The sequence below is a fragment of the Ruegeria sp. YTSA075 genome (genome assembly GCF_059610245.1).
On record NZ_JBXWNG010000003.1, the window covers coordinates 111,032 to 166,198 of the forward strand.

Here is a 55,167-nt window from a genome sequence, read left to right on the forward strand (position 1 = left end):
AGATGAAAGATCTCGACAATATTCCGGCCTTGATGACCGATCTTGGAAAGCGCGCTAAAGATGCGGCGCGCGAGCTCGCCTTTGCCAGCGCCGAACGCAAGCATGCAGCCCTGATTGCCGCCGCCGATGCGGTTTGGAGGAACCGCGCCGGGATCATAAAAGCCAACAAAAAGGACCTGGAATTCGGTCGCAACAAGGGCCTGAGCCCTGCAATGATGGACCGCCTGATGCTGGACGAGACCCGAATTCAGGGCATGGTCGATGGGCTACGCACTGTTGCCGAACAGACTGACCCTGTGGGTGAGGTGATCACCGAATGGGATATGCCCTCGGGCCTGCATATTCAGCGGGTGCGGACGCCCCTGGGTGTGATCGGTGTGATCTATGAAAGCCGTCCCAATGTCACCGCCGACGCGGGCGCGCTTTGCCTGAAATCCGGCAACGCGGTGATCTTGCGGGGCGGGTCCGAAGGCTTTCATTCGTCCACAGCCATCCATGCCTGTCTGGTCGAAGGTCTGAAAGCGGCAAACCTGCCCGAAGATTCCATTCAACTGGTACCGACCCGTGACCGTGCCGCGGTTCAGGAGTTGCTGACCATGACTGATTACGTGGACGTTATCGTACCTCGCGGAGGCAAAGGGCTGGTCGGGTTGGTGCAACGTGAGGCGCGCGTGCCTGTCTTTGCGCATCTCGAAGGCATTGTTCACATCTATGTCGACAAAGCCGCTGATCCGCAGAAGACGCTTGAGGTGGTGCTGAACGCCAAAACCCGACGCACAGGTATCTGCGGTGCGGCAGAATGCCTTTTGATCCATCAGGATATTGCCGAAACGCTGGGGCGTGATCTGATCGCTGCTCTGACCGCCGCAGGCGTCGAAGTCCATGCCGAGGGCGCTTTGGCCGTTGATGGCACGCTTCGAGCAACAGCCGATGATTGGGGCAAAGAGTTTCTGGACAGCATCATTGCGGCCAAACCCGTGGCCGATATTGACGCCGCCATCGCGCATATCCAGCAGTATGGATCGAACCACACCGATTGCATCATGACCGAAGATGATCAGGCGGCATCGCGTTTCTTTGAACGGCTCGACAGCGCGATCCTGATGCACAACGCCTCAACCCAGTTTGCCGATGGCGGTGAGTTTGGGATGGGCGCAGAGATTGGGATCGCAACCGGCAAGATGCATGCACGCGGACCGGTGGGTGCGGCGCAGCTGACCAGTTTTCAATATCTGGTGCGTGGCAACGGTACGATCCGGGCCTAGAATTTCAACGCTACGCGGGTCGAACTGGTTTCGACCGAGATCCGCCGTCCCATCGCGGCGGCCGCTTCAGGCAACAGTGCAAACTGCACCTGTGCAGGTGTGATCTTGCCCGAGGGGCGCCCAGTGGCAACACTTTTCCATAAGTCGCTGTCAACATTCATTTTATCAGTGATTCCAACAACCTGACAGCCCGAGCCATTGGTCGAGATTTCAACCTCACCCCCCAAGGGCATCGCGCTTTCGCAACACATCAGGGCCAGAAAGGCCAGCTTGACCTGATTGCGCGGCACCGGCTGTGTCAGGTTCCAGTTCACCCGAACGCGCCCGGCGCGCTCGATATCGTTCAGCAGCTCTGCTATTTCGGTCTTGCCCAGGGGCTGATCGCTGGCGGCACCAAAGGCCACGCGAAAGAACCGGATGCGTGCGCCAGCGCTGCCGACACTGCCTGAGATCAACTCCATCTCGGGGCCTTGAACCGCGCCCACCATCTCAAGCAATTCCAACCCGTTGGTGATTGCCCCGATCGGGCTGATCAGATCGTGACAGATCCGCGATCCGATCAATTCGGCCAGGTTGACGTCTGATGCGCCCATGCGTACCTCCTGCTGTATCTGCCGCAGGATTCAAGGGACCCCTCATGACAGACATGAATGCTATTCTTGCACCGGGCATGTTTGTTCGCCACCCGGATTTTCCCGAATGGGGCGTTGGACAGGTGCAGTCCAACATCTCAGGCAAGATCACCGTAAATTTCCGCGAGCAGGGGAAAGTGGTAATCGACGGAACGCGCATCGCCCTGATGCCCGTCTTTGATCCGTGAAACTGGTTTAGGAAAGGTTAACAACCCTGACCAATAGCGCAGCAGTTGCGCACGGTCAAAAGACTGCGGTATCAGCCCCTAAACGAGAACGGATCCCCTTATGCCGGATACTGGCCCGACATTCACTGTAAAACTCGCCGAGACCGCGGCAGAGCTGCGCGCCGCACAAAAGCTGCGCTATGATGTCTTTGTGCGTGAACTGGGCGGTGGTGGAGACCTGGTGGATCACGAAGCGGGCTTAGAAAAGGACAGGTTCGATCCGTATTTCGATCATATGCTGGCCTATGACGACGGTACTGGGGAAATAATCGGCGTTTACAGGATGTTGCCGGGGGAGCTTGCAGCAGATATTGGGCAGTTTTATTCCGAAGATGAGTATGACCTGAGCGTACTGAAAAACAGCGGGCGCCGGTTGTTGGAGCTGGGTCGATCCTGCTTGCACAAGGATTATCGCGGCGGCTCGGCAATGTATCATCTTTGGAACGGGCTGGCCGGCTATGTCGCCGAGCGCCAAATTGAGGTTCTGTTTGGTGTGGCCAGCTTTCACGGCACTGATGTGGCCGCCTTGGCCCAGCCTTTGGCGATGCTGCATCACAACCACCTAGCGCCGCCTGATCTGCGCGTGCGAGCGCAGGCGGGTGTGTTCCAATCCATGGACCTGGTCGCGCCTCAGGATCTGGATCGCCGCGCCGCAATGGTTCAGGTACCCGCGCTGATCAAAGCCTATCTGCGGTTGGGCGGTTTTGTGGGCGAGGGGGCCTTTGTCGATCACAGCTTTAACACGACGGATGTTTGCCTGATCCTCGACACCGCGCGCATGAATGAACGCCAAAGGCGCATCTATGGTGGAGCGTAACGCGGTGAGCGATCCACTTTGGAACAGCGAGGACGCCCCGGACCCGATTGAGTTGGGGCCGGTTGGCTGGGTTCTGGTTCTGCTGCGCGGTTTGCCCTTGGCCATTCTGGTCTTTGGCGGGCTGATTATCTTGCTGCTGGTGCGCCTTGTTGAACGGCCCCTCTATGGTCTGCACCGCCCGGTCACGCCATTCATCACCCAATTCGTCTGCCGCAACGCCTTTCGCATTCTTGGAATTACGTTCAGAACATCGGGGGAGTTGATGCAGCATTGCGGGGCTGTTGTGGCCAACCATACTTCGTGGCTGGATATCTTTGCCCTCAATGCACGTAAGCGGATTTATTTTGTCTCAAAAGCCGAAGTGGCGCGCTGGCCCGGCATTGGCTGGCTGGCGCGTGCGACGGGCACGGTCTTTATTGAGCGGAACCCCAAAAAAGCAAAAGAACAGACCAAGATTTTCGAAGATCGGCTGAAAGCCGGACATAAGCTGTTGTTTTTTCCAGAAGGCACCTCGACCGATGGGTTGCGGGTTTTACCTTTTAAAACAACGCTTTTCGCCGCGTTTTTTTCAGAAGAGTTGCGCGATTTCATGTATGTACAGCCCGTTACAGCGGTGTTCCACGCGCCAGATGGACAACCAGCCCGCTTTTATGGCTGGTGGGGAGATATGGAGTTCGGTCCGCATCTGCTCAAGACACTAGGTGCCCGGCGACAGGGAGCGGTCGAGTTGATTTACCACGCACCAGCCAAGGTCAGCGACTTTGAAAACCGCAAAGCACTAGCGGCCTGGTGCGAGCAAGCCGTTCGTCACGCACACAGCTTGGCGCGGCTTGAAAAATAAGGGCATTTGACCCTTGCACTGCCCCAAAACCTGCCGTATACGCGCGCCATTCAAACCCGCAGGCGGGGTTTGGGCTTTTTGAGGGAGACATCCTTATCAGGCCCGCCGGTTGGAGCATCCGCTTCTTTCACCCCCGCCCAGGCGTAAACCGGAAAAGGAAATATAGCATGGCTCTTCCCGAGTTCTCCATGCGTCAGCTGCTGGAAGCTGGCGTTCACTTTGGTCACCAGACACAGCGTTGGAATCCCCGCATGGGCCCGTTCATCTACGGCTCGCGCAATGGCATCCACATCATGGACCTGACCCAGACCGTTCCGATGCTGGATCAGGCGCTGCAGGCGGTTCGCGACACTGTTGCAAAAGGTGGCCGCGTTCTGTTCGTTGGCACCAAGCGTCAGGCCGCAGGCCCGATCGCCGAAGCCGCTGAAAAGTCGGCTCAGTACTACATGAACCACCGCTGGCTGGGCGGCACGCTGACCAACTGGAAAACCGTTTCCCAGTCGATCAACCGTCTGAACCAGATCGACGAAGCGATGGAAACCGGCGCCGAAGGCCTGACCAAGAAAGAGCGTCTGGGCATGGAGCGTGACCAGGCCAAGCTGCAGGCTTCGCTGGGCGGTATCCGCGAAATGGGCGGCGTTCCCGATCTGCTGTTCGTCATCGACGTCAAGAAAGAAGCACTGGCCATCGCCGAAGCCAACAAGCTGGGTATCCCGGTTGTGGCCGTGGTTGACACCAACTGCTCGCCCGATGGTGTGGATTACATCATCCCCGGCAACGACGACGCAGCGCGCGCCATCGCTCTGTATTGTGATCTGGCCGCACGCGCCGCTCTGGACGGTATGACCGCTCAGATGGGTGCAGCCGGCGTTGACCTGGGTGCGTTCGAAGAAGCACCGGTTGAAGAAGCCGTTGCCGAAGAAGCACCTGCAGAAGCCGAAGCAGAAACACCTGCCGAAGCGTAAGCTGCCCGTCACGTAAATGACATATGGGGCAGGGTAGACCTGCCCCAATTCCGTTTGAATTGAGGAGAGCCTAAAGATGGCAATCACAGCAGCAATGGTTAAAGAACTGCGCGACTCGACCGGCGCAGGCATGATGGACGCAAAAAAAGCGCTGACCGAAACCGGTGGCAACATGGACGAAGCCGTTGACTGGCTGCGCACCAAAGGTCTGGCCAAAGCGGCGAAGAAATCGGGCCGCACCGCAGCCGAAGGTCTGGTTGCTGTTCACGTCAACGGTGGCACCGGTGTTGCTGTCGAAGTGAACTCGGAAACCGACTTTGTTGCGAAAAACGCTGAATTCCAGGAAATGGTTGGCAAGATCGCATTTGCAGCTGAAGGCGTCGCAGATGTTGACGCGCTACTGGCGGCTGACCTGGGCGGCAAAAACGTTGCCGATACCCTGACCGACAAGATCGCCACTATTGGTGAAAACATGTCGGTGCGCCGCATGGCCAAACTGTCGGGCGATACGGTTGTGTCCTACGTCCACAACGCGGCCACCAACGGCATGGGTAAAATCGGTGTTCTGGTTGCTCTGACCGGTGGTGACGAGGCGATCGGCAAACAGGTTGCGATGCACATCGCAGCTGTGAACCCGGCAGCCCTGTCCGAGGCGGACATGGATCCGGCCATCGTCGAGAAGGAAAAGCAGGTTCAGATGGACATCGCCCGCGAATCCGGCAAGCCGGAACAGGTGATCGAAAAGATGATCGTTGGCCGCATGAAGAAATTCGTCGCCGAATCGACTCTGCTGAACCAGCAGTTCGTTGTGAACCCTGATCTGACCGTTGAAGCGGCGGCCAAAGAGGCAGGTGCCACCATCACAGGTTTCATCCGCTTGGAAGTTGGCGAAGGCATCGTGGTCGAAAAAGAAGACTTCGCAGCCGAAGTGGCCAAAGCCGCTCAGGGCTAAAGCACTTCAAAGGCCTCGTTCTGGGGCCTTTTCAAAGCATCGAAACGGGTTGCGCGGTCGCAGCCCGTTTTTTTGTTTTCGTCAAACTGAGAATAGAATGGAGGGCCCCGCATGATGGGGATGGTCGAGGCCCCCCAAATTTCCGACCTAGCGACGCGGACAAATAGGCGCCCCTGTGTCAGAGTGATCAGAGAGCTTTGGTATTGCAAAGATCTGATCGAAGTGTTCCCTGGCTAAAGCCACCACTCACGGAACAAGACCAATTTGCAATTTTACCTACCAATTCGGAAGTCATGTTTTCCTTACCTAGGGTAAACCATCTTAAATACCCTTGGCGCTTAAGCTTCCATTAGGAACATCTGATTGTGCAGAGATGCCTTGAGAACGGCCTGTGCTGTGGTCTCAACAGACAGGGATTCGCGTGCAAGCCTCAGATGTTTTTCCACGGTTGCCGAGGTCAGCCCCATCAACAGCGCGATATCCTGCGTTGTTTTGCCATCGCCGACCCATTCCAACGCTTCGCGCTGCCGCTTTGTCAGAGCGCGGTTGGGCGGGTTGTAGGGCAGGGTCAGAATTTTCAGATGTGCCATATTGTTCATGAGCAATATGTCATCTCCGTGCTCCGCCCAGATCGCATCAACCTCTTCCTGGCTGATATCGCCCCGCGCAGATAGCGAAATCGCCCCTTTCGAGCGCAACGAGACCGAGTTGAAGCTGACCGTGTAGCCATTCACAACGCCCATCGATCTGTTGAAATCGATCACCCGCTTTTCTTCAGCGCTCATCTGCCCGGTGGACATCATCTGTTGGATCATCTGCCAACTGGCCGCGCCTTCATTGTCCAGCGCCCATTTGAGCATCGGGGCGTGGAAATACATCCCGCGCTGCAGAAAGCCATCCGTATAGGCCGGATCATGATTGGACAGGATCACAAAATCTTCTGGATCACCCAGGGAGGTTTCAGTCCGAAACTGGGTATAGCCATAGATCAGCCGATCAAAGCCGAACTGCGCCATCTGGCGGCAATGGGCATCCCAAAGCTCTTCCAGCGTTTTGGCGTAGCTTACGAAATGCAGATAGTCGTTTAGCTTCATCTGCCACCCGTGGACCCAAGATGCGTTGCTATGGCGTCTAGCGCCAGAACATAGCTTTGCACACCAAATCCGCAGATTTGCCCCAGCGCGACTGGCGCAATGTATGATTTATGGCGAAATGCTTCGCGCGCGTGAATATTCGACAGATGCACCTCAACCAGCGGCAACCCGACGGACGAGATCGCATCCATCAACGCCACGGATGTATGCGTATAGCCGCCCGCGTTCAGGATCAGCCCGTGCTGTGTTTCGCGCGCGGCGTGAATGGCATCAATCAGGGCGCCTTCGTGGTTCGACTGAAAATGGGTTACAGTCAGACCAAGCTTGGCGCCATGGTCAACGCACAGATCCTCGACCATCTGCAATGTGGTGCTGCCATAAACCTCTGGCTGGCGGGTGCCAAGCAGGTTCAGGTTCGGACCATTCAAAACCAGAATGTTCGTCATGTCTTTTTATTCCCCATCACTGGTTCATAGCCACGATTAGCCTGAGTTGTCTACTGCGCTTTGTTGCGAGGTGATACAATCCTTGCGGGCGGAGGAGCCGTCTTTCACGCCGTTCTGTGACCCTCAGGTCGCGTCCGGTGTGATGACCAACTTGCCCAGCACAGAACGATCCGCCAGAAGCTTCAAAGCATCGGCAGCCTGATTGAGGGGGAACTGCACGCTGATGCGGGGTTTGATTTGACCCTTTCCGTAGAGCGCAAATAGCTCTGCAACATTCTGCGCATGACCTTGGGGGTCACGGAACACCGACGCGCCCCAAAAGACGCCAACGATCTGGCAGCCTTTGAGCAGAGGTAGGTTCAGCGGAAGGTTGGGGATACCGGCAGGGAACCCCACCACCAGAAAACGCCCGTTCCACGCCATACTGCGCAACGCGGGTTCGGCAAACGGCCCGCCGACGGCGTCATAAACAACATCCACGCCATTGGGACCAGCCAGCGTTTTGATCTGGCCCGAGAACGCCTTTTGGGCGTCTTTATCCATCTCGCTCGGATAGATGATCGTCTCATCTGCACCAATCTGTTTGCAAAATGCGGCCTTTTCGTCGGATGACACAGCGGCGATCACCCGCGCACCCATAGCTTTGCCCAGCTCAATCGCTGCCGAGCCGACACCACCTGCTGCACCGAGGATCAACAAGGTTTCACCGGCTTGAAGCGATGCCCGGTCCTTGAGCGCGTGATACGAGGTGCCATAGGTGAAAATGAAACAGGCCGCGTCCTCATAGGGCATGTCGTCCGGGAACTTGATGGCAGACGCGGCCATGAACGTCAGATGGGTTGCAAACCCTCCATGACCCGTCAGCGCCAGAACCCGATCACCTGGTTCAAACCCTGTTACGCCCTCACCGATGGCCAGAACCTCTCCGGCGATTTCTCCGCCGGGGGCAAAGGGACGCGGTGGTTTCATCTGATAGAGGTCACGAATGATCAGCGTGTCCGGAAAATTCACCCCGGCTGCTTTCACGGCGATCAACAGCTCGCCCTTGCCAGGCGATGGATCGGGCAGGGTGGTCAGTTCCAAAGTCTCTGGCCCGCCGGGGGCGACGCTGAGTAATGCTTGCATGTTGACCCTGTTGTCCCTGTTATTCCGGTATCGGAAACTTTTGAGGCTGGGGTATGTATTGTCAACGGCCACCTCTGGTTCCCGTCACGGCAACCGCCACCACGTGTAAGTGAGGAGACACGCATGACCCCCGAAACTCTTTTTTCACTTCAGGGTAAAACCGCGCTGGTCACAGGCGGGGCCACTGGAATTGGCCGCATGGCTGCCGAAGCACTGGTGCGGGCTGGGGCCCATGTGATGATCGCCTCACGCAAAGGCGACGCCTGCGCCGCTGTCGCCGAAGAACTCAACGCGATGGATGCGCCGGGAAGCGCGGTAGGGTTTTCGGGCGACCTGGGCAGCAAGGAGGGGATTGAGGCGCTTGTTTCTGACATCAACGCGCGGACCGAGACACTTGATATTCTTATGAATAATTCTGGTGTCAGCTGGGGGGCGCCGATGGGGCAATTCCCCTATGAGGCTTGGGATAAAGTGATGTCAGTCAACGTGACGGGCATCTTTGAGTTGACGCAGAGACTACTGCCGTTGCTGATGAAGTCTGGAACGGCCGAAGACCCAGCACGGGTCATCAACGTTGGCTCGGTGATGGGTGAGGTTCCTATGGGCGATGGCGCTTACAGCTATTCCGCCTCGAAGGCAGCCGTGCTGCATCTGACCAAAATCCTGGCCAAAGAACTGTCACCCTATCATGTCACCGTCAACGCACTGGCGCCCGGACCGTTTGTGTCTAAGATGACCGCTTTTGCAACCGCGGATGAAGATACGCGCGACAGGGTCGGTAAATCGGTGCCTTTGGGGCGTGTGGGCCGCGATGAGGATATTGCAGGCTGTATGCTGTTCCTCTGCGGTCGCGGCGGTGGCTATGTGACGGGGGCAGTCATTCCGGTGTCGGGCGGTATAAACGTGGTAACCGCTCCGAACATCTTTGCCGAAGCCCTTTAGGTAAGGGGCGGACATGACACCCAACACAGATTTGAACCTGGCTGCGATAGACACCTACCTGTCAGCGCATCTGAAAGGCTATAGCGGCCCGCTTGAAGCTGAGAAATTTGCGATCGGGCAATCCAACCCGACCTATGAACTGCGCACGCCTACAAGGTCTTATGTGCTGCGTCGCAAACCGCCCGGGGTGCTTCTGAAATCAGCCCACGCCGTAGATCGCGAATTTCGCGTGCAAAGTGCCTTGGCCGACAGCCCGGTACCGGTGCCCAAGATGCTGGCGCTGTGCGAGGACGAAACCGTCATAGGTTCAGCCTTTTATGTCATGGAGCATCTTAAAGGTCGGGTCTTCCTGCAACCCACAATGGAAGGTGAAAGCAACGCGATCCGCAGCGCTGTTCTGGACGAAATGAACCGCGTTCTGGCAGAGCTTCATATGGTGGATATCGATGCCGCAGGCCTGTCTGACTACGGGCCAACCGGCAATTACTTTGAGCGCCAGATATCCCGATGGACCAAGCAGTATCGCGCCTCTGAAACCACTGATATTGCTGATATGAACGCGCTTATCGAAGCGCTCGCCTCTGCGATCCCTGATGATGACGGGCAGCGCACGCTTGTGCATGGGGACTACCGCATCGACAACCTAATGTTTGCTGCAGATGGGACCAGCTGTATCGGCGTTCTGGATTGGGAATTGTCCACAATCGGCCACCCTTATGCCGATCTGGCCGCAGTGATCATGCAATGGCAGATGCCACCGGGCAAAGAGGGGCGCGGGCTGGCCGGTATTGATCGGGACCAACTGGGTCTACCCAGCGACGCGGACTTTGTTGCGCAGTATTGTGCCCGTCGTGGATTGCCGGGGATTGATAACTTCGGTTTCTATCTGGCGTTTAACTTCTTCCGAATGGCCGGGATTCTACAGGGTGTGTACAAACGCGCGCTGGACGGAAACGCCTCAGATCCGAAACGCGCCCAAGCATTCGGGGCATACGTTCCCGTTTTTGCGCAGCATGGCTTGGCTGCACTTAAACAAGATTAATATATCGCGATAGAGCTTAGCTTTAGATCACTTATGTAGTGTCAGCTCCAGATCCAGATTGCCCAGACTGTTCTTTCCAAAGAACATCTCAGACCCTGTAAACATGCTAGGCACGCCAAAGACGCCGCGCCTGACCATGGCTTTGGTTTGTTCTTTTAGCAGCTGCTTGGTTTCCGGAGCGGCAATCGCCTCGCGGATTTTACGAACGGGCAGTTCTGCTTCACGCAGAATGTCGGTCAATACGCCAAGCTCCTCGATCTTCTGACCATGCACCCAGATCGCATCAAAAACGGCATTTATATATTTGTTTTCCCAAGATTTCCCCGATGCATAATATGCGCCGCGCATCGCGAATTTGCTATTGATCGGGAAATGCGGACTCATGTGGAAACTCACACCACGCCGCCGGGCAAAGCGGTGCAGATCGTGGGTCAAATAGGCCGTTTTTTGACGATTTTCGGAAAACGCCTCGAACGGGCTCTGGTTGTTGGTAGATTTGAACACACCGGACAACAGCACCGGGATTGGGTTGATCTTCGCCTTGTGCTTTTTGGCAAGTTCCGGCAGCATCTTATATGCAAGAAACGCGTTTGGGCTGCTGAAATCGTAAACGAAATCTATAGTTTGCGCCATGTTGATACTCCAATCCGGGGTGTCAGCAGATTTTAGAACCGGCACGCAACGAATCCGCGACAAGGGTCGTTTTTCAGTGGCAACAATCGCGTATGGCTTTGGTAAAGCAAAGCGTATTTTTCTGACATAAGCAGGATCAGGCAGGTTCTATGACACAATCCACTGCAAGTTTTGATCATGATCGGCTGAACCGCATACGTGTCTGGATGGAACGCTATGTCACCCAGCGCAGATATGCCGGAAGCGCCTTTCTGCTACATCACCAAGGCGCCGAGGTGTTTTTTCATGTCTGTGGTCAGCGCAGCGTTGAAAACAACCTGCCATTCCAACGCGATACTCTGGCGCGGATTTATTCGATGACTAAGCCCATAACCTCGGTCGGGTTGATGATGCTGGTCGAACAGGGTTTGATCCACCTTGATGCGCCGTTATCTGAATTTATACCTGAATTCAATGATATACAGGCCCTTGTTCCCGGTGCCACCCGTCTGGATCAAACCGAAACAGCAACCAGTCCGACGCTGCATCACCTGCTGACGCATACAAGCGGTCTGAGCTACCCGTTCAATCCCGGCCTTTTGCCTGAGGCTATGGAACAGCAGGATTTGCTGTTCAAACCCAATCAGGGCCCGTTGGCGGATCGGATCCATGATTTGGCGTGCTTGCCACTGGCGTTTCAACCCGGTGCGCGCTGGGAGTATTCCGTCAGCATCGACGTTCTGGGGCGCGTGATCGAAATTGTCTCGGGCCAAGCGTTGGATCAATATTTCGACCAGCAGATCTTTACGCCTCTGGGCATGTGGGAAACCGGTTTTTTCGTGTCCAAAGGGGCAGGGGATCGTTTTGCGTCGCTTTATTCCCCCTTGTCGGGTGATGCGATGGCGCTGAACTCAGCCGAACGGGGCAGAGAAACACTGCGACTGATAGATGAGGCCGGGTCATCCCCTTTTGAAAACACCTCGACTTTCTCGGGTGGTGGCGGATTGATAAGCACCATTGATGATTATGCCAAATTCGTCGAAATGCTGCGCAATCGAGGTATAGCGAATGGGCAACGCATTCTGGGACCCAAAACCGTAGATTTCATGCTTTGCAACCACTTATCCGGCGATATTGCATCGATGGGTCCCCGCAGTTTTGCCGAACAACCGATGGAGGGTATGGGCTTTGGCCTCGGTGGATCCGTGGTTCTGAACCCAGCAAGGATGCGCGTGCCCGGTTCAGTTGGCGATTTCAGTTGGGGCGGCATGGCCTCAACTTATTTCTGGCTGGATCGAGAAAACGAACTGAGCGGTATCTTTTTTACTCAGTTGTCGCCTTCCAGTTCTTACCCGTCACGAGCCGAGTTAAAGGCGCTTGTGCTAGGCGCGATGATTGATTGATCCGAACGCGACTGATAGGCGGATATCTGTCACACTCAGAGAGCAGAACATGACCGAAGCAGAACGCATTCTTCTTGATCTTTTGGATGTTGAACGTCTGGAAGTTGATCTGTTCCGGGGCACCGGGTCCGGTGGTGAAACCCCAACGCGTATCTTCGGCGGGCAAGTGATCGCGCAGGCACTGGCTGCGGCCTATAGAACAGTCGAAGATCGGCTGTGTCATTCGCTACACGCCTATTTCATCCGCCCGGGCGATCCTTCGATACCCGTTATATATCAGGTGGATAGAGCGAGAGATGGAAGTTCGTTCACGACCCGCCGTGTGGTCGCAATTCAGCATGGAAAACAGATATTGAACATGTCCGCCTCGTTCCATGTTCAGGATGAAGGCTGGGCGCATCAACATCCGATGCCGGATCTGGATGCGCCCGAAAGCTACCCGGCCCGATCCGATCTACGACATCAATATCTGGAGCGTGTTCCTGAGAAATTGCGCGGCGAATTATTGCGCGAACGTCCCATCGAGGTACGTGAGGTGGATCATCTTGATCCGTTCAACCCCGTGGCCGCTGACGACCGCAATCAAATCTGGTTCCGGATGGGGGCCGCGGAAACTGCAGACACACGCACTCAGCACCTGTTGTTGGCATATGCCTCGGATATGAGCTTGCTGAGTTCTGGCATGCGTCCACACGGGCTCAGCTGGTTCACCGGTCAGGTCAACGGTGCGAGCCTGGACCATGCGTTATGGTTTCATGCGCCGGTGCAGTTCGACAATTGGCATCTTTATGCGATGGATTCGCCGTGGACAGGGCAGGGACGGTCTTTCAATCGGGGCTCCATCTACACACAGGACGGAGTTCTGGTCGCGTCTGTTGCTCAAGAAGGCCTGATGCGCAAACCGAAGATTTAAGAATCCTCCACAAAGGTTTGATTTAGCTTACGCATTCCACCTAACCAGCGATCATAATCTGCCGTTTTGTGTCGCATATAGTCCAGCACCTGCGGGTGCGGGAGAATAAGAAACTGCTCAGCCCGAATGGCCTCAACGCAGGCGTCTGCAACGTCCTCGGGTTCGAGCATTCCATCGATGGAAGCAACCGATGTTTCGTGTCCGCGTGTCATCTCGGACCGAACGGCTTGAGGACATAACGCAGACACACGCAAGCCTTTGTGGCCGTAGGTCAGCGACAACCATTCGGCAAATCCGACAGCTGCGTGCTTCGTGACGCCATAAGGCGCAGCGCCTGGCTGGTTCAGTAGTCCTGCAGCAGATGCGGTGATCAGCATGTAACCCTGACCACGCTCAAGCATTTTGGGCACAAGATGGCGTGCAGCCCAGACATGAGACATCACGTTAATGTCCCAGATGCGATTCCAATCTTCATCTGGCACATCCAGACCGCCAAGCGTCAGTATTCCGGCATTGGCGCAAAACAGATCAATGGGCGCGATCTCCGCTTCAACATGGTCGATCAACGCCTTGATCTGAGCTTCGCTGGACACATCACAGGGATAGGCGTGACCACCGATGTGAGCGGCCAGCTCTTGCGCGGCCTCAAAGTCGATATCTGAACAGACAACTGTGGCACCATCGTTGGCAAAGCGTTCCGCCAGACCTTTGCCAATTCCACTAGCAGCGCCAGTGATGACGACTGTTCTTTCTTTCAGTTCCATTTAACGGTTCCGAGGTTGGTGAGGTTGGTATGGTAAGTCGTTGTCTTCAAGTGTCACGTCGCATCTATTATTTACCATAATACCAATTATGCGAATTATATTTCGGTCATCTGGGCTACCTGCCAACCGCATGGTAGCCCAATTTCAAGCGTTTTCAGTAGAAAGCTTGCAGCCCAGTTTGCGCGCGTCCAAGGATCAGCGCATGGACATCATGTGTGCCCTCATACGTGTTCACTGTTTCCAAGTTGACCATGTGCCGGATCACGTGGAATTCCAGTGAGATACCGTTGCCGCCATGCATGTCACGGGCCATTCGCGAAATGTCGAGCGCTTTGCCGCAGTTATTGCGTTTGACGATCGAGATCATCTCGGGCGCAGCCTCGGCCTGATCCAACAAACGCCCAACACGCAGGCTGGCTTGCAGACCCAAGGCGATTTCGGTTTGCATATCGGCCAGTTTACGCTGAAACAGCTGAGTTTGCGCCAAAGGTTTGTCAAACTGCTTGCGGTCCAGACCGTATTGCAATGCCGCATGCCAGCAGCTTTCTGCAGCCCCCATGACGCCCCAGCTGATGCCATAGCGTGCGCGGTTCAAACAGCCAAACGGACCTTTCAAACCCTGAACATTCGGCAGCAAGGCGCCCTCGCCTACTTCGACGCCGTCCATCACGATCTCGCCGGTGACGGACGCACGCAGGCTCAGTTTGTTTTCGATCTTCGGCGCGCTGAGACCTTTGAGGCCTTTGTCCAGAACAAAGCCGCGGATCTTACCGTCATGGGCGTCAGATTTGGCCCAGACGACAAACACATCCGCAATCGGAGCGTTGGATATCCACATCTTACTACCGGTCAATCGGTAGCCGCCGTCGATCTTCTCGGCCCGTGTTTTCATGCCAGCCGGGTCCGACCCTGCATCCGGTTCGGTCAGGCCAAAGCAGCCGATCCATTCACCCGAGGCCAGTTTCGGCAGGTATTTCCGGCGCTGATCTTCGCTGCCATAGGCGTAAATAGGATACATGACCAAAGAGCTTTGCACCGACATCATCGAACGATAGCCAGAATCCACACGCTCAATCTCGCGCGCGACCAGACCGTACGAGACATAGTTGCCACCCAGACCGCCATATTCTTCGGGAATGGTTGTGCCCAGCAGGCCCATTTCCCCCATTTCACGGAAAATCTCGGGGTCAGTTTCTTCGTTCTGATAGGCTTGGGTCACACGCGGTTGCAGCTTCTCCTGCGCATAGGCGCGTGCGCTGTCGGTGATCATCCGTTCGTCTTCGTGCAACTGGTCGGTCAGGCGAAACGGATCCTCCCACGAAAATTTACCTAAATCGGGGGCATCTTTTGCCCGCAAGGTCGGTTTCGTCTGAGGCGCGTTCATTGTGCTTCTCCGTTGGATCAATTTTGCCGAACCCTAGCGCGGGTCTGACGCAAACAACAACAGGAGTTTGGCACATTGTGACAATCAGAGGTAAAGCGGCGTGAACGACCCAGCGCCCCTGCCCTTGGCTTCAGCCCAAGGCGTATCCGGCGCCACGCACGGTGCGCACCGGGTCTTCGCCCCCATGCTGTGTCAGCGCCTTGCGTAGACGTCCGATATGCACGTCGACGGTGCGCGTATCGACATAGATATCGCGACCCCAGACCCGATCCAGCAGCTGTTCACGGCTCCAGACACGACCAGGCTTTTCCATGAAAGTGCTCAGCAGGCGGAATTCGGTCGGACCCAGTTTCAACGGTTTGCTGTCACGGCTGACTTTATGCGTTTCCGAGTCCAGAATGATATCGTCAAACTCCAACAGAATCCCGACCGTTGCCGGACGTACACGGCGCAGTTGGGTGCGCACACGCGCCATCAGTTCCACGACCGAATACGGCTTGACCACATAGTCATCCGCGCCTGTTTCCAGCCCGCGCACCTTGTCCACCTCTTCCGAGCGGGCCGACAGCATGATGATCGGGATCGAACGGGTGTCGGGCCGCGTTTTCAACCGCCGGCAAACCTCGATCCCGCTGAGATTGGGCATCATCCAATCCAGCACGATGATATCCGGGCAATCTTCGTCGACCAGCAACAGTGCTTCGTCGCCGCTGGCCGCTTTGGACACCCGAAACCCTTCGGCCTCAAGATTATACGCCAGCACTTCACGCTGGGCCAATTCATCCTCGACAACCAGGACAGTTGGTTGATCTGCGGACATGGTCTGCGTCTCCTAAACGGTTTGCGAGGTGTTGTCGGCCTTGGGCCGCGCATCCGCCGGACGTTCTCCCGTAACCAAATATACCACTTGCTCGGCGATAGCCGTTACGTGATCGCCCATGCGTTCGATATTCTTGGCGATGAAATGCAGGTGCATACAGGCCGAGATGTTGCGCGGGTCTTCGGCCATGAAGGTCAGGAACTCGCGGAACAGACCGTTATACATCTGGTCAACCTCTTCATCGCGTTCGATCACGTCTTTGGCCAGTTCATGGTCCCGCTGGATATAAGCGTCTAGCGCATCACGCAGCATCACTTCAACTTCGCGCGCCATGCGACGTAGGGCTGCGGCGCTGCCGTTGATTTCACCGGAATTGACCAGAACTGTGGTGCGTTTGGCAATATTCTTCGAATAGTCACCAATCCGCTCAAGGTTGGCCGATACTTTAAGAACCGACAGGACAAGGCGAAGATCGCTTGCTGTTGGCGCGCGCAGCGCGATCAGACGCGCTGTCTCTTCGTTGATCACTTCTTCCAGCGCGTCGATGGCTTTGTCGCCCTGTCGGACTTCTTGTGCCAATTCCTCATCACGGGATTCCAGTGACCGTGCAGCACCCATGATGGCGGCTTCTACCAGCCCGCCCATCTTCATGATGTGCGCCTGAATCGCCTCGAGATCGCGGTCAAAAACGGATGCAATATGTTGTTCGTTCATATCGGTCATATCTGAATACCTGTGCTCAGCCGATGCGGCCGGTGATGTAGCTTTCCGTGCGCGGATCTACGGGGTTGGTAAAGATCGTTCCGGTTTCGCCGAACTCGACCAGATTGCCGAGATGGAAGAAGGCGGTTTTCTGGCTGACCCGTGCGGCCTGCTGCATCGAGTGGGTCACAATGACCACCGAATATTGCGCGCGCAGCTCGTCAATCAGTTCCTCGACCTGGGCCGTGGCAATCGGGTCCAGTGCCGAGCATGGCTCGTCCATCAGCAGAACCTCGGGTTCTGTTGCAACGGCACGCGCGATGCACAAGCGCTGCTGCTGACCACCTGACAGGCCGGTGCCGGGGGAATCCAGGCGATCCTTGACCTCATTCCAGATCGCCCCGCGACGCAAGGACTTCTCAACGATCTCATCCAGTTCAGCCTTATTCTTGGCCAAACCATGAATGCGCGGGCCGTAAGCCACGTTATCATAGATCGATTTCGGGAACGGGTTCGGTTTTTGGAACACCATACCGACCTTTGCACGCAGCTGCACAGGGTCAACACGCTTGTCATAGATGTCTTCGCCGTCCAGCTTAAAGCTACCTTCTATCCGTGCGACATCAATTGTGTCGTTCATCCTGTTCAAACAGCGCAGGAATGTAGATTTACCGCAGCCCGACGGACCGATGAAAGCCGTGACAGTCTTATCTTCGATATCGACATTCACATCTTTGATCGCGTGGGTGTCACCGTAAAAGACCTGGCAGTCCCGGCATTCCAGCTTGATTTCATTGGTATCCACTTGTCTCTCCACTCGTGACATGTCGTTCATGGGTCTGCCCTTTTTACCAGCGGCGTTCAAAGCGGCGGCGCAGAATGATTGCGATGATGTTCATAGTCAGCAGGAAAATCAAAAGGATGATAATCCCGCCCCAGGCTTTTTCATAGAAGCCAACATCCGCGCGCGCGGCCCAGGTGTAGATTTGGGCAGGCATGGCCGAGTTCGGCTCGGTAAACCCGGCGATGAAGCCATCCGGGTAGCCACGGGCCACAAAGCCCACCATTCCGATCAGCAGCAGCGGTGCGGTTTCACCAAGCGCCTGCGCCAGACCGATGATGGTTCCGGTCAGGATACCAGGTGCGGCCAGCGGCAGAACATGATGGAATACGGCCTGCATTTTCGACGCCCCTACCCCAAGTGCGGCATCACGGATCGACGGCGGAACCGCCTTCAGCGACGCGCGGGTCGAAATGATGATGGTTGGCAGGGTCATCAGCGTCAGCACCAGACCACCGACCAAAGGTGCCGATTGCGGCAGGTGCATGAATTGGATGAAGACGGCCAGACCAAGGATACCAAACACGATCGATGGAACCGCGGCCAGGTTCGAGATGTTCACCTCGATCAGGTCCGTAAACTTGTTCTGTGGCGCGAATTCTTCCAGATAGATCGACGCGGCCACACCAATGGGCAACGACAGGCCCAGCACAACCAGCATCATGAAGAATGATCCCACGACAGAGGCACCGATTCCAGCACCGCCGGGGTTGTCCACGCCCGAGTCGGCCCCGGTAATGAAAGGCCAGTTGAAAACCTGCTTTATGATACCAGCTTGCTCAAGCGCATCGACCAGATCCAGGTCGCTCTTCTGCAGGAAACGGCTGTCCTGAATACTGTCACGTGACACTCGGCCCTTATAGTATCCATCAACCCGACTGGAGGCAGCCAGATCAAATTCGATAGGCTCGTCCAACTTGTCCGGATTTGCAGCATAGTACGTCCGGATTGTTCCGCCGACCTTGCCCAACAGACGCTCAATAGCGGCCTCGTCGAAATCGACCTCGAAGCCGCTTTCATCAAGTTCTTTGTTCAAGGCTGAAATGAACAGATCCGAATAGGCTTTGGTCTTGAACAGCGTGCCTTCGGCCTCTTCCTGCTCTTGCTGGGTCAGGGTAAAATCAACGCTGACAACAGTCCGGGTGAAGGCCGGAATGCCCTCGGACAGGATCGAGGCAAACAAGACGATCAGAAAGAACAGGCCTGTTGCAATCGCAGCTATGCCATAGGCACGGAAGCGTTTTTCTGCCTTGGCCCGTTTACGGGTCCGGGCGTCAGATGCAGTCAGTGAGACAGAGTGGCCACCCGTTTCAGGGGTTTGCATGCTTGCGTCGGTCATTCGTACTGCTCCCGGTACTTACGCACAATGTAAAGGGCAAAAACGTTCAGGCACAGCGTGACAACGAAGAGTGTCATGCCAAGCGCAAAGGCAACAAGGGCTTCGGGCGAGGCAAAATCAGCGTCACCGGTCAACTGGCTGACGATTTTTGCAGTCACTGTTGTCATGGCTTCAAAGGGGTTGAGGCTAAGCCTTGCAGCGGCCCCTGCCCCCAGAACCACGATCATTGTCTCACCTATGGCGCGCGAAGCGGCCAGCAGGATCGCACCTACGATGCCGGGTAAGGCGGCGGGCAAAACCACCTGACGGATGGTTTCAGACTGGTTTGCTCCCAATCCGTAGGACCCATCGCGCATCGCCTGTGGCACAGCGTTGATGATATCGTCGGACAGGGAGGAGACAAACGGGATCAACATGATGCCCATGACCAGACCAGCGGTCATCACCGCAGTACCAGCTTTCATCCAGCCCAGACCGCCATCTCCGAACACGCCTAACAACATCGGCCCCACAGTGAGCAAGGCGAACAGACCGTAAACGATGGTCGGGATACCGGCCAGCACTTCGAGCAGCGGCTTTGCGAAGGCGCGAACCGCCGGGGATGCATATTCGCTTAGATAGATCGCGGCAAACAGACCGATTGGCACTGCAACCAGCAGCGCAACAATCGAAATATAGAGTGTACCCCAAAGCAACGGGATAATGCCAAGATCAGATGCGCCACCGCGACCGGAAAAGCTGGGCGACCATGTCAGGCCAAAGAAAAAGTCAGAAGCGGGGTAAAGCCGGAAGAACTCCCAAGTGTTAAACACCAGCGAGAGCACGATACCGACAGTAGTCAGAATGGCGATTGACGCCGCGCCCAGCAGCATCATCCGGACACCCTGTTCGACGACGTTGCGCGCTCGATAATCGGCATTGGTTTGCAGCCAGCTGACTGCGGCGCCAACCAACGCGACAAGGATTACGGCAATCGACATAATCCGATAGCCGGTTGAATTCATGATGCGGTAGCTCTGCGCGCCGCGTAGGATCGGTTGTGTGATGTTCGAAGTCACAACCTGTCCGGCGTCTTTCAGACGCTGTGTCATGTCCGTGAATTCGGCTCGGGCGTTCCTGGCAGTTTCCTCGGTCATCGCGCCTTGGGCAACAGCATTATCCAGCCCGGTCGCAGCACGTCGCACCTCGGCCAGCAGCAGCCCGCGCGATGATCCTTCTTTGATCGCACTATCAGGCATCATACTTGAAACCTGAGAATTCACATAAAGCGGTTGAACAAGCAGCCAGATCACCAGCAATCCAAAGGCAGGAACGATTGCCTTCAGCGCAACATTCGCGCCATAAAATGTGGGAAGGGAGTGCAGGTTTCGGATATCGCCGCCGGCGCTGGAAAGTGCACGGGATCGGCCCAGCACATATCCGACCACAGCGATCGCAACAACGATCAAGAAAAGCCAAAGTATCGGCATAACACCCCCACTGGTCCGATTGGGAATTCAAAAAAAGAAGCGAGGGGGCGACGACTACGGCCGCCCCCGGCATTTAGACCAATGTCAGGCTTAGCTGCCCGAACCCATGGTGACTTCGTTGGCGATTGCGTCCTGAGTTTTTGCCAGCTCAGGGTCAGCAACCAGACCGTAGTTTGCCAGAGGGCCCGAACCGCCAGCGATTTCGTCAGCGACGAAGAACTGAGCGTATTCTTTCAGGCCAGGGATCACGCCGATATGCGCTTTCTTCACGTAGAAGAACAGCGGACGCGACACAGGGTATTCACCGGTCGAGATGGTCTCGGTCGACGGCGCGATACCCGACATGGTCGCAACTTTCAGCTTGTCGGTGTTGTTTTCGTAGAACGCCAGACCAAAGATGCCGATGCCGTTCGGGTTGGTGTCGATACGGGCCAGGGTCTCGGTGTAGTCACCGTCGATGTCGACCGATTTGCCATCTGTACGAACGTCCAGGCATGCATCTTCTGCGTCATCTTCGCTCATGCCGCCAGCGATCATCGCTTCCATGGCGCCAGTTGCTTCACAGCCGATCAGCAGAACTTTTTCCTCGAACACTTCACGTGTGCCGTGCTTGGTGCCGGGGATGAAGGCTGCGATTTCAACATCAGGCAGATCGCCATTGAATTCGGCCCAGGAGTTGTAAGAGTTGTCAACGATCTCGCCGTCTTTCAGAACCTTCGAACCCAGAGCGTTGAAGATGTCTGCAGGCTCGAACGCGGTGAATGCAGGGCCAGACTGCTGGCTTGCAAAGACGATGCCGTCATAACCGATGCGGACTTCCATGATGTCGGTCACGCCGTTTTCGGCACAGGCTTTGATCTCTTTTTCGCGGATCGCACGCGATGCGTTTGCAACGTCGATGGTGTTTTCGCCAACGCCTTCGCAGAAGCGCTTGAGGCCAGCTGACGAACCACCCGATTCAACAACGGGTGTTGGGAAGTCGGTGTTTTCACCAAACAGTTCAGCAACGATCGACGCGTAAGGCAGAACGGTCGAAGAACCGGCAACCTGAACGTTGTCACGTGCGGCAGCAGCAGTTGCCGAAACAGCAGCGATCGCCAGCGCGGAAGCCGACAGTTTTACAAAGGACATTACAGTCTCCCTGAAAAGGATTAGCTGATCACCCCCATGATGATCTTGCGCGAACCCCTATGGGTCCTGCGTAAGGCTTTTGTGACAAGTATGTAACGCTTTTATGACGGCAGGAATTTTATTTGAAATTCACTTCGTGCCGCCGAATGTAATAAGCCTTAGGTTGCATTGGCCCAATATCTAAACCACCTAAGCGCTATCTCGGCAGAATAACGGTGAAGACCGACCCTTTGCCCAGATCGCTTTCAACCCGCAGACGTCCCCGATGGCGGTTAACGATATGTTTCACAATCGCCAGACCCAGACCGGTTCCGCCCAATTGCCGCGAGCGGTGACTGTCGGCGCGATAGAAACGCTCTGTAAGTCGCGGCAGGTGCACCGAATCGATTCCGGGCCCTTTGTCCACGATCTGAACCCGCACGGCAGGACCACGCACTGCTGTATCACGTTCAGAAGGTGCGATCCGCACCTCAACACTGCCACCGCTGCCGCCGTATTTGATCGCGTTTTCGACCAGATTGGTGAAGACTTGACGCAATTGATCACTGTCCCCGGTGATGGAGACCGGGTCATCAGGCGCGGTCAAGGAGAGCACAACTCCCGCATCTTCAGCCAAGGGTTTCAGAGAATTAAGCGTCGATTCCAGCAAGCCATTCAACTCCAGCTGCTCTTTCGGGCGCACCCGTTCTTCGCTTTCAACACGGTTGAGTGATAAGAGATCACCAACCAGACGGTTCATCCGGTTCGCTTCATCCGTCATAATCTGCAAAAACCGATCCCTTGCCGCGGCATCCTCACGTGCCGGGCCGCGCAGGGTTTCGATGAATCCCATCAACGCGGTCAACGGCGTGCGCAATTCATGGCTGACATTGGCGACGAAATCACGCCGCATCTGAGAGGCCTGTTCCAGATGCGTAATGTCTTGAAACACCGCAAGAACAGCGCCCCCGGACACCGCGCCAATCCCGTTCATATAGCGGCACTGCATCTCGAATGTCGTGTCCTGGGCGCCATCGTTTGACAGATGTCGGGTCTTGCGCGGGCCTTTGCTGCGCAGGCTTTGCTCCATCGCGTCGATCACCTGCGGCTGGCGCAATATCGTTGCAAAATGACGGCCCAGCATGTTCTGGCCCAAAAGCGTGCGCGCATCAGTATTGGCGGCGATGATACGTTCGGTCTGATCAACCATCAGCGCCGGCATCGGAATGGCCGACACTATTTCCGCAAGTAAATCCTCTGACATCGTCTGTAACCTTATTCGCTTCGGCCTGTTAGGACACGGGCGTTAAAGTTTCACGAAACCTGCGCATATTTTCCTGATAGTATTGTGCGCTGAATGTGATCCGCTGCGCGGCAGAGTTGTCCAGTTGGCGCACGACCTTGCCAGGCGATCCCATCACCAGAGAATTATCCGGTATCTCTTTGTTTTCAGTGATCAAAGCCCCTGCCCCGATCAGGCAGTTCTTGCCGATCTTTGCCCCGTTCAGAACAATCGCGCCCATACCGATCAAGGTGTTTTCGTCTATGGTACACCCGTGCAGCATGACCTTGTGGCCAATGGTGCAGTTCGCCCCAATGGTTAAGGGAAAGCCCGCATCGATATGCATCACACAGTTTTCCTGCACATTGCTGCCTGCACCCACGCGAATTTCTTCGTGGTCCGCGCGGATCGTGCAGCCAAACCAGACCGATGCGCCCTGCTCCAGCACCACTTTGCCGATTAGATTGGCATCCGGCGCAACCCATGTATCTTCGTGAATCTCGGGGGCGTCGTTGCCTAAAGCATAGATTGGCATCACAGGGCCTCGAATTCATTTTGCAGTTTGCGCACGTGGTCTTGCAGCCTGGGTTGCTGAATACGACGCATGCGTTCGGCGCTGACAATTGTTTTCAGCTTTTCTTCGGTCGCATCCAGATCGTCATTGACCAGAACGTAGTCGTAATAACCCCAATGGCTGATCTCATCCCAGCTTTTGAGCATGCGTTTGGCAATCACGTCCTCACTGTCCTGACCGCGGGTTTCCAGACGGCGACGCAGTTCCTGGATCGAGGGCGGCAGGATGAAGATCGACAAGGCGTGTTTGCCAAGGTCGGAATTGCGAATCTGCACCTCACCCTGCCAGTCAACGTCAAACAGAACATCGCGGCCCGCATCAATCGACTTGCGCACCGGTCCGGCCGGAGAGCCGTAGAAATTCCCAAAGACGTGGGCATGTTCCAGCATCTGGCCATCAGCGACCTGCTGTTTGAATGCGTCTTCCGTCAGGAAGTAGTACTCGCGCCCGTCCTGCTCGCCTGGGCGTGGAGCGCGGGTGGTAGCCGAGATTGAAAATTCCAGCCCCTCATCCCAGGCCATCAGACGCCGTGCCAAGGTGGATTTGCCAGCACCCGAGGGCGAAGACAGGATGATTAGAAGGCCCCGACGATCTGCCATTTCAATATGTTCCACTATTATTCAACATTCTGTACCTGCTCGCGCATCTGGTCGATCACAGCCTTCAACTCCAACCCGACCGATGTGAGGTCAGCGCTTTGCGCCTTGGAACACAATGTGTTTGCCTCACGGTTAAATTCCTGCATCAGGAAATCCAGTTTACGACCCACTGCCCCGTCCTGCGCCAGCAAATCGCGCGCAGCGGCAACATGTGCGGTCAGGCGATCAATCTCTTCGGTCACGTCTGCCTTGACCGCGATCAGCGCCAGTTCCTGCGCCACCCGTTCCGGATCGGCACCTTGAGCATTCTCCATCACCCGCGTCAGGTTCTCTCGCAGGGCTTCGGCCATCTTGTCCTTGCGCTGTTCGGCCAGATCAGCCGCTTGCGTCGTCAGCTTGGCGACCTGATCCAACTGCGACGCCAAAACCTCGGCCAAAGCCTCACCTTCGGTTTGGCGCATCTGGATGAAGGCGTCCAGCAATGTAGGAAACGCCTTGATCAGATGCGCAACCAGAGGCGCAGGATCATCGCTCTCTGATCCCGCATCCATCATGCCCTTGAGGGCCAGCAAATCCGTCGCCTTGGACGGGGTCAGCGTAATACCTTTGGCCTCGGCCATGTCCTGCGTTTGCTGCAACGCCTCAAGCGCGGCTGACATGGCGGCTGTATTCAGCGCCAGTTCAGTCAGCGCTTCATCACGGCTCAGGCGCATGGAAAGCGTCACGTTGCCCCGGCTCAAAGACTTGGACAGGGTGGCGCGCAACCCGGCCTCAAGCCCTGTCAGCCAGTCCGGGACGCGGATACGCATATCCAGCCCCTTGCCATTGACGCTGCGCAACTCCCACGCCCAGCTATGCGGGCCAAACTCGCCTGTCCCCGAGGCGAACCCGGTCATGGATTTGATCATGACAGCCCTTTCTATGGCTTCCGCATTTTCAACACTTGCCGCACCTAATGCCATTGGCCTTGCAAGGGCAAGAGTTTGCTCAAGCCGCAATTCATCCGCAGAAGTTAACCATTCATTAAAGAATTCCTCCAAAATTGTATTAACCCGTGTCAATTTGGCCAAAGCAAAGGCTGTCGGGCCGCAGATGTCCCGGATGCGTTGCATTTTAAGAAAATAGCGGCTGAATGGCGTTAGGGTGATGGAAATGAAAACCTTTTTCGGGACTGATTCCGGGTCAGAATTTGGAAAGATCGTCGCAATGGATCGCTTTGACAGTGGACGTTCTCTTTCGCCGATCCGTCAGGCCGAGGCGTATTGGACCGCGCTGTTGTCCGGCGACGGAGTGCCCATGCGGTCGCAAATCGACCCGCGCGGGTTGGAAAACGTGCTGGAATACACGTTCATTCTGGAACGGATTGCGCCCGGGCTGGCCCGGTTTCGACTGGCAGGCAGCCATCTGAACAAGCTTGCCGGCATGGAAGTGCGCGGCATGCCAATGACTGCGTTTTTTGAGGCCGAAGCGCGGCCCAAGGTCAAAGAGACACTGGAACAGGTGTTCAGCGCACCCGCCACCGCCGAGCTTGGCCTAACCTCCAGCGGCGCATTTGGCCGCGCCCGTTTGCAAGCCCGGATGATCCTGCTGCCCTTGCGAAGCGATCTGGGTGATGTCAGCCGCGTGTTGGGCGTGATGCTCAGTGATGGTGCCATCGGGTCTACCCCGCGCCGCTTTACGATCTCGGACCAGCGGGTCAAGCAGGTTTCCGAACTACACAGCCCGGTTGAACCCCAGCGTGAGGCCGCAGGCTTTGCCGAAGATCAGACCGAGTTCAACCGAAAAAGCCATCTGCGACTGGTCGTCTCGCGCGACGACTAGACACCACAAAAAACGGCGAGCCATTAGCCCGCCGTTTCGTCTTTTGGATTACCCTAATCAGCTGGCCGCGCGTTTTGAGCCGTTCCTGCGCAGATTGGTCAACTCTTCCGCGACCAGGAACGCCAGCTCCAGCGATTGCGACGCGTTCAGACGCGGATCGCATGCGGTGTGATAGCGGTCCGAAAGGTCCTCTTCGGTCACGGCCCTTACACCGCCGGTGCATTCGGTCACGTCCAGACCGGTCATCTCAAAATGCACACCGCCGGGGATGGTGCCTTCGGCCTGATGCACACCAAAGAAGTCGCGCACTTCGCGCAGGACCGAGTCAAACGGGCGGGTTTTATACCCGGTGGCCGACTTGATCGTGTTGCCATGCATCGGATCGCAGACCCAGGTCACCTTGGCCCCTTCTTCCTTCACGGCCTTGACAAGACGCGGCAGATGCTCACCTGCCTTACCGGCCCCGAAGCGCGCGATCAGGGTCAGGCGACCTTCTTCATTGTCCGGGTTCAGTTTGGACATCAGAACCTTCAGGTCCTCGGCGGTTGTGGTCGGGCCGCATTTCAAACCAATCGGGTTTTGAACGCCGCGACAGAATTCAACATGTGCGCCGTCGGGCTGACGGGTCCGGTCGCCGATCCAGATCATATGGCCCGATCCTGCCAACCAGTTGCCCGAGGTCGAATCCAGACGAGTAAGCGCCTCTTCGTATTCCAGCAACAGACCTTCGTGGCTGGTGTAGAATTCGACGGTCGAGAACTCATGCGTGGTCTCCGCTGTGATCCCGGCAGCACCCATAAAGTCGATGCTGTCTTGAATGCGATCCGCGATCTCGGAATACTTCTGAACGTCCTGGTCATCGGCGAAGCCCAGCGTCCAGGCATGAACGCGGCTCATATCCGCGAAACCGCCAGTCGAGAAGGCGCGCAGCAGGTTCAGCGTCGCCGCGGCCTGTGTGTATGCCTGCAACATCTTTGACGGATTCGGAATCCGCGCCTCGGGCGTGAAGGCCAGTTCATTGATGATGTCACCGCGGTAGCTGGGCAGTTCCAAACCATCCACAACCTCGGTCGGTGCGCTGCGTGGTTTGGCAAACTGGCCCGCCATCCGGCCCACTTTGACGACTGGCACCTTGGCGCCATAGGTCAGCACCATCGCCATTTGAAGCATAACCTTGAAGGTGTCACGGATCGCATCCGCGCTGAATTGTTCAAAGCTTTCAGCACAATCCCCGCCCTGCAACAGGAAGGCCTCGCCGCGACCGGCAGCACCCAGATGTTGCTTGAGACGCCGCGCCTCACCGGCAAAGACCAGCGGGGGATACTGCGAAAGCTGCGCCTCGACTTTGGCCAGGGCGGCCGCGTCGGTATAGTCTGGCATCTGAACCCGGGGCTTGTTGCGCCAGTTCGTTTTCTGCCATTCGGTCATAGCCTTGATCTCCGCTGATAGTATTCAGGTCGTCTCTATACAAAATGCAAAGAAGAGTGACCATATCCCATTTGCGCCTCTTGACGCCGGAAACAAGCTTTGAGCATGGTGTCTGGCAAAATACGCGCGACGTAGGTGCAGCCGTCGTGGATTCGGGGAACAACAGCCATGCAAGAGCAACGCCAAGTTGTCACAGTGGACGGCGACACAGATAAGCCGGTCAACTTTGTATTTATCTTGTTAGACAAATTCTCGTTGCTGTCTTTTGCATCCGCGTTGGACAGCCTGCGTATTGCCAACCGCATGGCAGGCAAAGAGATTTATACCTGGTCGCTGGTCGGTGAAGGCGGCGACGTGATGTCATGCTCTGCCGGAACCACCTTCAAGCTTGATGCGGATCTTGGCGATCTGCGTCGTGACGACGTGATCATGGTGTGTGGTGGCGTCGATGTTCAAAGCTCGACCACAAAAAAAGTTTTGAGCTGGCTCCGCCGCGAGGCGCGCAAGGGCCTGAAAATCGGTGGTCTGTGTACAGCGGCCTATACGCTGGCCAAAGCAGGCCTGCTGGATGACAAACGCGCGACCATTCACTGGGAGAACGCTGACAGTTTCGCAGAAGAGTTTGACTCGGTTGAACTGACCAAATCGGTATTCCTGATCGATGGCAATCGTATGACAACTGCTGGGGGCACATCCTCGATCGATTTGATGCTTAAGCTGATCGCAGATGATTTCGGCGAAGAACTGGCCAATGCCGTCGCCGATCAGATGATCTATTCCTCGATTCGCACGGATCAGGACACGCAGCGCCTGTCGACGCCGACCCGTATTGGCGTTCGTCACCCAAAACTGAGCCAGGTCATCCTGATGATGGAGAAAAATACGGAAGAGCCAATCTCGCCCTCGATCTTGGCCAAAGATGTGGGCATGTCGACCCGTCAGCTTGAACGTCTGTTCCGCCGCTACCTGAGCCGCTCACCCAAACGGTATTACATGGAACTGCGCCTGCACAAAGCGCGCAACCTGCTGATGCAGACGGATATGAGCGTGATCAACGTGGCGCTGGCCTGTGGCTTTGCTTCGCCCAGCCATTTCTCAAAATGCTACCGGGCGCATTACAACACCACACCTTACCGGGAACGTGGATCGCAAAGCGGGCGGCTGTCGATCTGACATCTTAGTCGGATGTTAAACGATAGACAGCACCCTGCCCTACGGAAATGAACCAGATCGATCCGTCTGAGGCCTGAACGATATCGCGGACACGTTCTGTTTCCGGTCCCTTGATCTGCTCGACTTCGCGCAAGGGCGACCCGGACAATCGTGCGATGTAGTCAAATTTGAGCGAACCGACGAAAATGTCGCCTTTCCACCGCGGAAATAGATCGCCGGCGTAAACCATCAGACCCGAGGGCGCGATGGAAGGATCCCAATAGAACGCGGGCTGTTCAAGGCCGGGTTTCGAGGTGCCTTCGCCGATTTTCTCACCTGAGTAATGCGTGCCATAGGAAATAATCGGCCAGCCATAGTTCTTGCCCGACTGGGCCAGATTCACTTCATCCCCACCGCGCGCTCCGTGTTCTGAAACCCATAGCGTGCCGCTGGTATCCAAACCGGCCCCTTGCGGGTTTCTGTGGCCAAAAGACCAGATTTCGGGCCGAATGCCGGACTGCCCGACGAAGGGGTTATCGGCCGGAACCGTCCCGTCGCGGTTGATCCGGATGACCGAGCCCATGTGATTGCTTGTGTCCTGTGCTGAGGGCCGATCCCCCCGGTCTCCGATGGTTACGAACAGCGTTCCATCCTGCGCCTCGACCACGCGTGATCCGAAATGGCGACCGCCAGAACCGCCCGGCTCAGCCTCGAACAAGACACGCAGATTATTCAGGCGCTTTCCGTTTTCTGACAGGCGCGCAACAGCCAAGGCGGTGCCAGCCCCGCCCGCTTGAGGTTTGGAAAACGTCAAAAAGACCTCGCGGCTCTGATCAAAGTCACGCGGGATGGTAATGTCCAGCAACCCGCCCTGACCGGCAGCGGCTACTTTCGGAACGCCTGATACGCGGTTGGTTTCGCCATTCGACACATAGATCAGCTCTCCGTCCCGCTCGGTCACCAGAAAGCTTCCATCAGGTAGCAGACCCAGGCCCCAGGGCGTATCCAGCCCGCCCAGCATCTGAGTAACCTGAACCGGGCCATCTTTGGTTTGCAGCACTCCGGCTAAGGACGCGCCACCTGCGCAGATCAACAGAACAAGAGCAAAAAGCCGAAACATAGAAAACCTCCGCAGATTCGGGTTGCGTCACCAATACTGGCCGATACCCCCCAATAGATAGGTGCGCTTAGACAAAAAGCAGGCGTTTTAGGGGACTTTTCTTTTTCGAACAGCTTGCCTAGGGTCATGCCCAGTTGGAATACCAAATCAGGGAGTAACTTCATGAAAAAGCTGCTTACAGCAACTGCAGCAACCGCCTTGCTGGCGGGCACGGCCATGGCCGAGGATGTCAAACTGGGCATTCTGTTCGGCTTTACCGGCCCAATTGAATCGCTGGCCCCGGCAATGGGTTCAGGTGCCGAGATGGCGATTGCCGAAGTCACCGAGTCGGGCAAGCTGCTGGATGGCGCAACGGTTGTTGGCACCCGTGCGGATACCGGCTGTATCGACAACGGTCTGGCCACCTCGAACGGCGAGCGTTTCATCGCGGATGGCGTCAGTGGCATCATCGGCGGCGACTGCTCGGGCGTGACTGGCGCGATCCTGCAGAACGTCGCGATCCCGAACGGAATGGTGATGATCTCACCATCGGCCACCTCGCCCGGCCTGTCGACCATGGAAGATAACGGCCTGTTCTTCCGTACCGCCCCTTCGGACGCGCGTGAAGGTCAGGTGATGGCTGACATCCTGAACGATCGTGGCATCAGCTCGATCGCTCTGACCTACACCAACAATGACTACGGCAAAGGCCTGGCGGACGCGATCCAGTCGTCCTTCGAGGCATCGGGTGGTGAAGTGACCATCGTTGCCGCACACGAAGACGGCAAGGCCGATTACTCGGCCGAAGTCGGCGCGCTGGCCTCGGCCGGTGGCGACATTCTGGTTGTTGCGGGCTATCTGGACCAAGGCGGTCTGGGCATCATTCAGTCGGCGCTGGACAGCGGTGCGTTTGATACGTTCGGCCTGCCCGGCGGCATGATCGGTGACTCGCTGCCTGCAAATGTCGGTCCGGACCTGAACGGCTCGTTCGGTCAGATCGCCGGTTCGGGTGGTGAAGGTGCCGAGAAGTACTTTGCCATGGCCGAAGCTGCCGGTTTCGACGGCTCGTCGCCCTACTCGCCTGAATCCTATGACGCTGCTGCCCTGTTCATGCTGGCAATGCAGGCCGCAGGCTCGACCAGCCCGGCGGACTATGGTTCCAAGATCATGGACGTTGCCAACGCTCCGGGTGAGAAAATCTATCCCGGTGAGCTGGCGAAAGGCCTGGAGCTGCTGGCTGCTGGTCAGGACATCGACTATGTCGGCGCATCGGGTGTTGAGTTGATCGGCCCCGGCGAAAGCGCGGGTTCGTATCGCGAGATCGAAGTGACCGACGGCGAGAACAAAACCGTCAACTTCCGTTGATCTTCCGGACATCGTGCTAAAATCAAACAGCCCGGGCCTTGTGTCCGGGCTGTTTCAATGAAAAAAGGCCGCACCCCGGAAAACGGGGAAGTGACAAGAGTAGCCAGGACTGGCAGCTGGGGGAAAAGATGATCGTCGTCGATGACGTGCACAAGCATTTCGGCGGGTTTCACGCGGTGGATGGGGCATCGCTGGAAATCCGGAAAGGATCAATCACCGGGCTGATCGGGCCAAACGGCGCCGGAAAAACGACGCTGTTCAACGTGATTGCCGGTGTTTTGCCCCCGACCTCCGGCCGTGTTTTTATGGATGGCGAGGATATCACCGGCCTGCCACCGCATGATCTGTTCCACAAAGGCCTGCTGCGCACGTTCCAGATTGCACATGAGTTTTCTTCGATGACCTGTCGCGAGAACCTGATGATGGTGCCAGGTGCCCAGGCGGGGGAAATGCTGTGGAACACCTGGTTCGGGCGCAAGCGGATCGCGGATGAGGAACGGGCGTTGATGGCCAAGGCCGATGAAGTTCTGGAGTTCCTGACCATCGAACATCTGGCCGACCACAAGGCGGGTCAGGTTTCGGGTGGTCAGAAGAAACTGCTGGAGCTTGGCCGCACCATGATGGTGGACGCCAAGATCGTGTTTCTGGACGAGGTTGGCGCGGGCGTGAACCGCACCCTACTGATGACCATCGCCGACACGATCCTGCGCCTGAACAAGGAACGCGGCTATACCTTTGTGGTCATCGAACATGACATGGATTTCATCGGCAAGATCTGTGACCCGGTCATCTGCATGGCCGAGGGCAAGGTTCTGGCCCAAGGAACTCTGGATGAGATAAAGGCCAATGAGCACGTGATCGAAGCTTATCTGGGCACCGGCCTCAAAAACAAAGACAAGCTGGAGGCCCAAACATGACCGCTGGTGCGAGTGACAACCCCTATCAGGACGACAAGGGCAACAAGGATGCCTCGATCACCAACACCCATGGCGTTGGTACCATGACGCCCGCGCACACGAAAAGCGGCGAAACGCGCAAGGTCGAAGGCGGCCCCTTTCTGATCGGCGACACTATGACTGGCGGCTATGGCAAGGGCCCAGACATTCTGCACGACTGCACCATCTCCGTCGACAAGGGAGAGATCGCGGTCATCGTCGGCCCCAACGGCGCAGGCAAGTCGACGGCCATGAAAGCAGTGTTCGGTATGTTGGATGTTCGGTCCGGTTCAGTCCGGTTGGATGGTGAGGACATCACCAACCTCACCCCGCAGGATCGCGTCATCCGCGGCATGGGATTTGTTCCCCAGACCTCCAACATCTTCACCTCGATGACGGTGGAAGAAAACCTCGAGATGGGGGCGTTTATCCGGCGTGACGATTTTTCGGACACGATGGAGCAGGTCTATGAGCTGTTCCCCATCCTGCGCGACAAACGCAACCAAGCCGCCGGAGAGCTTTCGGGCGGTCAACGCCAACAGGTCGCTGTTGGACGCGCTTTGATGACCCAGCCCAAATTGCTGATGCTGGATGAGCCGACTGCTGGTGTCTCACCCATCGTGATGGACGAGTTGTTCGACAGGATCATCGAGGTTTCCCGCACTGGGTTACCGATCCTGATGGTCGAGCAGAATGCCCGTCAGGCGTTGGAGATTGCCGATAAAGGTTATGTTCTGGTGCAGGGGCGGAATGCCTATAGTGGTACTGGGAAGGAATTGCTGGCTGATCCGGAGGTTCGGAAGAGCTTCTTGGGGGGGTAGCAATGAAAGTTTTAGCACTTTCAGTATTTTTATCTTTAGTCGCGAATGCAGCAACCTCTCAAGAGATCACAAAGTGTAAATTGGAATACACTTGTGCCAACATCGCCGCCTGCCAATCAACAAAGACAGGTCTCGGTGTCGCTTTCAAGTTTGAGATTTTGCCCGACAATCAGCTTCGCCTTGACCTCGGAAATGGTGAATTGCCGCTGCTGCAAGTTGAACAAGTAAGCGAAGACTTGATGACCGCTTATGGATGGGATTCCACACGCTCAGCCTCTTACACCTTCAGCTTGTTTGCCGACGGGATTGTCGCTTACACGACCCATGTATTTGTGGGTAAAGGCATAAGCTTGACCGGCCTTGGCCGCTGCGAAACCAACAATCAATAGAACTGCTCGCAAGGTACGCTGATTTCGCCCTTGTTTCGAGGCGTATGGCGTTGGTTAATTTCAATATCTGAATTCTCCCAACTTACCATCCCAACAATTCCACGCATCGGCTGTAATCCGGTCACATTCTGCGATTAGCGCCGCAGCCTGAGAAGGAAACACTTTCACGGGTAAGCAAAATCCAGCCCCGTAAAATCAGCGAACCTTCTGGATGAAAACTCTATTCAGGACCCAAAAATGAAAAAATGGATGTGGGTGGCCGTCACCACCCTGTGCGCGACGGCCGCAACTGCGGAAGAACGTCACTTTGTCTGTGTCTCGGATCAGGACGGCAGCGAAGTACGGCTGGACCGTTTCGCCGAGGGAGATAAGGGCAAGATCACCACGGGAACGGCTGCAAGCGACGTGGTCGTATTGAAGGGGGTCGGCAATTTGACCTTTCTTTACATCGATGGCCAGAAAGTAATGACCTTTGTCGTCAATCTGGACGATATGAGCTATGACCTTTCGATCAAAGGTCCAAATGCAGGCACCGATCGCGGGTCTTGCACCGAAGCTGACGCCTGACCTTTTTACCTCTACGTTTCAATATGATACATTTCTGCGTTGATATGCATAATGTATAGCCACCCGTTTGCTGCCCTATGCGCGGCTTGTGGATTCGCAGAAACAGTCATGATCCGTTCCACCCTGCACCAGAATTTCCACATGCAGGGTGGAAACGCCTGAAAATACCAGTGGAACAGGCTAAAAACCCGACCTCTTGTGTTGTGTCCCGCGACGGCGTTGTGCCATAAGGCCGCACCCGGTCAGAGGGAATGAATATGGACCTGTTAAATGCGCTTGTGGCGCTTTCGAATTTTGTGATCGTACCCGCAATTGCCTATGGCAGCCAATTGGCGCTGGGCGCGTTGGGGGTGACGCTGATCTACGGCATCCTGCGATTTTCGAACTTTGCGCATGGCGATACCATGGCCTTTGGTGCGATGATCGCTGTATTGGTCACATGGGCGCTACAAGCAGCCGGTGTCAGTTTCGGGCCGCTGCCGACCGCACTGCTGGCCCTGCCCTTTGCCATTCTGGGCTGTATCGTCCTGGTGCTGATCACCGACCGGCTGGTCTATCGCTTCTATCGCGCTCAGAAGGCCAAACCGGTCATATTGGTGATCGTCTCAATGGGCGTGATGTTCATCATGAACGGTCTTGTGCGCTTTGTCATCGGGCCGGATGATCAGAGGCTCTCGGACGGTGCACGGTTCATCGTCTCGGCACGGGATTTCAAGGCGATGACCGGGCTGCGCGAAGGGCTGGCAATCAAGACTTCTCAGGGTATTACCGTGATCGTTGCTGTTTTGGCGGTGGCGCTGCTGTTCTGGTTTCTGAACAAAACCCGCACAGGCAAGTCGATGCGCGCCTATTCGGATAACGAGGATCTGGCGCTGCTGTCTGGCATCAACCCCGAGCGTGTGGTCATGATCACATGGATTATCGTTGCCGCTCTGGCGACGACGGCGGGTGTACTTTATGGCCTCGACAAAAGCTTTAAACCCTTCGTCTATTTCCAGCTTCTGCTACCCATCTTTGCCTCGGCCATTGTAGGCGGCTTAGGTAACCCATTGGGTGCCATCGCAGGCGGCTTCATCATCGCGTTTTCCGAGGTGACGATCACCTATGCGTGGAAAAAAGTGCTGACATATGTTGCCCCGGAAAGCCTTGCTCCGTCCGGATTGGTGCAATTCCTGTCAACTGATTACAAGTTCGCTGTCAGCTTTGCGATACTGCTGATCGTGCTGCTGTTTAAGCCCACGGGCCTGTTCAAGGGAAAAGTGATATGAGCGAGCCCGTCAAGAACACCCTGCTCTTTATCGTGGTCGGTGCGCTGATCCTGCTGACCGGGTTCACACAAAGCTGGAACGCAGCCATTTTGATCCTGAACATGGGGCTGATCTCGGCCATCATGTCCATCGGGGTGAACCTGCAATGGGGCTTTGCCGGCCTCTTCAACGTCGGCGTTATGGGCTTTGTTGCGCTGGGCGGTTTGGCGGTTGTTCTGGTCTCGACCCCTCCAACACCGGGTGCCTGGTCGGATGGTGGCTATGGTGTGATCCTTGCGCTTTTGCTGGGGGCCGCAACGGTGGTTGCCGCCGTGATGGTTGCGCAGAAGATGCCCAAAGGACGTGCGCAGACCGTCACCATTATCGGCATCCTGATCGTGGGTTTCTTTGTCTATCGGGCAGTCTTTGATCCCAATGTTGCGGCGATTGAGGCGATTAACCCTGCCGTAGCGGGCAATATCGGCGGTTTGAACCTGCCCGTTCTGCTGGCCTGGCCCGCCGGAGGTCTGCTGGCCGCTGGTGCTGCCTGGTTGATCGGGAAAACCGCGCTGGGTCTGCGTTCGGACTATCTGGCCATTGCCACTTTGGGCATTGCCGAGATCATCATTGCTGTGATGAAAAACGAAGACTGGCTGGCCCGTGGTGTGAAAAACGTCTACGGCATCCCGCGCCCCTCTCCCGTCGTCGGTTACGAGGTGGACCTGCAACAGGATCCAGCCTTCATCGCGCGGGCAGATTGGCTTGGGATTGACCCGGTCATCGCGTCGACATTGTCGGTCAAGCTGGGCTATTCTCTGTTGTTCCTGATCGTTCTACTGATCCTGCTCTGGATGGCGCAAATGGCGCTCAAAAGCCCGTGGGGCCGCATGATGCGCGCCATTCGTGACAATGAGGTCGCAGCTGAGGCGATGGGCAAGGATGTCACGCGCCGCCATCTGCAAATCTTTGTTCTAGGGTCGGCCATCTGCGGCATTGCGGGCGCTATGATGACCACGCTGGATGGGCAACTTACCCCCGGCACTTATAACCCGTTGCGCTTTACGTTCCTGGTTTGGGTGATGGTCATCGTCGGTGGGTCAGGCAACAATTTCGGTGCCGTTCTTGGGGCCTTTCTGATCTGGTTCCTTTGGGTTCAGGTTGAACCGATGGGCCTTTGGCTGATGAACCTGATCACCAGTGGCATGGCTGATGGTAGCGCGCTGAAGACACATCTGATCGATAGCGCCGCTCATATGCGATTGTTCACGATGGGTCTAATCCTGCTGATTGTTCTCAGATTCAGTCCAAGAGGGCTGATCCCCGAGAAATAGGCCGAAATCCTCTTAAATCAGATGGTCGCGTCGGCGAGAACCGGCGCGGCGTCTTGTTTCTTAAAGGTTTTTTGACTAAACGGGCCTACCATTACCGGCAACTGACACTGTTCGATTTGCTGGCACTCACTCACACCGCTCACCCGGTCCGCAAATGACCAGTAAACCAGTCTAAAGAGTAGTAAGAACCATGAAAAACGCGCTCACCAAAGCTATCGTCTTGTTGCCGCTTGTTGCGACGGTCGCGGCCTGTATCCCCTCACCGAAAGATCTGGAAACGACACCTGTCCAGGTCCAGACCCCTAAAGGCGTTGTGACCTGCCAGCTGTATCGCCAAGACCGCGTGACTTGGGATCGCGCCATCGATTTCCCGGCTACCAAGATGTCAGTGCCCGAGGCGGATGCCATTTGCCAGCAGGAAGGCCTGCGCCGCATCGGGAAGTAAACTATCGCATTTGGCGTGAAACGCGCATGCCCTGCCACGCCGATGGCGTCCGCGGGGCACATGCTACACATATTTGTCTGATGGGTTCGAAACGCCTTATCTGTTCCGGAACAGGCCACCGAGAATACCGCGCACGATACGGCGGCCAGTGGTGCCTTTAAGCTCTTTGATCACAGCTTCACCCATTGCCGTGGCAAACGTGTCTTTCTTGCGCGTCACGCGCGAGGAAGATCGCCCGACGCGGCTGCCGGAGTATCGGCGGGCCGAGGCAAACTCCCGCTCCATCGCGGATTGCATCTCCACCACCTCATCAGCTTCGGCAGCTTCCGCCTCTTTGGCGGCGGTTTCGGCGCGGGCCTGAAGGATTTCAAAGGCCGACTTCCGATCAACCGGCGTGTCATATTTTGCCGACATCAAGGATGCCGCCATGACCGTTTGACGCTCTGCCTTGGTAATCGGTCCAAGCTGAGACCCCGGTGGGCGGATCAACGTCCGCTCGACCATCCCCGGCACGCCTTTCTTTTGCAGCATTGATGTAACGGCCTCACCGACGCCAACCTCTCGGATTGCGGCTTCTGTATCGAAGGTCGGATTTTCGCGATAGGTCTCAGCTGCAAGGCGCAGGTTTTTGCGATCCCGCGCTGTGAAGGCGCGCAGCGCATGCTGAACCCGATTTCCTAACTGGCCCAGAATGTCTTCGGGAACATCCGCCGGGTTCTGCGTGATGAAATAGACGCCAACGCCTTTGGATCGGATCAGGCGCGCGACCTGTTCGACCTTGTCGACCAGAATCTTGGGCGAATCGTCAAACAGCAGATGCGCCTCATCGAAGAAAAACACCAGCTTGGGTTTTTCGGGGTCACCAACCTCGGGCAGTTCTTCAAACAGCTCACTCAGCAGCCACAACAGGAACGTTGCATAAAGGCGTGGCGACCCCATCAGTTTGTCCGAGGCCAGGATGTTCACCATTCCATGCCCGGCCTCATCGGTGCGCATCAGGTCTGACAAATCCAGAGCTGGCTCGCCAAACAGGCGCGTTCCACCCTGGTTTTCCAACACCAGCAACCGCCGTTGGATCGCCCCGATGGAGGAGGTCGAAACATTGCCATAGCGCAACGACAGCTGCGCCCGGTTTTCTCCAATCCAGACCAGCAGCGCTTGCAGGTCTTTAAGGTCCAGAAGCGGCATGCCTTCTTCATCCGCCACGCGAAAGGCGATGTTCAGGATACCCTCCTGCGCCTCGCTGAGTTCCATCAACCGCGACAGCAGCAGCGGGCCCATCTCGGTCACGGTCGTGCGCACGGGATGGCCCTGTTCACCGAACAGATCCCAGAAGGTGACCGGACAGGCACCATAGGTAAAATCGGAAAACCCGATGCGCGCGGCACGATCCATGAACGCCTGATGCAGCTTATGGGTTTCGCTGCCGGGCAGAGCCAGGCCGGACAAGTCACCTTTGACGTCGGACAGGAACACCGGAACACCGGCTTTGGAAAACCCTTCGGCCAGAATTTGAAGCGTTACGGTCTTGCCGGTTCCCGTTGCCCCGGCAATCAGGCCATGCCGGTTAGCATATTTCAGCGTCAGCCCCTGCGGCTGCCCATACTCGGCCCCGCCGCCGCCCAGAAAAATATCTTCGCCCATGTTTTCACTGCCTTAATATCCATCGCTCTGGGGCCAGCATACAAAGTTAACCTTTGACTGCGATAGTCAATTTGCGCGCTTTGTGGTGCCAGCTGCAAAGCCGCACTTCCTCCCTGTCGACTGGCCGTGCCTTCGGGCACGGCTTTTTTTCACGCGCGCCATGTTAAAGGTGAACTAAGCGGTATATTAATAATTCAGGTTAGCTGTTGACCGTTGCGTCCCCCTCTCGTAACGTTCGCTCATAACTAAGTCGGCCAGTCCGACGGGGAGAACCAATTCGAGAAGGGAGCTGCATCACCAGCTCCCTTTTTCTTTGAAGTACTGCTTCGAATTCCCATCTTTGCGGCAAGAAATTGTTCACTTTGCAACCTGTACGGCGCTTAGTGACTGACACTGATGGCGAACGGTGGTAGAGGAAGAAAAAACTCACTCAATCATCAAACCGAGGCATTCATGACTAAGAAACTCCTCTCGATCAATACACTCGCCGCTGCGCTGATCTGCGGTGCTGCAAGCGCGCAGGATACAAACACCATGGACGCTGAAACCGGCCTAGATCTGGGTGAAACCGGTCCACGCGTGGGTGAACAATTCGTCAAAGAAACCAGCGGAGATTGGGATGTCTCCTGTATAAAGGCGGCAGAGGGCGATGACCCGTGTGCCCTCGTTCAGGTGCTGAAAGGTCAACAAGGTGAGCCCATTGCCGAAGTATCGATCGGCAAATTGCCCGAAGGCGGTGCGGCCGTAGCCTGGGCCAATGTGATTGTACCGCTGGAAACACTGCTGCAAGCACAACTGGCACTGTCGATCGATGGCGCCCCGCGCAAGCTGTATAACTATCACCACTGTGTGCCAGTTGGTTGCGTTGCACAGTTGGGCCTGAGCCAAGGTGACATCGACGCGATGAAAGCAGGAAGCACCGCGATCTTCTCGCTGGTGCCGGCACGCTTCCCGGATCAGATTCTAGATATGGATATGTCGCTATCGGGTTTCACATCCGGATTTGACGGCCTGACCGTCAACGCGAACTAAACCAGACAAGCACATCGCCGCAGTGCATCAACTGCGGCGATTCTAATTTACTGTACCTTTTTTAACGCAAGCACAGCATTCAATCCCCCGAAGGCAAACGCGTTGCTGAGCGCGACCTCGACCTTGGCTTCGCGCGCTTCATTTGGCACCACATCTAATGCGCATTCCGGATCGGGTTCTTCATAGCTGATCGTCGGGGCAATGACCCCATCCCGCAGTGCCATGATACAGGCCAACAGCTCGACCGCGCCTGTGCCACCGATCAGATGTCCGTGCATGGACTTGGTAGATGAGATCATCAGATCATCTGCATGCGGCCCAAACACATCGGCAACCGCCGCGCATTCGGTCTTGTCATTCGCTGCCGTCCCAGTGCCATGCGCATTGATGTAGCATACATCGCTGGCGTTCAGCTTGGCATCCGCAAGGGCCCCTGCCATCGCGCGGGAGGCGCCCTGTTTGCTGGGCATGACGATATCGGATGCATCAGACGACATGGCGAAACCTACGACCTCGCAAAGAATGTCGGCGCCGCGTGCGCGAGCGTGGTCGTATTCCTCGAATACAAAAATGCCAGCGCCTTCGCCCTGCACCATTCCGTTGCGGTTGGCGCTGAAGGGGCGACAGGCATCCTTGGACATGACCCGCAGCCCTTCCCAGGCTTTTACCCCGCCGAAACACAGCATGGATTCGGACCCACCGGTGACCATGGCGGGCGCTGCTCCGCTGCGCACCATCTGAAAGGCCTGCGCCATCGCGTGGTTCGATGACGCGCAGGCGGTCGACACGGTAAAGCTTGGGCCCTTGAGGTTGTGTTCCATCGACACGTGGCTGGCCGCGGCGTTGTTCATCAACTTGGGCACAACAAAGGGGTGCACGCGGTTCTTGCCGTCTTCGTAGACCGAACGGTAATTGTCATCCCAGGTCGAGACACCACCCCCAGCCGTGCCCAGAACCACCCCGGACCGGGCCGCCAGTTCACCGTGAAACTCGATCCCCGATTGGTCGATGGCTTCTTTCGCGGCGGTCAGTGTGAATTGCGTAAATCGGTCATACAGAGTCATCTGTTGGCGGTTAAAGCGCCCTTCGGCCTCGAACCCGCGCACCTGTCCGCCAATCTTGATGGCTAGGCGATCCACATCGCGAAACTCCAGCTCAGAGATCCCGCAACGACCTTCGCGCATAGCCTCAAGCGTGTCAGGGACGGAATGACCCAGCGAATTGATTGTACCTGCCCCGGTAATAACGACCCGTTTCATTGTTCCGGGTCAGACCTTTTCCGATACAAGCTTCTCGATGCCTGCAATGATCGCGGCCACGTTCGAGATGTCGAAATCATTCGCTTCTGGCTCGTTGGCGTTGAAAGGTACTGTAATGTCGAACTCTTCTTCGATGGCAAAGATGCTTTCGACCAAACCCAGGCTGTCGATACCCAGATCCTCCAACGTGCTGTCGGGCGTCACATCCGATGGCTCCAGCACGGCCTGCTCTGCAATGATTGCGATGACGCGGTCGCTGATGCTCATGTCGATCCCCTGATTGTCAATCTGAGGATGATTTAATCCTTCGGGGGCTGTTTGGAAACAGCCTTTTTGAGTGCCTCGACGTCGCGGGCCAAACGCGGCAACCGGCGTTGTACTTTGTAGATCTCGGTATGGGTGTCCATCTTGACGCCCGGATAGCCCATGATGACGCGCCCGGCAGGTACATTCGACAGGATTTTGGTGCCGCCGCCAGCAATCACGCCGTCACCGATGAAGATATTGTCAACAACCCCAGTCTGCCCGCCCAGCACCACGTTATTGCCAATCTCAACAGACCCCGAAACACCAGTTTGACCACACAGAAGGCAATCGCGCCCGACGCGCGTATTATGGCCGACGTGAACAAGGTTATCCAGTTTCGAACCGTCGCCGATGCATGTGTTTCGGATCGTGCCATTGTCGATGGTACAGTTCGAGCCGACCTCGACATCATCGCCGATTTCAACCGCGCCTAGCGAATGAATACGCAGCCAGCTTTGCGCCTTAGCCTCGCCCTGATCCCCCAAGGTTTTGCGCGCGTTTTCAGCGCCCGATACCTCGGGCGTGACAAAACTGAATCCATCGCCGCCGACGCGCGCACCTGGCTGTGCGATGAAGCGATCTCCGATTTGGGCACGGGCCCCAATGCTGACCATTTCGCGCAAAAACGCGTGCTCACCCAAAACTGCATCGATTCCGATGCTACAATGCGCTCCAATCACCGAGCCGGTGCCAATCTTTGCGCGCGCACCTACTACCGCCAAAGGTCCGATTGAGACATTCGCACCAATTTCCGCAGTCGGATCAATCACTGCAGATGGATGGATGCCGGGCTCTACCCCCTGCCCTCTATCCAGCATGGATGTGATCCCTGCCATGGCCATGCGCGGACGTTTCACAAAGATCGCCGCACGCAAGCCCAGTGCCTGCCAGTCTGCGCCTTCCCATAGAACCGCAGCGCGGGCCGAACCACCCGTAAGTGCCTCAGCATATTTCGGAGACATCGCCATGGCCAGATCAGTTGCACCAGCATCGCTCGGCTCGGCGGCCTTTATGATCGTGAGGTCGGTGTCGCCCTGACACTCAGCGCCAAGGCGGTCGGCGATTTGCTGAATCGTATACTGCATGACGGGCTTTCCTTTTGGCAGGATTTGCCCTTGTGCTTATCCCTGAACGTCCGGCAGGACCACCCCTGCCTTTTGCAGTGCCGCCCAAATCTTAGCATCGCGGTTATAGACGTCGCGGCGATACTGAACCTCACCTTTTGGGCCAACATAGGCCGTGCGGTAGATCAGATGCACTGGAACTTTCTTATCCAGGTCCACCTTCGTCTCTTTGCCGCTGTTCAGCACACGGTGGAAGAACGCCTTTGGGTCCTCCTCCTGCAAAGCCAGCAGCGCATAGGCGAACTCGAATGGTTGCGCCAAACGGATACAGCCATGTGAAAATGCCCGCACTTCACGCGCAAACAAAGATTTCTGAGGCGTATCATGCAGATAGATGTTGTACTTGTTGGGGAACATGAACTTCACCAGCCCCAGCGCGTTGCTTTTGCTGGGGGGTTGGCGCATCGAAAACGGGAAGTTGCGCGCGGTGAACTGGGTGAAATCCACGGCTCCGCGATTGACCTGCCGGCCACTGCGATCGGTGATCTGAATATGGCCCACGGCATTCGGATTGGATTGCAGCTTGGGCAGATATTCCTTGGTGATGATCGAACGTGGCACATACCAACTGGGATTGATCACCATATGCTCCATCTCGTCCGAAAACTCGGGACTACGACGATCATGGACATTCTTGCCAATCACAGCGCGAGTCTCAAACGTGACCTGCCCGTCATCCACGATCTTGGCCGAGAAATCGGCCTGATTGACCAGGATATGACGCTCACCGCGTTCGCGCGGCAACCATCGCTCCCGCTCCAGCGCGACATGAACGGCTTTTAGTCGGTCTGATACCGGGCGGTTGATCTCAGAGATGGTGCCCTTTCCGGCAACCCCATCGGGCTCCAACCCATGATCGGTCTGGAAGGCACGAACGGCAGCAAGCATGGCATCGTCATAGCTCGGGCTCGCTGTTGGCTTCAGATACCCCATCGTCACCAAACGGTTGCGCAGTTTGACCACTGTGGCACCCGTGTCGCCAAATTCTAACTTGGTCACGGGAACAGTAGGCCCCCAGCCGCCCTGATCCAGCAAAGCTTCCAACGCCAGTTTCTGCTTCATCAATGACCGGTATTGACGCGTTTGCGGCGCAAGTTGATCGAAATAGTCAGCCCCCTGGGCGTTCAACTGTTGCAAATGCTCTTCGGGGCTGCGGCGCTCGACTTTGCGGACCAGACCATCATCAATGCTGGCCGGGCGCAGCGCCCCTGCATAGAGATCGTCGGCATAGTCCAGAAACAGGGTCGTCAGCTCGGCCTCAAGCGCGCCAAGATCCCGCACCGAACGTGCCGTGCGCATCTGGTCCATCAGAGCGTCGATATCATAGCTTGCGGACGGCAACCCATGCATATGACTGCTTGACAAAGCCCTGATCAAAGCGGCGCGGCGATCGGCATGATCTTGCGAAGGACCCACCCAAACCGGTGCATAGCCGTTCGACCGGTAAAACACTGCAATATCGTCCGACGTTGGCATATGTTCGGCGACTGCCATCTGAAAGGCTGTGCCCTGCATCGCGTCAGAGGCCGTATTGGCCATTGCAGCCGTTGCCGCAAAACAGGCTGTTACAAGAATACTGGTACTGGTCCGAAATACAGAGAACATGGGATGCCCTTGGTTATTCAATAGCTTGCACAGATGGGAATGTGCCGAATTACTATGATTTTGACGACAGGGCCTTGTCTATTCACAAATACCTTACCCTTGACCTTCTTTTTCAGCTGATGCGCGATTGCATCGCGGCGGTGCGAAAACCTCTCAGTTGCGAAAAAAATATGTCGGAAATGTCGATTGCGCGAAAAACTGCCGAAAATTCCCCCTTGTTCTGCAGAAAATCAAACAAAACTTGGCCCTCGAATCTGTTTGTGCCATAAATTTGCCATCTGGGATGGGAAATATTAAGACAGCGAACGTAACATCGTTCGCAGGCAGGATACAGTACGGGACGAAACAGAAAATGACCAAGAGCAGTACATCGGGCATGACCCGGCGTGCCCTATTGGGCGCATTCGCGGCAACGGCAGTCGCAGCCGCACCAACCTATTCCAATGCAGCGGGTTTCCTTCGCGGTGGCGGCGATGTTCGTCGTATTCGTATGTATTCCGGTCGTACAGGCGAGCGGATCGACATGATATATTGGGTCGACGGCAAATACATCAAAGATGCTGTCAAAGAAGTGAACCACTTCATGCGCGACTGGCGCACCGATCAATCTAAAAGCATGGACCTACGTACCATCGACATCATGGCGGCCTCGCACAATCTTCTGGATGCAGACGAGCCTTACATGCTGTTGTCGGGCTACCGCTCCCCTCAAACCAATGCAATGCTGCGTTCCAAATCGCGCCGCGTGGCCAGGAATTCTTTGCACATGCAGGGTCAGGCCGCTGATTTGCGCCTGTCATCCCGTTCGGTATCGCAAATGGCCAAGGCCGCGATGTCCTGCCGTGCCGGTGGCGTGGGTCAATACTATCGGTCTAACTTCGTCCACATGGATTGCGGTGTCGTCCGAAGTTGGCGCGGCTGATCCACCTTTCCCAACCCGAACGTCCCAAGCCCCCGCAGGTCGTCTGGCGGGGTTTTGTTTTGCCTGTTCGGCCCCAGTCTGATCGAACGAGCGAATTTTGATAGAAAATGGCGCACCTGAGAGGATTCGAACCTCTGGCCTCTGCCTTCGGAGGGCAGCGCTCTATCCAGCTGAGCTACAGGTGCCTTGGCCGTTAGCTAACCCTGATCCGGTCCGGGTGCAACTGGAAAACTGCGCACATCCAAGGATCGCTTCAGGCAAACAAATCATGCGCCAGTTCAAGCGCTTCGATCAGCGTATCGACCTCATCGGTGGTGTTATAGAGGCCAAAGCTCGCTCGGCAGGTCGCCGTTACCCCCAGATGATCCATCAACGGACCGGCGCAATGATGACCAGCGCGCACGGCAACGCCTTTTTTGTCGAGGATGGTCGAGACGTCATGTGCATGCCCTGCCCCGTCCAGCGTAAAGCTAAAGATCGCGGCCTTATCCGGGCGAGTACCCTGAACCTGTAACCAGTTGAGACCTGCCAAGCGCTGCATCGCATAATCGCGCAAGCTGGATTCGTGGGCGGCAATGTTCTCCATCCCCAGGTCCATCATGTATTCCAGCGCCACGCCCAAACCGATGGTTTGCACGATACCTGGCGTGCCGGCCTCGAACTTCATGGGCGGGTCGTTGTAAATGACCTGATCCTTGCTGACCTCTTTGATCATGTCGCCGCCGCCGATGAAGGGGCGCATTTCGGCCATGCGGTCGGATTTGATGAAAATCGCACCCGATCCTGACGGACCGTACAGCTTGTGGCCCGTGATGGCATAGAAATCACAGCCGATCTCATCAACATTGACCGGCATATGAACCGCGCCCTGACTGCCATCCACCAGCACCGGAACACCTTTGGCATGAGCGCCGTCGGTGATCGCTTTGACATCGACCGCCGTACCCAAGACATTCGAACAGTGCGTGATCGCAACCAGCTTGGTCTTTGGTCCAATCGCGTCGAGCACCACCTGAGGGTCCAGCCCGCCATCTGCATCGACATCAACCCATTTCAGAACAACGCCCTGCCGTTCACGCAGGAAATGCCAGGGCACGATATTGGCGTGATGCTCCATCACGCTCAAAACGATCTCATCCCCTGCCTCAAGCCTAGGCATCGCCCAGCCATAAGCCACCAGGTTGATCCCTTCGGTGGTGCCCGAGTTCAGAACGATCTCATTCTCATCTGCGACACCCAGAAACCGCGCGATAGTGCCGCGCACGTTTTCATATTTCTCGGTCGCGAGGTTCGACAGGTAATGCAGCCCGCGATGCACGTTCGAATACTCATGCGCATAAGCCTGAGTCACCGCATCAATCACGATCTGCGGTTTCTGCGCCGAGGCCCCGTTGTCCAGATAGGTCAGCGGCTTTCCATTCACCTCGCGCGACAGGATTGGAAAATCAGATCGGATCTTCTGCACATCATACATGAGGTGATCTTTCTAAACGGGGGCCGCTGGGGCAAACATCAGGACAAACGGAACCGCAACCAGAGCAGACAGCAGTACGACAGCAAAGGATTTCCAGAGCGACCCAAACTGATGCGCCTGGTTCAGGAAATGCAGCGTGATATAGAGACTCAGGATTGCTGTGGCGAACAACAACAGCGCCATGAAGACCGGAACGGTTAAGCTAAGGATCAAGGTCCCCATCAAGGCGGCGATCTGAAGGTATTGCAGCCAGATCGTCAGGATCATCATGTCGTCAAACGTGGCTGTGCCGCCCAACAGACGACCCACGAACAAAAATGCCAGGATGCTCAACATCATCGCACCCGCAGACCGGATCAGGACCAAGGGTACGCTGTCGATCACCGGGCCGGTTTCGCCGTCGCTCACAGGAACGGACAGATCAATACCCAACTGGATCAGGCAGTTGAGGACAACCGCCAGAAAGAAGCTCAACCAAAGAACCTCTCGTCCCGGGTTCAGAGCCAATAGCTGTTTTGCCGCTTCGGCGGGTTTTCTGATTGTCAGAACCGCCAGTTGACCCAGATGAGGAACATTCATTCTGCTGACCTTTGCACTTGCCTTAACCCCGATAACCAGAACCAGAAAAAGACAGCAACCCAAATCAACCCAACCAGGGTCAAAGCCGGGCCTGGGCCGATGAATCCGGCGACCAACCCATTCAGCAACACCAGCGGAGCCGAAGACAGTAAGGCCCAGAACAATGCAAGCCGCGCACCATAGGGCGTGCCATTGCCGCCCATCATGCGCGCTGCCCAATGCGACAACAGGGCAAGCGTGTAGAAAAACAGCGGCAAAATAAAGACAGAGCCCATCAAGGCCCCGCCCAGCAGCATATTCAGCTCGACACCTTCAATATGGGCACGACGTGCAAGGGCGGGCATCTGGGCGATGAAGGCGACAATGCAGAACGCCATAACGAAGATCAGCGCCCGGTCTTCGCGCGGCCCCATATCCAGAAGCCGACGCACAACGCGCCCCGGCCCCTGATATGTGGCAACGATATCTGATGACACCGGCATCAGCTACGGCGGGCCAGCCACCCTTCCAGCCGGCTGACCAAAGCCTCGGCCAGGGCGCTGTCTTCGACCTCATCCACGGCTTCGGCCAGAAACGCCAGCGTCAGCATGTTGGTCGCGTCTTTCTCTGGAACCCCGCGCGAGCGCAGGTAAAACAGCGCAGTCTCGTCAATCGCGCCCGAGGTTGACCCGTGCGAACAGGCCACATCATCGGCATAGATCTCAAGCTCTGGCTTGGCGAGAAACTGGCTGTCATCATCCAAAAGCAGTGATTGGCTGATCTGATAGCCATCGGTCTTCTGAGCCCCTTCCTTGACAAGGATCTTGCCCTGAAAAACGCCGGTCGCGCCGTTGCGCAAGACCTTCTTGAACACCTGACGGCTTTCGCAATTCACTGCGTCATGGGTGACGAAAACCGTGTCGTCGTGATGAAAATCTCCATCCCCGACACAGGCCCCGGCCACATGGGCAACCGCATCGTCGCCCGTCAGTTCGATGACCTGTTCATTGCGCGTCAGCACGCCGTTTACGGTCAGAGTGAAGGATTTGTAGACCGATTCCTGCCCGAGACGCGTGAACATATGCGTGGCAGCACGACGCTCATGATCGCGACCCTGCGCCCGGACATGGTGCAGCGTTCCGTTGTCGGCAATGTCGATCTCTGTGCATTTGTTAAAGCGCGACGCTGCTGGGCCGGTTTCCAATATGGTCGCCTCGGCACCGCTTTCCACGCGGATCACGTGGTGCAGGATCGCGTCAGAGGTTGGCGAAGCGTGACGATAGACCAAGTTGATCGGTTTTGACGCCTTACCGGTCACATGAATGGCCACCCCATCCGCCGCAAAAGCTGTGTTCAACGCAGCCAAAGGTCGTTGCACCGGCACCTGACCACGGGCTTCCAGAACGCCATAAAGGTCCTTGGCCCAGTGGATATCCTTGCAGCAAATATCTTCCAGCCGGTCGATGCTAACACCTTCCAGCGACAGATCATCGGATTCTTCAGCGCTGAAAACGCCATCGATGAATACGATCTTCAAGCTATCGAACTCATCGAAGATCAGCGCCTCGTCATCTGCAAACACGGCCGCGGGCAGCGCGGCGGGCGTGACCAGAGTATCAGGCTGTGTGTATTTCCAATATTCGTCGCGGCGCCCCGGCAGACCTGTTTCCAACACACGGGCCAGCGCATCTTCGCGGGCCGCGCGGGTGCAGCCTGCATCAGGCATGGTCAGCGCGGCCAGCCGCGCCTCGGTTGCGGATTGTTTGACTTCGGGCAAGGCCATCAGTTCACCTCGGCAAGAATGTCGGAATAGCCGTTGTTTTCAACCTCAAGCGCCAGCTCAGGCCCGCCGGTTTTCACGATACGGCCGTCCGCCATGATGTGTACAACATCGGGTTTGATGTGATCCAGCAGGCGCTGATAGTGGGTGATGACCAGGAAACCACGGCCCTCATCGCGCAGCGCGTTCACCCCTTCGGCCACCAGCTTCATCGCATCCACATCAAGGCCCGAGTCGGTCTCATCCATGATGCACATCTTGGGTTCCAGCATCGCCATCTGCAGGATTTCGTTGCGCTTTTTCTCACCGCCCGAGAAGCCCACGTTGACCGGACGCTTCAACATATCGGCGTCGATCTTCAGGGTTTTTGCCTTGGCGCGTACCTCTTTCAGGAAGTCTGCGGCGGACAGCTCTTCCTCCCCGCGCGCTTTGCGCTGGGCGTTCACAGCGGTGCGTAAAAAGGTCATGTTGCCAACGCCCGGAATCTCAACCGGGTATTGGAACGCTAGGAACACGCCTGCGGCAGCGCGCTCCTCGGGTTCCATCTCCAGCAGATCTTCACCGTCCAGCGTGGCCGCGCCTTCGGTGACTTCATAGCCATCCTTGCCCGACAGCACATAGCTGAGCGTCGACTTGCCCGAGCCGTTCGGCCCCATGATCGCATGCACTTTGCCGGCCTCAACCGTCAGGTCCACACCTTTGAGAATTTGCTTGTCTTCTTCTTCAAGCTGTACGTGCAGGTTCTTGATTTCCAGCATGTTTTGTCCTTTTGCGTATCGCAAGGGGTCGCTCGACCCCGAATCTGTTCTAAATTCTGAGAAAGTCGGGATTAACCCACTGATCCTTCAAGGCTGATGGCCACCAATTGCTGGGCTTCCATCGCAAACTCCATCGGCAGCGCCTGCAGGACATCCTTGCAGAAACCATTGACCACAAGGGCCACGGCCTCTTCTTCGTCCATGCCCCGCTGGCGGCAGTAGAACAGCTGATCATCGTCGACCTTCGAGGTCGTCGCCTCGTGTTCCACGCGGCTGGAGTTGTTCTTGACCTCGATATACGGAACCGTATGCGCCCCGCATTTGTCGCCAATGAGCAAGCTGTCACACTGAGTGTAATTGCGGCTTTCTTTGGCTTTCGGGTGCATCGAGACCAGACCACGATAGGTGTTCTGCGCCTTGCCCGCGCTGATGCCCTTGGACACGATACGCGATTTGGTGTTCTTGCCCAGGTGAACCATCTTGGTGCCGGTATCGGCCTGCTGATAGTTGTTGGCGATCGCGATCGAGTAGAATTCACCCTGGCTTTCTTCACCGCGCAGGATGCAGGACGGGTATTTCCAAGTCACGGCTGAGCCGGTTTCTACCTGCGTCCACATCACCTTGGATCGGTCGCCACGGCAATCGGCGCGCTTGGTTACGAAATTGTAGATACCGCCCTTGCCGTTCTCATCGCCGGGGAACCAGTTCTGAACGGTCGAGTACTTCACCTCGGCGTCTTCTTCGACGATGATCTCAACCACGGCGGCGTGCAGCTGTGCGGTGTCACGCTGAGGTGCAGTGCAGCCCTCCAAGTAGCTGACATAGCTGCCTTTATCGGCAATGATCAGGGTGCGTTCGAACTGACCGGTGTTTTCAGCATTGATGCGAAAATAGGTGCTCAGCTCCATTGGGCAGCGCACACCCGGTGGGATGTAGACGAACGAGCCATCCGAGAACACGGCTGAGTTCAACGTGGCATAAAAGTTATCCGAGACCGGAACAACGGTGCCAAGGTATTTCTTGACCAGCTCAGGATGCTCTCTGATCGCCTCAGAGATCGAACAGAAGATGACGCCCGCGGCCTTCAGCTCTTTCTGAAAAGTTGTCCCAACCGAGACGGAGTCAAACACCGCGTCGACAGCAACTTTGCGGCCTTCGGCAGGTGCATCCTCTGCACCTTCTACACCGGCCAGAATCATCTGTTCTTTCAGCGGGATACCCAGCTTTTCGTATGTGGCCAACAGCTTGGGATCGACCTCATCCAAAGACTTGGGTTTTTCCTCCATCGATTTTGGACGGGCATAATAATACTGGTCCTGAAAATCGATCTCGGGGTAGTTGACCATCGCCCATTTCGGCTCATCCATTTTTGTCCAACGCTCGAACGCGGCCAGACGCCATTCGGTCATCCATTCGGGTTCTTCGTTTTTCTCAGAGATCAGCCGCACGATATCGGGGTTCACGCCCTTGGGCGCATATTCCATCTCGATATCGGTGTCCCAGCCGTATTTATAGGTGCTGACCTCGCGCACCGCATCCACGGTTTCCTGATCGACACCTTCTTTTACCTGGGTCTGGTCCAAAGCGGCCATGTCCTTTACTCCGTCAGATCACGCGGCACGCGCGCGATGCTTTTTCTCTTTATCCAGCCACGTTTCAGCGAAACGCAGCACGTTCTCTTTTGTTGTCAGAGGTCCCAGCGACACCCGGATGGCGCTGGCTGCCGTGACCTCATCAAATCCCATCGCAGTCAATACCGCGCTGGCGCGAACCTTACCGCTGGAGCAGGCAGAACCCGCGCTCACCGCAAAACCCGACAAATCCATCTGCATCACCTGGGTTTCGCCTTTCCAACCGGGGGAGACAAAACACAGGGTGTTCGGAAGACGCTTCTGGCCTTTCCCGACAAAAATAGGTGATTTTATATTAGCCTCAAGAGCATTTTCTAGAATATTTCTAAATTCTTCAACCTGCTCCCAAACACCATTGGCCAGATCACGTGCAGCAGCTTCAGCTGCGGCCCCGAACCCCGCGATTCCAATGACATTTTCCGTGCCCGAACGCCGCCCCATTTCCTGCCCGCCGCCCTTGATCTGAGCCGAAAGATCGGTGCCGCGTTTCATGACGACAGCACCGACACCCTTGGGCCCACCCAGCTTATGGGCCGAGATAAGCGCCATTTGGACGTCCATCCAATTGAACGCGACAGGCAGTTTTCCAAAGGCCTGCGTGGCATCTGTCACGGCAAGACCAGATGGCAGGGTTTGTACGATGCCTGTTTCGGAATTCGCAAGTTGGAGCGTTGCCGTGGAGGGCTCCGCCAACTCAACCAAACCCGATGAGGAAACCGGGATATCTTCATTGATCCATGATCTTACGGCGTCATGCTCAATTGCTGCCCCGTGCAAATCCCGACCGGCAAGCGCCAGCGCGGCCCCTTCGGTAGAGCCAGAGGTAAACACGATATCCGCTCCATCAGCGCCAAACGCGGTGGCGATCTGCGCCCTTGCGCGTTCAATCAGCGCCTTAGCTGCCCGGCCTTCTGCATGCACTGAAGACGGGTTCCCGCAAACCTCCATCGCCGCAACCATTGCGTCCCGTGCCTCGGGCCGCAAAGGGGTAGTGGCGTTATGATCAAGATAGACGCGAGTCATGGATACATCTTTTTTCAGACACTAGGCGCGCATGCGAAGAACCGCAGGCTTATTCATCAACAATCGCAAACAGGCTTGGTACAGCAGGACATGGGGCAAGATCGTTTTTGATCACATCCGACAGGCGGGTCTGATGCAGGAACACATAGACATGCGCGCTCAGACTCTCCCACAGACGGTTGGTCAGCGATTGCGCCCGGCTGCCAGAGGACGCACCCGACGCACCAGCCCCCTTGGACAAGGCGTCAACAGTTTCATCAACGGCCGACAGGACCTCGACAACGCTGATCTCTGAAGCTGGACGTGCCAGACGGTATCCACCGCCCGGGCCACGGACCGACGCCACAAGCTCGGCCCGGCGCAGTTTGACAAACAACTGCTCAAGATAGGGCAGCGAAATGTCCTGACGCTCGGAAATCTCGCCTAGCGTGACCAGCTTATCCGATGGCTGCAATGCGATATCGGCCAACGCAACCATGGCATAGCGACCTTTCGTCGACAGCTTCATTGTCATTCCCTCATGGCAAGATGCGCGCGAAATCATTGACGCCGCCGCCGCCAGTGCGTATCTCCGACGGACAGCGGCAATACGCGCCGCTATTAATTAGAACCGTTCTAAGGTGCCCGACGATTATCGTCAAGTATATCCGGGCTCGAAGAAGAAAAAGACAGGACCAAAGCACACATGCCCGAGGTGATTTTTCCCGGACCCGAAGGCCGTCTGGAAGGCCGCTACCACCCGCAAAAGGAAAAAGACGCTCCGATCGCCATCGTGCTGCACCCGCACCCGCAGTTCGGCGGGACCATGAACAACAAGGTCGTCTATAACCTGCATTACGCGTTCTACAACATGGGCTTTACCGTGTTGCGCTTCAACTTCCGCGGCGTAGGTCGCAGCCAGGGCGAATATGACCAGGGCGTGGGCGAGCTGAGCGATGCGGCATCGGCGCTGGATTACCTGCAGTCGATGAACAATAACTCGAAACACTGCTGGGTGGCAGGGTTCTCATTTGGCGCATGGATCGGGATGCAGCTTTTGATGCGCCGCCCCGAGATCACAGGCTTCATCAGCGTCTCGCCCCCGGCCAATATGTATGATTTCTCGTTCCTAGCACCTTGCCCGTCTTCTGGCCTGATCATCAACGGCTCATCCGACCGCGTTGCGCCGCCGGCAGACACCACATCACTGGTCAACAAACTGCACGAGCAGAAAGGCATAACCATCACCCATACCGAGGTTGAAGGCGCCGATCACTTCTTCCAGGATCGCCACATGGACACGCTGATCACCGATGTCAGTGACTATGTGAAACGCCGCCTGACCGAGACCACGCGCTGATGTCAGACACCATCACAAGCCTCGCTGCCAAATTGGCCGAGGATACGATGAAGGTTATGGATGAAACCGGCGATGATCGATTCTTTGTCGAAGTTGGCGAAGTGCTTGGCGCCGCTTCTCAATCGCTGGAAGAGGCGTTTCTGACTGAAATTCGCGTGCGTCTGGCCGAACGCAAGGCCCGCGCCTTTGTCATCAAACGCCTCAGCACCCACCGCTCCAAAGTGAAAGCCATCGAAAAACAATGACGGATCGACTGTCGGCTCAAATCGCGTTTCTGAAACAGGCCGACAGGTTAAAAACGGTAGAACGCGCCAATGTTCTGCTGGATCAATCGCGCCCCGAAAACTCGGCCGAACACAGCTGGCATCTGGCGCTTTGGGCTTTGGTCATGGCGCCCCTGGCTACGCCAGATGTGTCGATTGATCGGGTCATCCGGATGCTGCTGCTGCATGATCTGGTCGAGATCATTGTGGGCGACCATCCCATCCACCTGGATACCGACTGGCAAGCCGTGGCGGAGGCCGAAGACCGGGCCGCGTCACAGCTCTTTGGTCTATTGCCGCCCGATCAAGCCCAGGAATTCCAGGCCCTCTGGCAGGAATTTGAACGCGATAAGACAGCCGATGCCCGTTTTGCCAAGATACTGGATCGCTGTCAGCCGCTGTTTCAGGTGCTCTGCGCAGATCAGCCTCAGCCAGCACATGTTGAGATAGCACAAGACAATATGGACGGTGGGCGCGTCGCCTATCTTACACACGCGTTTCCTTTGGCCTTCGACCACGCAAAGGCACTGCTGCAAGGCGAGACCGCCGACACAAATGCCTTTACCACCCGGTTGCCGTTCCTAACCGAAGCTGATCAGCTGAAAACCGTCTTGCGCGCCTCACGCCTGATGACATCGGACAGGTTCGAAAACTCGGCCGAGCATTCCTGGCACATCATGCTCTATGCTTGGGTGCTATCGGAACATACCGAAACCGAAGTCTCGGTCGCGCGGGTGCTGCGTATGCTCCTGCTGCATGACATTGTAGAAATCGACGCCGGAGATCACCCCATTCACGGTCACGTGGATCACACGGCACAGGCCGCCGAGGAAGAGGCTGCAGCGCAGCGTCTGTTTGGCCTGCTGCCTGCCCCCCAGAACGCCGAGTTTTCGGATCTGTGGCATGAATTCGAAGCGGCAGAAACTGCGGATGCAGTATTTGCCAAAGCGGTGGACCGCTTCCAAACGCCCATTGCCAATCTGGAAACAGGTGGTGGGTCATGGATCGATTATAACGTCACCTACGCGCAAATCGAAACGCGGGTTCGGCCTGCAATTGAGACTGGCGCGCCTGCTCTATGGCGCTGGCTGCAGCCTCAGTTAGCCGCGTATTTCCAAACCCACGTCCCAGTGGACGCCTGACACGTAACGGAAAAAAGGAGCCCAAAGGCCCCTTTTCCCCCTACCGGATCAGATCGGCGCCTAAATCACGCTACCATCCAACTTTTGAACCATACTGGCTGCATCAGTATCGACGGACCCCCCGCCAGCAAGCCACCCAAGCGCCACAATAAGAAACGCGGCAAGAATCACAGTTTTTGCAAATAAAGTCATAAAATACACTCGGCAACAAAACACCAACTACAGCGCGTATGGTACATGATCTCGCACTTACCTAAAGTCAGGTATACCCGACCTCATAGCCAGCGCCATCACCAGCATGTCTGAATCCGCTTGCCTGCCTTGCTGATTCCGTGCTCAAGCTTGCCCGGCCCATACAAGATTAAGGTTATGACCATGCCCAAAGCCTACCTGATCCTGTTGATTGCGGTTTTTGCAGAAACGGTTGGGACAACGGCATTGCAGGCCAGCCAGCAATTCACGCGGTTTTGGCCATCGGTTCTGGTTGTGATCGGCTACGGGTTTGCATTTTATTTGTTGGGGCTGACACTGAAGTACATGCCAGTGG

Annotated in this window: 59 protein-coding genes and 1 tRNA gene (1 of these 60 running past the window's edge); 27 read left to right on the forward strand and 33 right to left on the reverse strand. The window is 56.4% G+C overall.

Going from position 1 to position 55,167, the window contains the following annotated elements:
- Positions 1-2 precede the first annotated feature (2 nt).
- Complete coding sequence (locus AC2FGE_RS06560; RefSeq protein ID WP_496818412.1) at positions 3-1,265, forward strand: glutamate-5-semialdehyde dehydrogenase; 1,263 nt, start codon at positions 3-5, stop codon at positions 1,263-1,265.
- Here AC2FGE_RS06560 and AC2FGE_RS06565 read toward each other — a convergent pair.
- Complete coding sequence (locus AC2FGE_RS06565) at positions 1,262-1,858, reverse strand: histidine phosphotransferase family protein (protein ID WP_496818413.1); 597 nt, start codon at positions 1,856-1,858, stop codon at positions 1,262-1,264. The genes AC2FGE_RS06560 and AC2FGE_RS06565 overlap by 4 nt on opposite strands.
- Before the next feature lie 44 nt (positions 1,859-1,902).
- On the opposite strand from AC2FGE_RS06565, the gene AC2FGE_RS06570 reads away from it, so the two are divergent.
- The 5 genes from AC2FGE_RS06570 (at position 1,903) to tsf (ending at position 5,699) form a co-directional block, all read left to right on the forward strand.
- Positions 1,903-2,085, forward strand: coding sequence for a DUF3553 domain-containing protein (locus AC2FGE_RS06570; protein ID WP_496818414.1), 183 nt, complete (start codon positions 1,903-1,905; stop codon positions 2,083-2,085).
- Between the two features lie 100 nt (positions 2,086-2,185).
- A complete protein-coding gene (gene olsB / locus AC2FGE_RS06575; RefSeq protein WP_496818415.1) occupies positions 2,186-2,941 on the forward strand; it encodes an L-ornithine N(alpha)-acyltransferase in 756 nt (251 codons plus the stop codon).
- Complete coding sequence (gene olsA / locus AC2FGE_RS06580) at positions 2,928-3,782, forward strand: lyso-ornithine lipid O-acyltransferase (RefSeq protein ID WP_496818416.1); 855 nt, start codon at positions 2,928-2,930, stop codon at positions 3,780-3,782. The genes olsB and olsA overlap by 14 nt, the downstream gene beginning before the upstream one ends.
- Before the next feature lie 167 nt (positions 3,783-3,949).
- Positions 3,950-4,747 carry a 30S ribosomal protein S2 gene (gene rpsB / locus AC2FGE_RS06585; protein ID WP_496818417.1) on the forward strand — a complete coding sequence of 266 codons (798 nt, stop codon included), beginning with the start codon at positions 3,950-3,952 and terminating at the stop codon, positions 4,745-4,747.
- Between the two features lie 76 nt (positions 4,748-4,823).
- The gene (gene tsf / locus AC2FGE_RS06590) at positions 4,824-5,699 is read left to right on the forward strand and encodes a translation elongation factor Ts (RefSeq protein ID WP_496818418.1); all 876 of its coding nucleotides are present in this window, start codon (positions 4,824-4,826) and stop codon (positions 5,697-5,699) included.
- A 338-nt stretch (positions 5,700-6,037) separates the two neighbouring features.
- Here tsf and AC2FGE_RS06595 read toward each other — a convergent pair whose 3' ends face one another.
- The 3 genes from AC2FGE_RS06595 to AC2FGE_RS06605 all read right to left on the reverse strand — a co-directional run bounded on the left by AC2FGE_RS06595 (position 6,038) and on the right by AC2FGE_RS06605 (position 8,364).
- Complete coding sequence (locus tag AC2FGE_RS06595; RefSeq protein WP_496818419.1) at positions 6,038-6,793, reverse strand: LuxR family transcriptional regulator; 756 nt, start codon at positions 6,791-6,793, stop codon at positions 6,038-6,040.
- Positions 6,790-7,239, reverse strand: coding sequence for a type II 3-dehydroquinate dehydratase (gene aroQ / locus AC2FGE_RS06600; RefSeq protein ID WP_496818420.1), 450 nt, complete (start codon positions 7,237-7,239; stop codon positions 6,790-6,792). Before aroQ ends, AC2FGE_RS06595 begins: the two co-directional genes overlap by 4 nt.
- 123 nt (positions 7,240-7,362) lie before the next feature.
- On the reverse strand, positions 7,363-8,364 hold the full coding sequence (locus AC2FGE_RS06605) for an NADPH:quinone oxidoreductase family protein (protein WP_496818421.1): 1,002 nt from the start codon (positions 8,362-8,364) through the stop codon (positions 7,363-7,365).
- A 123-nt stretch (positions 8,365-8,487) separates the two neighbouring features.
- On the opposite strand from AC2FGE_RS06605, the gene AC2FGE_RS06610 reads away from it, so the two are divergent.
- Positions 8,488-9,306, forward strand: coding sequence for an SDR family NAD(P)-dependent oxidoreductase (locus tag AC2FGE_RS06610; RefSeq protein WP_496818422.1), 819 nt, complete (start codon positions 8,488-8,490; stop codon positions 9,304-9,306).
- 13 nt (positions 9,307-9,319) lie between these two features.
- A complete protein-coding gene (locus AC2FGE_RS06615) occupies positions 9,320-10,348 on the forward strand; it encodes a phosphotransferase family protein (RefSeq protein WP_496818423.1) in 1,029 nt (342 codons plus the stop codon).
- A gap of 27 nt (positions 10,349-10,375) precedes the next feature.
- On the opposite strand, the gene AC2FGE_RS06620 is transcribed toward AC2FGE_RS06615, so the two are convergent.
- Positions 10,376-10,981 (reverse strand): 2-hydroxychromene-2-carboxylate isomerase, encoded by a 606-nt coding sequence (locus tag AC2FGE_RS06620; RefSeq protein ID WP_496818424.1) that lies wholly within the window; start codon positions 10,979-10,981, stop codon positions 10,376-10,378.
- A gap of 149 nt (positions 10,982-11,130) precedes the next feature.
- On the opposite strand from AC2FGE_RS06620, the gene AC2FGE_RS06625 reads away from it, so the two are divergent.
- Together AC2FGE_RS06625 and AC2FGE_RS06630 are read left to right on the forward strand one after the other, a co-directional pair.
- Entirely contained in the window at positions 11,131-12,363 is a 1,233-nt protein-coding gene (locus AC2FGE_RS06625; protein WP_496818425.1) for a serine hydrolase domain-containing protein, read from the forward strand.
- Positions 12,364-12,412: 49 nt separating this feature from the next.
- Positions 12,413-13,276 (forward strand): acyl-CoA thioesterase, encoded by an 864-nt coding sequence (locus tag AC2FGE_RS06630; RefSeq protein WP_496818427.1) that lies wholly within the window; start codon positions 12,413-12,415, stop codon positions 13,274-13,276.
- On the opposite strand, the gene AC2FGE_RS06635 is transcribed toward AC2FGE_RS06630, so the two are convergent.
- The 12 genes from AC2FGE_RS06635 to AC2FGE_RS06690 form a co-directional block, all read right to left on the reverse strand.
- Positions 13,273-14,040, reverse strand: coding sequence for an SDR family oxidoreductase (locus tag AC2FGE_RS06635; protein WP_496818428.1), 768 nt, complete (start codon positions 14,038-14,040; stop codon positions 13,273-13,275). The genes AC2FGE_RS06630 and AC2FGE_RS06635 overlap by 4 nt on opposite strands.
- Positions 14,041-14,194: 154 nt before the next feature.
- The gene (locus AC2FGE_RS06640) at positions 14,195-15,424 is read right to left on the reverse strand and encodes an acyl-CoA dehydrogenase (protein ID WP_496818429.1); all 1,230 of its coding nucleotides are present in this window, start codon (positions 15,422-15,424) and stop codon (positions 14,195-14,197) included.
- A gap of 130 nt (positions 15,425-15,554) precedes the next feature.
- A complete protein-coding gene (gene phoB, locus AC2FGE_RS06645; RefSeq protein ID WP_170536733.1) occupies positions 15,555-16,244 on the reverse strand; it encodes a phosphate regulon transcriptional regulator PhoB in 690 nt (229 codons plus the stop codon).
- Positions 16,245-16,256: 12 nt separating this feature from the next.
- Positions 16,257-16,958, reverse strand: coding sequence for a phosphate signaling complex protein PhoU (gene phoU, locus AC2FGE_RS06650; protein WP_496818772.1), 702 nt, complete (start codon positions 16,956-16,958; stop codon positions 16,257-16,259).
- Between the two features lie 25 nt (positions 16,959-16,983).
- Positions 16,984-17,781 (reverse strand): phosphate ABC transporter ATP-binding protein PstB, encoded by a 798-nt coding sequence (gene pstB / locus AC2FGE_RS06655; protein ID WP_496818430.1) that lies wholly within the window; start codon positions 17,779-17,781, stop codon positions 16,984-16,986.
- 13 nt (positions 17,782-17,794) lie between these two features.
- Positions 17,795-19,126, reverse strand: coding sequence for a phosphate ABC transporter permease PstA (gene pstA / locus AC2FGE_RS06660; protein ID WP_496818431.1), 1,332 nt, complete (start codon positions 19,124-19,126; stop codon positions 17,795-17,797).
- Positions 19,123-20,595, reverse strand: a complete 1,473-nt coding sequence (gene pstC / locus AC2FGE_RS06665) for a phosphate ABC transporter permease subunit PstC (protein ID WP_496818432.1) — start codon at positions 20,593-20,595, stop codon at positions 19,123-19,125. The genes pstA and pstC overlap by 4 nt, the downstream gene beginning before the upstream one ends.
- Positions 20,596-20,685: 90 nt before the next feature.
- Entirely contained in the window at positions 20,686-21,726 is a 1,041-nt protein-coding gene (locus AC2FGE_RS06670; protein ID WP_496818433.1) for a substrate-binding domain-containing protein, read from the reverse strand.
- A 196-nt stretch (positions 21,727-21,922) separates the two neighbouring features.
- The gene (locus AC2FGE_RS06675; protein ID WP_496818434.1) at positions 21,923-22,969 is read right to left on the reverse strand and encodes a sensor histidine kinase; all 1,047 of its coding nucleotides are present in this window, start codon (positions 22,967-22,969) and stop codon (positions 21,923-21,925) included.
- A 28-nt stretch (positions 22,970-22,997) separates the two neighbouring features.
- Positions 22,998-23,522: a gamma carbonic anhydrase family protein gene (locus AC2FGE_RS06680; protein WP_496818435.1), complete on the reverse strand. Its 525-nt coding sequence runs from the start codon at positions 23,520-23,522 to the stop codon at positions 22,998-23,000.
- Positions 23,522-24,160 (reverse strand): guanylate kinase, encoded by a 639-nt coding sequence (gene gmk / locus AC2FGE_RS06685; RefSeq protein WP_496818436.1) that lies wholly within the window; start codon positions 24,158-24,160, stop codon positions 23,522-23,524. The genes AC2FGE_RS06680 and gmk overlap by 1 nt, the downstream gene beginning before the upstream one ends.
- Positions 24,161-24,177: 17 nt before the next feature.
- Positions 24,178-25,068 carry a YicC/YloC family endoribonuclease gene (locus AC2FGE_RS06690; RefSeq protein WP_496818437.1) on the reverse strand — a complete coding sequence of 297 codons (891 nt, stop codon included), beginning with the start codon at positions 25,066-25,068 and terminating at the stop codon, positions 24,178-24,180.
- Here AC2FGE_RS06690 and AC2FGE_RS06695 point away from each other — a divergent pair.
- Positions 25,055-25,285, forward strand: a complete 231-nt coding sequence (locus AC2FGE_RS06695) for a hypothetical protein (protein ID WP_496818438.1) — start codon at positions 25,055-25,057, stop codon at positions 25,283-25,285. The two genes, AC2FGE_RS06690 and AC2FGE_RS06695, sit on opposite strands and share 14 nt — an antisense overlap.
- Positions 25,286-25,312: 27 nt before the next feature.
- Entirely contained in the window at positions 25,313-25,981 is a 669-nt protein-coding gene (locus AC2FGE_RS06700; protein ID WP_496818439.1) for a PAS domain-containing protein, read from the forward strand.
- A gap of 57 nt (positions 25,982-26,038) precedes the next feature.
- Here the strand turns inward: AC2FGE_RS06700 and AC2FGE_RS06705 are convergent, their stop codons facing one another.
- Positions 26,039-27,409: a class II 3-deoxy-7-phosphoheptulonate synthase gene (locus tag AC2FGE_RS06705; protein WP_496818440.1), complete on the reverse strand. Its 1,371-nt coding sequence runs from the start codon at positions 27,407-27,409 to the stop codon at positions 26,039-26,041.
- Between the two features lie 168 nt (positions 27,410-27,577).
- On the opposite strand from AC2FGE_RS06705, the gene AC2FGE_RS06710 reads away from it, so the two are divergent.
- Positions 27,578-28,582, forward strand: coding sequence for a GlxA family transcriptional regulator (locus AC2FGE_RS06710; RefSeq protein WP_496818441.1), 1,005 nt, complete (start codon positions 27,578-27,580; stop codon positions 28,580-28,582).
- A gap of 4 nt (positions 28,583-28,586) precedes the next feature.
- On the opposite strand, the gene AC2FGE_RS06715 is transcribed toward AC2FGE_RS06710, so the two are convergent.
- Positions 28,587-29,681, reverse strand: coding sequence for a PQQ-dependent sugar dehydrogenase (locus AC2FGE_RS06715; protein WP_496818442.1), 1,095 nt, complete (start codon positions 29,679-29,681; stop codon positions 28,587-28,589).
- A gap of 162 nt (positions 29,682-29,843) precedes the next feature.
- Here AC2FGE_RS06715 and AC2FGE_RS06720 point away from each other — a divergent pair, with 162 nt between their 5' ends.
- The 8 genes from AC2FGE_RS06720 to AC2FGE_RS06755 all read left to right on the forward strand — a co-directional run bounded on the left by AC2FGE_RS06720 (position 29,844) and on the right by AC2FGE_RS06755 (position 36,760).
- Positions 29,844-31,025: an ABC transporter substrate-binding protein gene (locus AC2FGE_RS06720; protein ID WP_496818443.1), complete on the forward strand. Its 1,182-nt coding sequence runs from the start codon at positions 29,844-29,846 to the stop codon at positions 31,023-31,025.
- A gap of 128 nt (positions 31,026-31,153) precedes the next feature.
- Positions 31,154-31,942 carry an ABC transporter ATP-binding protein gene (locus AC2FGE_RS06725; protein ID WP_496818444.1) on the forward strand — a complete coding sequence of 263 codons (789 nt, stop codon included), beginning with the start codon at positions 31,154-31,156 and terminating at the stop codon, positions 31,940-31,942.
- A complete protein-coding gene (locus AC2FGE_RS06730; RefSeq protein WP_496818445.1) occupies positions 31,939-32,781 on the forward strand; it encodes an ABC transporter ATP-binding protein in 843 nt (280 codons plus the stop codon). Before AC2FGE_RS06725 ends, AC2FGE_RS06730 begins: the two co-directional genes overlap by 4 nt.
- Positions 32,782-32,783: 2 nt before the next feature.
- Positions 32,784-33,170: a hypothetical protein gene (locus AC2FGE_RS06735; protein WP_496818446.1), complete on the forward strand. Its 387-nt coding sequence runs from the start codon at positions 32,784-32,786 to the stop codon at positions 33,168-33,170.
- A 237-nt stretch (positions 33,171-33,407) separates the two neighbouring features.
- Positions 33,408-33,737 (forward strand): hypothetical protein, encoded by a 330-nt coding sequence (locus AC2FGE_RS06740; protein ID WP_496818447.1) that lies wholly within the window; start codon positions 33,408-33,410, stop codon positions 33,735-33,737.
- A 257-nt stretch (positions 33,738-33,994) separates the two neighbouring features.
- On the forward strand, positions 33,995-35,005 hold the full coding sequence (locus tag AC2FGE_RS06745; protein ID WP_496818448.1) for a branched-chain amino acid ABC transporter permease: 1,011 nt from the start codon (positions 33,995-33,997) through the stop codon (positions 35,003-35,005).
- Complete coding sequence (locus AC2FGE_RS06750) at positions 35,002-36,315, forward strand: branched-chain amino acid ABC transporter permease (RefSeq protein WP_496818449.1); 1,314 nt, start codon at positions 35,002-35,004, stop codon at positions 36,313-36,315. The genes AC2FGE_RS06745 and AC2FGE_RS06750 overlap by 4 nt, the downstream gene beginning before the upstream one ends.
- A gap of 190 nt (positions 36,316-36,505) precedes the next feature.
- The gene (locus AC2FGE_RS06755) at positions 36,506-36,760 is read left to right on the forward strand and encodes a hypothetical protein (protein ID WP_496818450.1); all 255 of its coding nucleotides are present in this window, start codon (positions 36,506-36,508) and stop codon (positions 36,758-36,760) included.
- A gap of 96 nt (positions 36,761-36,856) precedes the next feature.
- Here AC2FGE_RS06755 and AC2FGE_RS06760 read toward each other — a convergent pair whose 3' ends face one another.
- Complete coding sequence (locus AC2FGE_RS06760; protein ID WP_496818452.1) at positions 36,857-38,404, reverse strand: helicase HerA-like domain-containing protein; 1,548 nt, start codon at positions 38,402-38,404, stop codon at positions 36,857-36,859.
- A 453-nt stretch (positions 38,405-38,857) separates the two neighbouring features.
- Here AC2FGE_RS06760 and AC2FGE_RS06765 point away from each other — a divergent pair, with 453 nt between their 5' ends.
- The gene (locus tag AC2FGE_RS06765; protein ID WP_496818453.1) at positions 38,858-39,436 is read left to right on the forward strand and encodes an invasion associated locus B family protein; all 579 of its coding nucleotides are present in this window, start codon (positions 38,858-38,860) and stop codon (positions 39,434-39,436) included.
- Positions 39,437-39,483: 47 nt separating this feature from the next.
- Here AC2FGE_RS06765 and AC2FGE_RS06770 read toward each other — a convergent pair whose 3' ends face one another.
- The 4 genes from AC2FGE_RS06770 to AC2FGE_RS06785 are packed head-to-tail and all read right to left on the reverse strand — an operon-like array spanning position 39,484 to position 43,730.
- Positions 39,484-40,695 (reverse strand): beta-ketoacyl-[acyl-carrier-protein] synthase family protein, encoded by a 1,212-nt coding sequence (locus tag AC2FGE_RS06770; RefSeq protein ID WP_496818454.1) that lies wholly within the window; start codon positions 40,693-40,695, stop codon positions 39,484-39,486.
- Between the two features lie 9 nt (positions 40,696-40,704).
- Positions 40,705-40,962 (reverse strand): acyl carrier protein, encoded by a 258-nt coding sequence (locus AC2FGE_RS06775; RefSeq protein ID WP_496818455.1) that lies wholly within the window; start codon positions 40,960-40,962, stop codon positions 40,705-40,707.
- Positions 40,963-40,994: 32 nt separating this feature from the next.
- Positions 40,995-42,086: a UDP-3-O-(3-hydroxymyristoyl)glucosamine N-acyltransferase gene (gene lpxD, locus AC2FGE_RS06780; RefSeq protein ID WP_496818456.1), complete on the reverse strand. Its 1,092-nt coding sequence runs from the start codon at positions 42,084-42,086 to the stop codon at positions 40,995-40,997.
- Between the two features lie 36 nt (positions 42,087-42,122).
- Positions 42,123-43,730 carry a L,D-transpeptidase family protein gene (locus tag AC2FGE_RS06785; RefSeq protein ID WP_496818457.1) on the reverse strand — a complete coding sequence of 536 codons (1,608 nt, stop codon included), beginning with the start codon at positions 43,728-43,730 and terminating at the stop codon, positions 42,123-42,125.
- Positions 43,731-44,082: 352 nt separating this feature from the next.
- Here AC2FGE_RS06785 and mepK point away from each other — a divergent pair, with 352 nt between their 5' ends.
- Positions 44,083-44,652, forward strand: a complete 570-nt coding sequence (mepK, locus tag AC2FGE_RS06790) for a peptidoglycan L,D-endopeptidase MepK (protein ID WP_496818458.1) — start codon at positions 44,083-44,085, stop codon at positions 44,650-44,652.
- Positions 44,653-44,760: 108 nt separating this feature from the next.
- On the opposite strand, the gene AC2FGE_RS06795 is transcribed toward mepK, so the two are convergent.
- From AC2FGE_RS06795 to iscR, 9 genes are all read right to left on the reverse strand, one after another.
- A tRNA-Arg gene (locus tag AC2FGE_RS06795) sits at positions 44,761-44,837 on the reverse strand.
- A 68-nt stretch (positions 44,838-44,905) separates the two neighbouring features.
- The gene (locus AC2FGE_RS06800; RefSeq protein ID WP_496818459.1) at positions 44,906-46,126 is read right to left on the reverse strand and encodes a cysteine desulfurase; all 1,221 of its coding nucleotides are present in this window, start codon (positions 46,124-46,126) and stop codon (positions 44,906-44,908) included.
- 12 nt (positions 46,127-46,138) lie between these two features.
- The gene (locus tag AC2FGE_RS06805; RefSeq protein WP_496818460.1) at positions 46,139-46,705 is read right to left on the reverse strand and encodes a YIP1 family protein; all 567 of its coding nucleotides are present in this window, start codon (positions 46,703-46,705) and stop codon (positions 46,139-46,141) included.
- Complete coding sequence (locus AC2FGE_RS06810; protein ID WP_496818461.1) at positions 46,702-47,187, reverse strand: YIP1 family protein; 486 nt, start codon at positions 47,185-47,187, stop codon at positions 46,702-46,704. The genes AC2FGE_RS06805 and AC2FGE_RS06810 overlap by 4 nt, the downstream gene beginning before the upstream one ends.
- On the reverse strand, positions 47,187-48,467 hold the full coding sequence (sufD, locus tag AC2FGE_RS06815; RefSeq protein WP_496818462.1) for a Fe-S cluster assembly protein SufD: 1,281 nt from the start codon (positions 48,465-48,467) through the stop codon (positions 47,187-47,189). The genes AC2FGE_RS06810 and sufD overlap by 1 nt, the downstream gene beginning before the upstream one ends.
- Positions 48,467-49,222, reverse strand: coding sequence for a Fe-S cluster assembly ATPase SufC (gene sufC, locus AC2FGE_RS06820; RefSeq protein ID WP_496818463.1), 756 nt, complete (start codon positions 49,220-49,222; stop codon positions 48,467-48,469). Before sufC ends, sufD begins: the two co-directional genes overlap by 1 nt.
- Positions 49,223-49,293: 71 nt before the next feature.
- On the reverse strand, positions 49,294-50,814 hold the full coding sequence (gene sufB / locus AC2FGE_RS06825) for a Fe-S cluster assembly protein SufB (RefSeq protein ID WP_496818464.1): 1,521 nt from the start codon (positions 50,812-50,814) through the stop codon (positions 49,294-49,296).
- 18 nt (positions 50,815-50,832) lie between these two features.
- Complete coding sequence (locus AC2FGE_RS06830; protein ID WP_496818465.1) at positions 50,833-51,876, reverse strand: cysteine desulfurase family protein; 1,044 nt, start codon at positions 51,874-51,876, stop codon at positions 50,833-50,835.
- Between the two features lie 49 nt (positions 51,877-51,925).
- Positions 51,926-52,384, reverse strand: a complete 459-nt coding sequence (gene iscR, locus AC2FGE_RS06835) for a Fe-S cluster assembly transcriptional regulator IscR (RefSeq protein ID WP_496818466.1) — start codon at positions 52,382-52,384, stop codon at positions 51,926-51,928.
- 177 nt (positions 52,385-52,561) lie between these two features.
- Here iscR and AC2FGE_RS06840 point away from each other — a divergent pair, with 177 nt between their 5' ends.
- The 4 genes from AC2FGE_RS06840 to AC2FGE_RS06855 all read left to right on the forward strand — a co-directional run.
- A complete protein-coding gene (locus tag AC2FGE_RS06840; RefSeq protein WP_480827471.1) occupies positions 52,562-53,215 on the forward strand; it encodes an alpha/beta hydrolase in 654 nt (217 codons plus the stop codon).
- On the forward strand, positions 53,215-53,460 hold the full coding sequence (locus AC2FGE_RS06845; protein ID WP_353007675.1) for a hypothetical protein: 246 nt from the start codon (positions 53,215-53,217) through the stop codon (positions 53,458-53,460). Before AC2FGE_RS06840 ends, AC2FGE_RS06845 begins: the two co-directional genes overlap by 1 nt.
- The gene (locus tag AC2FGE_RS06850) at positions 53,457-54,620 is read left to right on the forward strand and encodes an HD domain-containing protein (protein ID WP_496818467.1); all 1,164 of its coding nucleotides are present in this window, start codon (positions 53,457-53,459) and stop codon (positions 54,618-54,620) included. Before AC2FGE_RS06845 ends, AC2FGE_RS06850 begins: the two co-directional genes overlap by 4 nt.
- A gap of 375 nt (positions 54,621-54,995) precedes the next feature.
- A protein-coding gene (locus AC2FGE_RS06855; RefSeq protein ID WP_496818468.1) for a DMT family transporter crosses the window boundary here: on the forward strand, positions 54,996-55,167 show its 5' portion. The gene runs 164 nt beyond the window's last position; only the first 172 of its 336 coding nucleotides appear in the window; its start codon is at positions 54,996-54,998; its stop codon lies beyond the right edge, outside the window.

Excerpts from the sequence above, each read along its gene's own strand:
- AC2FGE_RS06695 (WP_496818438.1), top strand. The coding sequence starts at position 25,055 with ATGGATTTGATCATGACAGCCCTTTCTATGGCTTCCGCATTTTCAACA.
- rpsB (WP_496818417.1), top strand. The coding sequence starts at position 3,950 with ATGGCTCTTCCCGAGTTCTCCATGCGTCAGCTGCTGGAAGCTGGCGTT.
- AC2FGE_RS06845 (WP_353007675.1), top strand. The coding sequence starts at position 53,215 with ATGTCAGACACCATCACAAGCCTCGCTGCCAAATTGGCCGAGGATACG.
- AC2FGE_RS06700 (WP_496818439.1), top strand. The coding sequence starts at position 25,313 with ATGAAAACCTTTTTCGGGACTGATTCCGGGTCAGAATTTGGAAAGATC.
- gmk (WP_496818436.1), bottom strand. The coding sequence starts at position 24,160 with ATGGCAGATCGTCGGGGCCTTCTAATCATCCTGTCTTCGCCCTCGGGT.
- mepK (WP_496818458.1), top strand. The coding sequence starts at position 44,083 with ATGACCAAGAGCAGTACATCGGGCATGACCCGGCGTGCCCTATTGGGC.
- AC2FGE_RS06830 (WP_496818465.1), bottom strand. The coding sequence starts at position 51,876 with ATGACTCGCGTCTATCTTGATCATAACGCCACTACCCCTTTGCGGCCC.
- lpxD (WP_496818456.1), bottom strand. The coding sequence starts at position 42,086 with ATGCAGTATACGATTCAGCAAATCGCCGACCGCCTTGGCGCTGAGTGT.
- AC2FGE_RS06720 (WP_496818443.1), top strand. The coding sequence starts at position 29,844 with ATGAAAAAGCTGCTTACAGCAACTGCAGCAACCGCCTTGCTGGCGGGC.
- AC2FGE_RS06800 (WP_496818459.1), bottom strand. The coding sequence starts at position 46,126 with ATGTATGATGTGCAGAAGATCCGATCTGATTTTCCAATCCTGTCGCGC.
- AC2FGE_RS06750 (WP_496818449.1), top strand. The coding sequence starts at position 35,002 with ATGAGCGAGCCCGTCAAGAACACCCTGCTCTTTATCGTGGTCGGTGCG.
- AC2FGE_RS06560 (WP_496818412.1), top strand. The coding sequence starts at position 3 with ATGAAAGATCTCGACAATATTCCGGCCTTGATGACCGATCTTGGAAAG.
- AC2FGE_RS06630 (WP_496818427.1), top strand. The coding sequence starts at position 12,413 with ATGACCGAAGCAGAACGCATTCTTCTTGATCTTTTGGATGTTGAACGT.
- AC2FGE_RS06760 (WP_496818452.1), bottom strand. The coding sequence starts at position 38,404 with ATGGGCGAAGATATTTTTCTGGGCGGCGGCGGGGCCGAGTATGGGCAG.
- tsf (WP_496818418.1), top strand. The coding sequence starts at position 4,824 with ATGGCAATCACAGCAGCAATGGTTAAAGAACTGCGCGACTCGACCGGC.
- pstB (WP_496818430.1), bottom strand. The coding sequence starts at position 17,781 with ATGAACGACATGTCACGAGTGGAGAGACAAGTGGATACCAATGAAATC.
- AC2FGE_RS06615 (WP_496818423.1), top strand. The coding sequence starts at position 9,320 with ATGACACCCAACACAGATTTGAACCTGGCTGCGATAGACACCTACCTG.
- AC2FGE_RS06850 (WP_496818467.1), top strand. The coding sequence starts at position 53,457 with ATGACGGATCGACTGTCGGCTCAAATCGCGTTTCTGAAACAGGCCGAC.
- olsA (WP_496818416.1), top strand. The coding sequence starts at position 2,928 with ATGGTGGAGCGTAACGCGGTGAGCGATCCACTTTGGAACAGCGAGGAC.
- AC2FGE_RS06770 (WP_496818454.1), bottom strand. The coding sequence starts at position 40,695 with ATGAAACGGGTCGTTATTACCGGGGCAGGTACAATCAATTCGCTGGGT.
- AC2FGE_RS06610 (WP_496818422.1), top strand. The coding sequence starts at position 8,488 with ATGACCCCCGAAACTCTTTTTTCACTTCAGGGTAAAACCGCGCTGGTC.
- sufC (WP_496818463.1), bottom strand. The coding sequence starts at position 49,222 with ATGCTGGAAATCAAGAACCTGCACGTACAGCTTGAAGAAGAAGACAAG.
- AC2FGE_RS06595 (WP_496818419.1), bottom strand. The coding sequence starts at position 6,793 with ATGAAGCTAAACGACTATCTGCATTTCGTAAGCTACGCCAAAACGCTG.
- AC2FGE_RS06765 (WP_496818453.1), top strand. The coding sequence starts at position 38,858 with ATGACTAAGAAACTCCTCTCGATCAATACACTCGCCGCTGCGCTGATC.
- AC2FGE_RS06625 (WP_496818425.1), top strand. The coding sequence starts at position 11,131 with ATGACACAATCCACTGCAAGTTTTGATCATGATCGGCTGAACCGCATA.
- AC2FGE_RS06725 (WP_496818444.1), top strand. The coding sequence starts at position 31,154 with ATGATCGTCGTCGATGACGTGCACAAGCATTTCGGCGGGTTTCACGCG.
- sufD (WP_496818462.1), bottom strand. The coding sequence starts at position 48,467 with ATGGCCTTGCCCGAAGTCAAACAATCCGCAACCGAGGCGCGGCTGGCC.
- AC2FGE_RS06570 (WP_496818414.1), top strand. The coding sequence starts at position 1,903 with ATGACAGACATGAATGCTATTCTTGCACCGGGCATGTTTGTTCGCCAC.
- AC2FGE_RS06675 (WP_496818434.1), bottom strand. The coding sequence starts at position 22,969 with ATGTCAGAGGATTTACTTGCGGAAATAGTGTCGGCCATTCCGATGCCG.
- AC2FGE_RS06710 (WP_496818441.1), top strand. The coding sequence starts at position 27,578 with ATGCAAGAGCAACGCCAAGTTGTCACAGTGGACGGCGACACAGATAAG.
- AC2FGE_RS06730 (WP_496818445.1), top strand. The coding sequence starts at position 31,939 with ATGACCGCTGGTGCGAGTGACAACCCCTATCAGGACGACAAGGGCAAC.
- AC2FGE_RS06785 (WP_496818457.1), bottom strand. The coding sequence starts at position 43,730 with ATGTTCTCTGTATTTCGGACCAGTACCAGTATTCTTGTAACAGCCTGT.
- AC2FGE_RS06805 (WP_496818460.1), bottom strand. The coding sequence starts at position 46,705 with ATGAATGTTCCTCATCTGGGTCAACTGGCGGTTCTGACAATCAGAAAA.
- AC2FGE_RS06745 (WP_496818448.1), top strand. The coding sequence starts at position 33,995 with ATGGACCTGTTAAATGCGCTTGTGGCGCTTTCGAATTTTGTGATCGTA.
- AC2FGE_RS06755 (WP_496818450.1), top strand. The coding sequence starts at position 36,506 with ATGAAAAACGCGCTCACCAAAGCTATCGTCTTGTTGCCGCTTGTTGCG.
- pstC (WP_496818432.1), bottom strand. The coding sequence starts at position 20,595 with ATGCCGATACTTTGGCTTTTCTTGATCGTTGTTGCGATCGCTGTGGTC.
- AC2FGE_RS06705 (WP_496818440.1), bottom strand. The coding sequence starts at position 27,409 with ATGACCGAATGGCAGAAAACGAACTGGCGCAACAAGCCCCGGGTTCAG.
- AC2FGE_RS06810 (WP_496818461.1), bottom strand. The coding sequence starts at position 47,187 with ATGCCGGTGTCATCAGATATCGTTGCCACATATCAGGGGCCGGGGCGC.
- AC2FGE_RS06635 (WP_496818428.1), bottom strand. The coding sequence starts at position 14,040 with ATGGAACTGAAAGAAAGAACAGTCGTCATCACTGGCGCTGCTAGTGGA.
- AC2FGE_RS06775 (WP_496818455.1), bottom strand. The coding sequence starts at position 40,962 with ATGAGCATCAGCGACCGCGTCATCGCAATCATTGCAGAGCAGGCCGTG.
- AC2FGE_RS06565 (WP_496818413.1), bottom strand. The coding sequence starts at position 1,858 with ATGGGCGCATCAGACGTCAACCTGGCCGAATTGATCGGATCGCGGATC.
- AC2FGE_RS06735 (WP_496818446.1), top strand. The coding sequence starts at position 32,784 with ATGAAAGTTTTAGCACTTTCAGTATTTTTATCTTTAGTCGCGAATGCA.
- aroQ (WP_496818420.1), bottom strand. The coding sequence starts at position 7,239 with ATGACGAACATTCTGGTTTTGAATGGTCCGAACCTGAACCTGCTTGGC.
- AC2FGE_RS06620 (WP_496818424.1), bottom strand. The coding sequence starts at position 10,981 with ATGGCGCAAACTATAGATTTCGTTTACGATTTCAGCAGCCCAAACGCG.
- AC2FGE_RS06840 (WP_480827471.1), top strand. The coding sequence starts at position 52,562 with ATGCCCGAGGTGATTTTTCCCGGACCCGAAGGCCGTCTGGAAGGCCGC.
- olsB (WP_496818415.1), top strand. The coding sequence starts at position 2,186 with ATGCCGGATACTGGCCCGACATTCACTGTAAAACTCGCCGAGACCGCG.
- AC2FGE_RS06715 (WP_496818442.1), bottom strand. The coding sequence starts at position 29,681 with ATGTTTCGGCTTTTTGCTCTTGTTCTGTTGATCTGCGCAGGTGGCGCG.
- phoB (WP_170536733.1), bottom strand. The coding sequence starts at position 16,244 with ATGTCCGCAGATCAACCAACTGTCCTGGTTGTCGAGGATGAATTGGCC.
- AC2FGE_RS06740 (WP_496818447.1), top strand. The coding sequence starts at position 33,408 with ATGAAAAAATGGATGTGGGTGGCCGTCACCACCCTGTGCGCGACGGCC.
- AC2FGE_RS06690 (WP_496818437.1), bottom strand. The coding sequence starts at position 25,068 with ATGATCAAATCCATGACCGGGTTCGCCTCGGGGACAGGCGAGTTTGGC.
- phoU (WP_496818772.1), bottom strand. The coding sequence starts at position 16,958 with ATGAACGAACAACATATTGCATCCGTTTTTGACCGCGATCTCGAGGCG.
- sufB (WP_496818464.1), bottom strand. The coding sequence starts at position 50,814 with ATGGCCGCTTTGGACCAGACCCAGGTAAAAGAAGGTGTCGATCAGGAA.
- iscR (WP_496818466.1), bottom strand. The coding sequence starts at position 52,384 with ATGAAGCTGTCGACGAAAGGTCGCTATGCCATGGTTGCGTTGGCCGAT.
- AC2FGE_RS06605 (WP_496818421.1), bottom strand. The coding sequence starts at position 8,364 with ATGCAAGCATTACTCAGCGTCGCCCCCGGCGGGCCAGAGACTTTGGAA.
- AC2FGE_RS06640 (WP_496818429.1), bottom strand. The coding sequence starts at position 15,424 with ATGAACGCGCCTCAGACGAAACCGACCTTGCGGGCAAAAGATGCCCCC.
- AC2FGE_RS06680 (WP_496818435.1), bottom strand. The coding sequence starts at position 23,522 with ATGCCAATCTATGCTTTAGGCAACGACGCCCCCGAGATTCACGAAGAT.
- AC2FGE_RS06670 (WP_496818433.1), bottom strand. The coding sequence starts at position 21,726 with ATGTCCTTTGTAAAACTGTCGGCTTCCGCGCTGGCGATCGCTGCTGTT.
- pstA (WP_496818431.1), bottom strand. The coding sequence starts at position 19,126 with ATGACCGACGCAAGCATGCAAACCCCTGAAACGGGTGGCCACTCTGTC.